The sequence below is a fragment of the Microbacterium sp. NPDC060132 genome (assembly GCF_042729675.1).
Classification (GTDB): domain Bacteria; phylum Actinomycetota; class Actinomycetes; order Actinomycetales; family Microbacteriaceae; genus Microbacterium; species Microbacterium sufflavum.
On record NZ_JBHWXU010000001.1, the window covers coordinates 2,960,057 to 3,016,547 of the forward strand.

At 70.9% G+C, this 56,491-nt stretch carries 53 protein-coding genes (2 of these 53 cut by a window edge); 9 read left to right on the forward strand and 44 right to left on the reverse strand.

Features of this window, described 5'->3' with window-relative positions:
• The 28 genes from fmt to ACFWCH_RS14450 all read right to left on the reverse strand — a co-directional run.
• A protein-coding gene (gene fmt / locus ACFWCH_RS14315; protein ID WP_378803694.1) for a methionyl-tRNA formyltransferase crosses the window boundary here: on the reverse strand, nt 1–67 show its 5' end (the start). 851 nt of this gene lie to the left of the window's left edge; 67 of the gene's 918 nt are visible here — the first part of the coding sequence; its start codon is at nt 65–67; the stop codon falls past the left edge of the window.
• A gap of 19 nt (nt 68–86) precedes the next feature.
• Nucleotides 87–2,045, reverse strand: a complete 1,959-nt coding sequence (locus tag ACFWCH_RS14320) for a primosomal protein N' (RefSeq protein WP_378803695.1) — start codon at nt 2,043–2,045, stop codon at nt 87–89.
• A gap of 16 nt (nt 2,046–2,061) precedes the next feature.
• Complete coding sequence (gene metK, locus ACFWCH_RS14325) at nt 2,062–3,255, reverse strand: methionine adenosyltransferase (RefSeq protein WP_136033699.1); 1,194 nt, start codon at nt 3,253–3,255, stop codon at nt 2,062–2,064.
• Nucleotides 3,256–3,343: 88 nt separating this feature from the next.
• Complete coding sequence (gene rpoZ / locus ACFWCH_RS14330; protein ID WP_025103490.1) at nt 3,344–3,598, reverse strand: DNA-directed RNA polymerase subunit omega; 255 nt, start codon at nt 3,596–3,598, stop codon at nt 3,344–3,346.
• Nucleotides 3,599–3,667: 69 nt separating this feature from the next.
• The gene (gmk, locus tag ACFWCH_RS14335; RefSeq protein ID WP_378803696.1) at nt 3,668–4,579 is read right to left on the reverse strand and encodes a guanylate kinase; all 912 of its coding nucleotides are present in this window, start codon (nt 4,577–4,579) and stop codon (nt 3,668–3,670) included.
• Nucleotides 4,572–5,417, reverse strand: coding sequence for an orotidine-5'-phosphate decarboxylase (gene pyrF, locus ACFWCH_RS14340; RefSeq protein WP_206251229.1), 846 nt, complete (start codon nt 5,415–5,417; stop codon nt 4,572–4,574). Before pyrF ends, gmk begins: the two co-directional genes overlap by 8 nt.
• Entirely contained in the window at nt 5,414–8,701 is a 3,288-nt protein-coding gene (gene carB / locus ACFWCH_RS14345; RefSeq protein WP_136044803.1) for a carbamoyl-phosphate synthase large subunit, read from the reverse strand. Before carB ends, pyrF begins: the two co-directional genes overlap by 4 nt.
• Nucleotides 8,701–9,879 carry a glutamine-hydrolyzing carbamoyl-phosphate synthase small subunit gene (gene carA / locus ACFWCH_RS14350; RefSeq protein WP_378803697.1) on the reverse strand — a complete coding sequence of 393 codons (1,179 nt, stop codon included), beginning with the start codon at nt 9,877–9,879 and terminating at the stop codon, nt 8,701–8,703. The genes carB and carA overlap by 1 nt, the downstream gene beginning before the upstream one ends.
• Nucleotides 9,876–10,388 (reverse strand): hypothetical protein, encoded by a 513-nt coding sequence (locus tag ACFWCH_RS14355; protein WP_136033690.1) that lies wholly within the window; start codon nt 10,386–10,388, stop codon nt 9,876–9,878. Before ACFWCH_RS14355 ends, carA begins: the two co-directional genes overlap by 4 nt.
• Complete coding sequence (locus tag ACFWCH_RS14360; protein ID WP_136036227.1) at nt 10,385–11,689, reverse strand: dihydroorotase; 1,305 nt, start codon at nt 11,687–11,689, stop codon at nt 10,385–10,387. Before ACFWCH_RS14360 ends, ACFWCH_RS14355 begins: the two co-directional genes overlap by 4 nt.
• Nucleotides 11,686–12,651: an aspartate carbamoyltransferase catalytic subunit gene (locus tag ACFWCH_RS14365; RefSeq protein ID WP_136033687.1), complete on the reverse strand. Its 966-nt coding sequence runs from the start codon at nt 12,649–12,651 to the stop codon at nt 11,686–11,688. The genes ACFWCH_RS14360 and ACFWCH_RS14365 overlap by 4 nt, the downstream gene beginning before the upstream one ends.
• Nucleotides 12,648–13,178: a bifunctional pyr operon transcriptional regulator/uracil phosphoribosyltransferase PyrR gene (gene pyrR, locus ACFWCH_RS14370; RefSeq protein WP_136036228.1), complete on the reverse strand. Its 531-nt coding sequence runs from the start codon at nt 13,176–13,178 to the stop codon at nt 12,648–12,650. The genes ACFWCH_RS14365 and pyrR overlap by 4 nt, the downstream gene beginning before the upstream one ends.
• 83 nt (nt 13,179–13,261) lie before the next feature.
• A complete protein-coding gene (locus ACFWCH_RS14375) occupies nt 13,262–14,839 on the reverse strand; it encodes a Rieske 2Fe-2S domain-containing protein (protein ID WP_378803698.1) in 1,578 nt (525 codons plus the stop codon).
• Nucleotides 14,840–14,918: 79 nt separating this feature from the next.
• On the reverse strand, nt 14,919–17,879 hold the full coding sequence (locus ACFWCH_RS14380; protein WP_378803699.1) for a DEAD/DEAH box helicase: 2,961 nt from the start codon (nt 17,877–17,879) through the stop codon (nt 14,919–14,921).
• Between the two features lie 43 nt (nt 17,880–17,922).
• Nucleotides 17,923–18,333: a transcription antitermination factor NusB gene (gene nusB / locus ACFWCH_RS14385; RefSeq protein WP_136033679.1), complete on the reverse strand. Its 411-nt coding sequence runs from the start codon at nt 18,331–18,333 to the stop codon at nt 17,923–17,925.
• 3 nt (nt 18,334–18,336) lie between these two features.
• Nucleotides 18,337–18,897 carry an elongation factor P gene (gene efp, locus ACFWCH_RS14390; protein WP_136033676.1) on the reverse strand — a complete coding sequence of 187 codons (561 nt, stop codon included), beginning with the start codon at nt 18,895–18,897 and terminating at the stop codon, nt 18,337–18,339.
• A 104-nt stretch (nt 18,898–19,001) separates the two neighbouring features.
• Nucleotides 19,002–19,442 carry a type II 3-dehydroquinate dehydratase gene (locus tag ACFWCH_RS14395; protein ID WP_378803700.1) on the reverse strand — a complete coding sequence of 147 codons (441 nt, stop codon included), beginning with the start codon at nt 19,440–19,442 and terminating at the stop codon, nt 19,002–19,004.
• The gene (locus ACFWCH_RS14400; protein WP_378803701.1) at nt 19,439–19,951 is read right to left on the reverse strand and encodes a GNAT family N-acetyltransferase; all 513 of its coding nucleotides are present in this window, start codon (nt 19,949–19,951) and stop codon (nt 19,439–19,441) included. The genes ACFWCH_RS14395 and ACFWCH_RS14400 overlap by 4 nt, the downstream gene beginning before the upstream one ends.
• A gap of 8 nt (nt 19,952–19,959) precedes the next feature.
• Nucleotides 19,960–21,048, reverse strand: a complete 1,089-nt coding sequence (gene aroB / locus ACFWCH_RS14405; RefSeq protein ID WP_136033671.1) for a 3-dehydroquinate synthase — start codon at nt 21,046–21,048, stop codon at nt 19,960–19,962.
• Nucleotides 21,045–21,563 (reverse strand): shikimate kinase, encoded by a 519-nt coding sequence (locus ACFWCH_RS14410; RefSeq protein WP_136033669.1) that lies wholly within the window; start codon nt 21,561–21,563, stop codon nt 21,045–21,047. The genes aroB and ACFWCH_RS14410 overlap by 4 nt, the downstream gene beginning before the upstream one ends.
• Entirely contained in the window at nt 21,547–22,776 is a 1,230-nt protein-coding gene (gene aroC, locus ACFWCH_RS14415; protein ID WP_136033667.1) for a chorismate synthase, read from the reverse strand. Before aroC ends, ACFWCH_RS14410 begins: the two co-directional genes overlap by 17 nt.
• 52 nt (nt 22,777–22,828) lie before the next feature.
• Nucleotides 22,829–23,656, reverse strand: a complete 828-nt coding sequence (locus ACFWCH_RS14420) for a shikimate dehydrogenase family protein (RefSeq protein WP_378803702.1) — start codon at nt 23,654–23,656, stop codon at nt 22,829–22,831.
• Nucleotides 23,657–23,660: 4 nt separating this feature from the next.
• Nucleotides 23,661–25,280 (reverse strand): endolytic transglycosylase MltG, encoded by a 1,620-nt coding sequence (mltG, locus tag ACFWCH_RS14425; protein ID WP_378803703.1) that lies wholly within the window; start codon nt 25,278–25,280, stop codon nt 23,661–23,663.
• A gap of 2 nt (nt 25,281–25,282) precedes the next feature.
• A complete protein-coding gene (gene ruvX / locus ACFWCH_RS14430) occupies nt 25,283–25,756 on the reverse strand; it encodes a Holliday junction resolvase RuvX (RefSeq protein WP_378803704.1) in 474 nt (157 codons plus the stop codon).
• A complete protein-coding gene (gene alaS, locus ACFWCH_RS14435; protein WP_378803705.1) occupies nt 25,753–28,413 on the reverse strand; it encodes an alanine--tRNA ligase in 2,661 nt (886 codons plus the stop codon). The genes ruvX and alaS overlap by 4 nt, the downstream gene beginning before the upstream one ends.
• 53 nt (nt 28,414–28,466) lie before the next feature.
• A complete protein-coding gene (locus tag ACFWCH_RS14440; RefSeq protein ID WP_136033658.1) occupies nt 28,467–28,655 on the reverse strand; it encodes a hypothetical protein in 189 nt (62 codons plus the stop codon).
• Between the two features lie 111 nt (nt 28,656–28,766).
• On the reverse strand, nt 28,767–29,396 hold the full coding sequence (gene rpsD, locus ACFWCH_RS14445) for a 30S ribosomal protein S4 (RefSeq protein ID WP_136033656.1): 630 nt from the start codon (nt 29,394–29,396) through the stop codon (nt 28,767–28,769).
• A gap of 181 nt (nt 29,397–29,577) precedes the next feature.
• A complete protein-coding gene (locus ACFWCH_RS14450) occupies nt 29,578–30,933 on the reverse strand; it encodes a replication-associated recombination protein A (RefSeq protein WP_378803706.1) in 1,356 nt (451 codons plus the stop codon).
• 110 nt (nt 30,934–31,043) lie between these two features.
• Between ACFWCH_RS14450 and ACFWCH_RS14455 the strand changes: the two genes are divergently transcribed.
• The gene (locus ACFWCH_RS14455; protein WP_247638804.1) at nt 31,044–31,364 is read left to right on the forward strand and encodes a hypothetical protein; all 321 of its coding nucleotides are present in this window, start codon (nt 31,044–31,046) and stop codon (nt 31,362–31,364) included.
• 15 nt (nt 31,365–31,379) lie between these two features.
• Here ACFWCH_RS14455 and ACFWCH_RS14460 read toward each other — a convergent pair whose 3' ends face one another.
• The gene (locus tag ACFWCH_RS14460; RefSeq protein ID WP_136033650.1) at nt 31,380–32,141 is read right to left on the reverse strand and encodes a winged helix-turn-helix domain-containing protein; all 762 of its coding nucleotides are present in this window, start codon (nt 32,139–32,141) and stop codon (nt 31,380–31,382) included.
• Nucleotides 32,138–33,880, reverse strand: a complete 1,743-nt coding sequence (locus ACFWCH_RS14465) for an FAD-dependent oxidoreductase (protein ID WP_378803707.1) — start codon at nt 33,878–33,880, stop codon at nt 32,138–32,140. Before ACFWCH_RS14465 ends, ACFWCH_RS14460 begins: the two co-directional genes overlap by 4 nt.
• Before the next feature lie 204 nt (nt 33,881–34,084).
• Between ACFWCH_RS14465 and ACFWCH_RS14470 the strand changes: the two genes are divergently transcribed.
• Nucleotides 34,085–35,440: a DUF349 domain-containing protein gene (locus ACFWCH_RS14470; protein ID WP_378803708.1), complete on the forward strand. Its 1,356-nt coding sequence runs from the start codon at nt 34,085–34,087 to the stop codon at nt 35,438–35,440.
• Between the two features lie 61 nt (nt 35,441–35,501).
• Nucleotides 35,502–36,053 carry a type IV toxin-antitoxin system AbiEi family antitoxin gene (locus ACFWCH_RS14475; protein ID WP_136033647.1) on the forward strand — a complete coding sequence of 184 codons (552 nt, stop codon included), beginning with the start codon at nt 35,502–35,504 and terminating at the stop codon, nt 36,051–36,053.
• Here the strand turns inward: ACFWCH_RS14475 and ACFWCH_RS14480 are convergent.
• The 8 genes from ACFWCH_RS14480 to ACFWCH_RS14515 all read right to left on the reverse strand — a co-directional run bounded on the left by ACFWCH_RS14480 (nt 36,040) and on the right by ACFWCH_RS14515 (nt 44,648).
• A complete protein-coding gene (locus tag ACFWCH_RS14480) occupies nt 36,040–38,292 on the reverse strand; it encodes a bifunctional (p)ppGpp synthetase/guanosine-3',5'-bis(diphosphate) 3'-pyrophosphohydrolase (RefSeq protein ID WP_136033645.1) in 2,253 nt (750 codons plus the stop codon). The genes ACFWCH_RS14475 and ACFWCH_RS14480 overlap by 14 nt on opposite strands.
• A gap of 67 nt (nt 38,293–38,359) precedes the next feature.
• Entirely contained in the window at nt 38,360–39,349 is a 990-nt protein-coding gene (secF, locus tag ACFWCH_RS14485) for a protein translocase subunit SecF (protein ID WP_136033643.1), read from the reverse strand.
• On the reverse strand, nt 39,349–41,079 hold the full coding sequence (secD, locus tag ACFWCH_RS14490) for a protein translocase subunit SecD (RefSeq protein WP_136033641.1): 1,731 nt from the start codon (nt 41,077–41,079) through the stop codon (nt 39,349–39,351). The genes secF and secD overlap by 1 nt, the downstream gene beginning before the upstream one ends.
• A gap of 55 nt (nt 41,080–41,134) precedes the next feature.
• On the reverse strand, nt 41,135–41,530 hold the full coding sequence (yajC, locus tag ACFWCH_RS14495) for a preprotein translocase subunit YajC (protein ID WP_136033701.1): 396 nt from the start codon (nt 41,528–41,530) through the stop codon (nt 41,135–41,137).
• Between the two features lie 78 nt (nt 41,531–41,608).
• Nucleotides 41,609–42,634 carry a Holliday junction branch migration DNA helicase RuvB gene (gene ruvB / locus ACFWCH_RS14500; protein WP_378803709.1) on the reverse strand — a complete coding sequence of 342 codons (1,026 nt, stop codon included), beginning with the start codon at nt 42,632–42,634 and terminating at the stop codon, nt 41,609–41,611.
• Nucleotides 42,627–43,247 carry a Holliday junction branch migration protein RuvA gene (ruvA, locus tag ACFWCH_RS14505; RefSeq protein WP_378803710.1) on the reverse strand — a complete coding sequence of 207 codons (621 nt, stop codon included), beginning with the start codon at nt 43,245–43,247 and terminating at the stop codon, nt 42,627–42,629. The genes ruvB and ruvA overlap by 8 nt, the downstream gene beginning before the upstream one ends.
• Before the next feature lie 9 nt (nt 43,248–43,256).
• A complete protein-coding gene (gene ruvC / locus ACFWCH_RS14510; RefSeq protein WP_136033634.1) occupies nt 43,257–43,841 on the reverse strand; it encodes a crossover junction endodeoxyribonuclease RuvC in 585 nt (194 codons plus the stop codon).
• 45 nt (nt 43,842–43,886) lie between these two features.
• On the reverse strand, nt 43,887–44,648 hold the full coding sequence (locus ACFWCH_RS14515) for a YebC/PmpR family DNA-binding transcriptional regulator (protein ID WP_136033632.1): 762 nt from the start codon (nt 44,646–44,648) through the stop codon (nt 43,887–43,889).
• Between the two features lie 125 nt (nt 44,649–44,773).
• Between ACFWCH_RS14515 and ACFWCH_RS14520 the strand changes: the two genes are divergently transcribed.
• Both ACFWCH_RS14520 and ACFWCH_RS14525 read left to right on the forward strand, forming a co-directional pair.
• Nucleotides 44,774–46,135 (forward strand): pyridoxal phosphate-dependent decarboxylase family protein, encoded by a 1,362-nt coding sequence (locus ACFWCH_RS14520; RefSeq protein WP_378803711.1) that lies wholly within the window; start codon nt 44,774–44,776, stop codon nt 46,133–46,135.
• Nucleotides 46,136–46,196: 61 nt separating this feature from the next.
• On the forward strand, nt 46,197–47,120 hold the full coding sequence (locus ACFWCH_RS14525; protein ID WP_247981703.1) for a phosphotransferase: 924 nt from the start codon (nt 46,197–46,199) through the stop codon (nt 47,118–47,120).
• 15 nt (nt 47,121–47,135) lie between these two features.
• Here ACFWCH_RS14525 and pdxT read toward each other — a convergent pair whose 3' ends face one another.
• Together pdxT and pdxS are read right to left on the reverse strand one after the other, a co-directional pair.
• Nucleotides 47,136–47,747, reverse strand: coding sequence for a pyridoxal 5'-phosphate synthase glutaminase subunit PdxT (gene pdxT / locus ACFWCH_RS14530; protein ID WP_378803712.1), 612 nt, complete (start codon nt 47,745–47,747; stop codon nt 47,136–47,138).
• On the reverse strand, nt 47,737–48,630 hold the full coding sequence (pdxS, locus tag ACFWCH_RS14535) for a pyridoxal 5'-phosphate synthase lyase subunit PdxS (RefSeq protein WP_136033624.1): 894 nt from the start codon (nt 48,628–48,630) through the stop codon (nt 47,737–47,739). The genes pdxT and pdxS overlap by 11 nt, the downstream gene beginning before the upstream one ends.
• Before the next feature lie 90 nt (nt 48,631–48,720).
• On the opposite strand from pdxS, the gene ACFWCH_RS14540 reads away from it, so the two are divergent.
• Nucleotides 48,721–50,028, forward strand: coding sequence for an aminotransferase class I/II-fold pyridoxal phosphate-dependent enzyme (locus tag ACFWCH_RS14540; protein ID WP_206251213.1), 1,308 nt, complete (start codon nt 48,721–48,723; stop codon nt 50,026–50,028).
• A 46-nt stretch (nt 50,029–50,074) separates the two neighbouring features.
• Complete coding sequence (gene pdxY, locus ACFWCH_RS14545; protein WP_206251212.1) at nt 50,075–50,926, forward strand: pyridoxal kinase PdxY; 852 nt, start codon at nt 50,075–50,077, stop codon at nt 50,924–50,926.
• A 3-nt stretch (nt 50,927–50,929) separates the two neighbouring features.
• Here pdxY and ACFWCH_RS14550 read toward each other — a convergent pair whose 3' ends face one another.
• The 3 genes from ACFWCH_RS14550 to ACFWCH_RS14560 form a co-directional block, all read right to left on the reverse strand.
• On the reverse strand, nt 50,930–51,475 hold the full coding sequence (locus tag ACFWCH_RS14550) for an HIT domain-containing protein (RefSeq protein ID WP_136033617.1): 546 nt from the start codon (nt 51,473–51,475) through the stop codon (nt 50,930–50,932).
• Nucleotides 51,472–53,397 carry a threonine--tRNA ligase gene (thrS, locus tag ACFWCH_RS14555; protein ID WP_240744640.1) on the reverse strand — a complete coding sequence of 642 codons (1,926 nt, stop codon included), beginning with the start codon at nt 53,395–53,397 and terminating at the stop codon, nt 51,472–51,474. Before thrS ends, ACFWCH_RS14550 begins: the two co-directional genes overlap by 4 nt.
• A gap of 121 nt (nt 53,398–53,518) precedes the next feature.
• Nucleotides 53,519–53,878, reverse strand: a complete 360-nt coding sequence (locus ACFWCH_RS14560; protein WP_136033613.1) for a YnfA family protein — start codon at nt 53,876–53,878, stop codon at nt 53,519–53,521.
• A gap of 84 nt (nt 53,879–53,962) precedes the next feature.
• Between ACFWCH_RS14560 and ACFWCH_RS14565 the strand changes: the two genes are divergently transcribed.
• Together ACFWCH_RS14565 and ACFWCH_RS14570 are read left to right on the forward strand one after the other, a co-directional pair.
• Nucleotides 53,963–54,340, forward strand: coding sequence for a hypothetical protein (locus tag ACFWCH_RS14565; protein WP_378803713.1), 378 nt, complete (start codon nt 53,963–53,965; stop codon nt 54,338–54,340).
• Nucleotides 54,337–55,689 carry a cryptochrome/photolyase family protein gene (locus ACFWCH_RS14570; RefSeq protein ID WP_378803714.1) on the forward strand — a complete coding sequence of 451 codons (1,353 nt, stop codon included), beginning with the start codon at nt 54,337–54,339 and terminating at the stop codon, nt 55,687–55,689. Before ACFWCH_RS14565 ends, ACFWCH_RS14570 begins: the two co-directional genes overlap by 4 nt.
• A 117-nt stretch (nt 55,690–55,806) precedes the next feature.
• Here the strand turns inward: ACFWCH_RS14570 and ACFWCH_RS14575 are convergent, their stop codons facing one another.
• A protein-coding gene (locus tag ACFWCH_RS14575) for an MBL fold metallo-hydrolase (RefSeq protein ID WP_378803715.1) crosses the window boundary here: on the reverse strand, nt 55,807–56,491 show its 3' portion. 68 nt of this gene lie beyond the right edge of the window; only the last 685 of its 753 coding nucleotides appear in the window; its start codon lies beyond the right edge, outside the window; it ends in the stop codon at nt 55,807–55,809.

Consider the following 56,491-nt stretch of genomic DNA (forward strand, 5'->3'; position numbering starts at 1 on the left):
GCTCCGCAGCGAGGCGATGGAGTGTGGGCACGGCAGCGGAGGGCGTGCCGGCGAAGACGAGGCGCATGAAGGTTCTCCGGAAGGGGTCAGAGCTCTGGATCGAGGATATCGAGGCGCACCGTGAGCGCGCTCCGGGCCGCGCGCGCTCGGCCCCGCCGTCCGTTCACGGCCTCCGCCACCACGGCTGCGCGCAGGACGGTCGCCACCCGCACCCCGGCGCCGTAGTCGAAGCGGACCAGGGCGCGCACGCGCGGAGGGTCGTCGTCGCCCTCGACGGGGACGGGGCCGAGCACGGCGTCGGACGGCAGCGACAGCTCCCCGAGCGCGGCAAGAGCGCGGGCGACCGCGGCCGACGTGCCCTCCACGAGCGCGACGCGCGCGGTGGGCGGCATGTGCAGCGGGGCACGGTTCTCCAGCTCCGAGCGCGCGTAGCCCGCCTGGTTCCACGTCGCGAGGGCCTTGGCGACCGCGCCGTCCACCCCCACCAGATGCACCGGAGCCCCGGGGGCGGCCAGCGCGGCAGCGTTCGACCACCAGCGCAGACACGCCTCGCCGATCCGCAAGTCGGGCGACTGCAGCATGCGCGGCCCGTCCAGCAGCACGACCGCGCGGTACCCGCCCTCCGCGAGGGGCTCGGCGCCGCGGGTCGCCACGACGAGCGCGGGGCGGGCGTCCACCCGCTCCACGGGGTGGCTGCCGTCCGCCACGATCACGCGCACGCCGGGAAACGCCCTGCCGAGCTCCTCCGCGGTGCGCTCACTGCCCGACGACGCCAGCCGCAGCCGCGGGGACGAGCACGCCGGACAGGTCCACGCACTCGCGCCGCGCCCGCACCAGCCGCACACCGGAACGGCACCGCGATGCCGCGCGCCGAGCGGCCCGCCGCAGTGGGCGCAGCGCGCGGGGGTCCGGCAGTCCGCGCACACGAGCGACGGCGAGAACCCCGGGCGCGACACCTGCACCAGCACGGGCCCCTCCGCGGCCGCCGCCCTCGCCGCGAGGAACGCCGACGACGGCAGCCTCTGGGCGGCGGGACGCTCCAGCTCCTGCGGTGTGCTCAGCAGCACGCGCGGCAGCACCCGGCGCCCGGCCCGCACGTCGCGCAGCCAGCCGCGCGCCACGAGCCGCTCGACCTCCGTCGTGCGGGTGTGCCCGGCGAACAGCAGCGCGGAGCCCTCCGACTCCTGCCGCAGCAGCGCCGCATCACGCGCGTGCACATAGGGGGCGAGCGGCTCGCCGAGCAGCGGGTCCCCGTCGTCCCACACGACCACCAGGCCCGCCTTCACCGGGGCGTACACGGCCGAGCGGTTGCCCACCACGATGCACGGGGCGTCCTCGAGGGTCCGCAGGAACGCCCGGTAGCGGTCGGGGTTCGCCTGGCGCGAGTCGTGCCGCACCACGGCCTCCGGAGGCACCACGGCCTCGAGCGCCGCGAGCAGACGGTCGAGGTCGCGATGGTCGGGCACCACGAGGATCGTCGAGCGTCCCGCGGCGAGAGTGCGCGCCGCCGCGGCCGCGAGCAGTCGCGCCCAGCCCTGTGCGCCGTCGTCCAGCTGCGGGATGGCCTCGACCGCGGCGCGGCCTCCCTCGTCGAGCACGGCATCGAGACCGTCGTACGCCGCCAGCACACGCTCCGCCTCGGCCGACTGCTCGGCGTCGGGCGCCACGACCGGGGCGTCGGCGCGCCAGGCCTTCTCCACGCGCACCTGTCGCTTCGGGATCACGAGCCGCAGTACATCGGACGCCGAGCCCGCGGCACGGTCGGCGACCCGCCGCGCCAGGCGGTACAGGCGGTCGGGCAGCACCGGGACCGCCGACACCACGGTCTCCACCTCGGACAGGGGTCGTTCCGCGTCGCTCTCGACGTCGACCTCCACCACATAGCCGTCCACCACGCGGCCGGCGGTGCGCAGCGGCACCTTCACCCGCACGCCGGGCTCGACGGGCCCGAGCTCGGCGGGAAGGGCGTAGTCGAAGAGCCGGTCGAGCTGCGGCAGCGGCGAGTCGAGGAGCACGCGCGCGATGCGACGGCTCTCGGGCGACATCAGGACCTCGGCCCCCTCAGAGCCCGGCAGCGCGGCGCAGCTCGTCGGCGCGGTCGGTGCGCTCCCACGTGAAGTCGGGGAGCTCGCGCCCGAAGTGGCCGTACGCCGCGGTCTGCGCGTAGATCGGGCGCAGCAGGTCGAGCTGCTCGATGATCGCCTGCGGGCGCAGGTCGAACACCTCCTCGATCGCGCGCGTGATGACCTCGTCCGACACCCGGCCGGTGCCGAACGTCTCGACGTAGAGCCCCACGGGGCGCGCGACACCGATCGCATAGGCGACCTGCACCTCGAGGCGGTCGGCCAGTCCCGCCGCCACGGCGTTCTTGGCCACCCAGCGTGTGGCGTAGGCGCCGGAACGGTCGACCTTGGACGGGTCCTTGCCGCTGAACGCGCCGCCACCGTGACGCGCGGCACCGCCGTACGTGTCGATGATGATCTTGCGTCCGGTGAGGCCCGCGTCGCCCTTCGGCCCGCCCGTCACGAACGGACCGGCGGGGTTGATGTAGTAGGTCACGTCGTCGAGCGCGAGGCCCGTGGTCGCCAGGACGGGGTCGATCACGTGCTCGCGCACCTGCGCCTTGAGCTCGTCCTGCGAGATGTCGGGGTGATGCTGCGTGGAGAGCACGACCGCGTCGATCGTCTTCGGGGTGAAGCCGTCGTACCCGAGCGTGACCTGGGTCTTGCCGTCGGGGCGGAGATACGGCAGCAGGCCGCTGCGGCGCACCTCGGTCAGGCGTTCGGCGATGCGGTGCGCCGTCCACGCGGCCATCGGCATGAGCTGTGGCGTCTCGTTCGTCGCGAAGCCGAACATGATGCCCTGATCGCCGGCGCCGAGGCCGTCGAGCGGATCGACCGACGTGCCGTCACGGTGCTCCTGGGCGTTGTCGACGCCGTGCGCGATGTCGGTGGACTGCTCCCCGACGGAGACGCTCACGCCGCAGGAGTCCCCGTCGAACCCGGTGTCGGACGATGTGTAGCCGATGCCGTTGACCACCTGGCGCACGATCGTCGGGATGTCGACGTAGGCGTCGGTTCGGATCTCTCCGGCGACGTGCACCAGCCCGGTCGTGACGAGCGTCTCGACGGCGACACGGGACCCCGGGTCCTTCGCGAGCAGGCCGTCGAGGATGCTGTCCGAGATCTGGTCGCAGATCTTGTCCGGGTGCCCTTCGGTGACGGACTCGGACGTGAACAGACGCAGCGCGCTCATCGATGCTCCAGAACGGGGACGGACGGGGGGAGGGTGTGGCACCCATTCTGGACCGCGCCACCGACGAAGCGGCGGCGCGGTCGTCGAGTCACTCCGCGTGACGCAGGCGGAGCTTGTCCTCGTTGATCTCGTGCAGCGCGATGGTCAGCGGCTTGTCCTCGACGGACGAGTCCACGAGCGGACCGACGTTGTCGAACAGGTTGCCCTCGTGGAGGTCGGAGTAGTAGTCGTTGATCTGGCGTGCGCGCTTGGCCGCGTAGATCACGAGCTCGTACTTGGAGTCGACGCGCTCCAGCAGGTTGTCGATGGGGGGATCGATGATGCCGTTGTTGCGTCCGGCCATGGGGGGGACCTCCTGATCAGGCGACGGGGTTCGTCGCGAAGACGGTGCTGCGGGCGCGCGAGGAAAGCGTCAGCGCGCAGAGCTTGTAGACAAGTCTACGACCTCGCGAGCGGCGGTGGCGACGTCCTCGTTCACGACGAGGTGGTCGAACTCATTCTGCGCGGCCAGCTCGACCTTCGCGGTGCGCAGTCGCCGCGCCCGCTCCTCCGCGTCCTCCGTCCCGCGGCCGACCAGCCGGTGCACCAGCTCGTCCCAGCTCGGAGGAAGCAGGAAGATGAGCGTCGCCGAGGGCTCCGCGGCGCGCACCTGCCGTGCGCCCTGCAGGTCGATCTCGAGCAGCACCGTCTTGCCCTCGGCCAGCGCCGCATCGATCGGAGCGCGCGGGGTGCCGTAGCGCGAGCGGTTGTGCACCACGGCGTACTCCAGCAGCTCGCCGTCGGCGATCAGGCGGTCGAACTCGGCGTCGTCGACGAAGTAGTAGTGCACGCCGTCGATCTCGCCGGGACGCGGCGCCCTGGTCGTCGCCGACACCGACAGGTGGATCTCGGGGTTGTTCTCCCGGATGTGCGCCGCGACGGTGCCCTTGCCCACCGCGGTCGGCCCGGCCAGCACCAGCAGGCGACTGCGGGCCTCGCGCGGCGTGGCCGGCGGGAACCGGCCGTCGAGCCACTCCTCCAGGACACGTCGTTGACGCGCTCCGAGGCCGCCGAGCCGCTTCACCGGTGAGATACGCAGCTCCTCCAGCACGCGGTCGCGCTTGCCGGCACCGATGGCCGGGAGCGCCAGGAGGAAGTCGGTGATGCGCAGCGAGCCCTCGACGGAGTCCGGGTCGGCGGTCGCGCGTCGCAGCACGGCCTGCGGCGTCACCACACGCATCATCAGGTCGCGCTTGAGCGAGGCGCGGGCCCGGCGGCGCTCGACCGCACGGCGGGCGGCGGCGGCCCTGTCGACCTCGGGAACGGTGCGGTTGGTGTCAGGCACGGGTCACCTCGCGGTACTGGGCGGCACGTCGGGCGATGGTCTCGGCCAGGTCGTCGGGACCCGCGGAGAGGATGCTGCGGCTCTCGCTCGCGAGCACGGTGGGCGACAGCGAGCCGAAGCGCCGCCCGAGGTCCGCCGGCTCGGCCCCCTGCGCACCGAAGCCGGGCGCGAGGATCGGCGCCGCCGGGCTGATCGCGTCGATCCCGGTCGCGGCGAGGTCGAGCGTGGCACCGATCACGAAGCCGAAGCTGCCCCACTCCCCCGCCGGGGTGCTCGTCGCGTTGCGCGCCGAGACCTCGGCGACGACCGCCGCCGACACGGTCTCGCCCGACGCGGTCCGCGCGCGCTGGAGGTCGGCGGCCTCCGGGTTGCTCGTCGCCGCGAGGACGAACAGGCCCTTGCCGTGCTCGTCCGCCAGCGCGAAAGCGCCGCCGAGAGCGCCCACGCCGAGGTAGGGACTCACGGTGAGCGCGTCGGCCTCCAGCGGCGTCCCCGGAGCGAGCCACGCCTGCGCGTAGTCGTCCATCGTCGACCCGATGTCTCCGCGCTTGGCGTCGGCGATCACCAGCAGCCCCGCCGTCCGCGCCGCGGAGACCACGTCCTCCAGTGCGGCGATCCCGGCGGATCCGTAGCGCTCGAAGAACGACACCTGCGGCTTCACGACGCCGACGTGATCCTGCGCGGCGGCGACGGTACGCAGCCCGAACTCCCGCACCCCGGCGGCGTCGGCGGAGAGCCCCCACGCCGCGAGCAGGGCGGCGTGGGGGTCGATGCCGACGCAGAGCGGTCCGTGCGCGTCCAGCGCCGCGCGGACCCGCTCTCCGAAGCGTGCGGTCATACCGCGGCCGCCCGGTCGAGCGCGTACTCCTGCAGGCTCTTCACCTGGAAGCCCTCGTCGGCCGCGTCCATGCCGCTCACCGCGGCACCCAGCACCGCGATGGTGGTGAACAGCGCCTTGTCGGCGGCGACGGCGGCCGCGCGGATCTCGTAGCCGTCCGCGCGCGCCGCCCCACCGGACGGCGTGTTCACGACGATGTCGATCTCCCCGTCGTTGATCAGGTCGACGATGTTGCGCGCTCCGGACTCCTGCGTCTCGCTGTACTTCTCGACCACGGTCACCGCGATGCCGTTGCGCGACAGGATCTCCGCCGTGCCCTCGGTCGCCACGATCGTGAAGCCGAGCTGCTGCAGCCGGTGGGCCGGGAGGATCACCGCGCGCTTGTCGGAGTCGGCGACCGAGATGAAGACGGTGCCGGAGGTCGGCATCCCGCCGTACGCCGCGGCCTGGCTCTTCGCGAACGCGGTCGGGAAGTCGCGATCGATGCCCATGACCTCACCGGTCGAGCGCATCTCCGGGCCCAGGACCGAGTCGACCGTCTTGCCGTCGGCCGTGCGGAACCGCTTGAACGGCAGCACGGCCTCCTTGACCGAGACCGGGGCGTCCAGCGGCACCCGGGAGCCGTCCTGCTCCGGCAGCATGCCCTCGGCCCGCAGCTCGGCGATGGTGGAGCCGGCCATGATGCGGCTCGCGGCCTTCGCCATCGGAATGCCGAGCGCCTTCGACACGAACGGAACGGTGCGGCTCGCGCGCGGGTTGGCCTCGATCACGTAGAGCACGCCGGCGCTGATCGCGAACTGCACGTTCAGCAGGCCCCGGACGCCGACGCCCTCGGCGATCTTGAGCGTGGCCTCGCGCACCCGGTCGACGTCGCTGCGGCCGAGCGAGACCGGCGGCAGGGTGCAGCTGGAGTCACCGGAGTGGATGCCGGCCTCCTCCAGGTGCTCCATGACCCCGCCGATGAACAGGTCGGTGCCGTCGTAGAGCGCATCCACGTCGAGCTCGATCGCGTCGTCGAGGAAGCGGTCGACCAGGAGGGGCTTGCCCTCCTCGATCACGACCTCCCCGGCCGTGCGGACGAAGTAGTCGCGCAGCGCGTCGGTGCCGTAGACGATCTCCATGCCGCGTCCGCCGAGCACGAAGCTGGGGCGCACGAGCACCGGGTAGCCGATCTCCTCCGCGATGCGCACGGCGCCCTCGACGTCGATCGCCGTTCCGTTGCGCGGCGCGAGCAGCCCGGCGTCGTCGAGCAGGCGCGAGAAGAGCTCGCGCTCCTCCGCCAGGTCGATCGCCTCGGGGCTGGTGCCGAGCACGGTGTATCCCGCGGCCTCGATGCCCTTCGCGAGCCCGAGCGGCGTCTGGCCGCCGAGCTGGCAGACCACGCCGAGGATGGTGCCGCTCGCGGCCTCCGCGTCGAGCACCTCCAGGACGTCCTCCAGGGTCAGCGGCTCGAAGTAGAGCCGGTCGGACGTGTCGTAGTCGGTGGACACGGTCTCGGGGTTGCAGTTGACCATGACGGTCTCGAACCCGGCGTCCGACAGCGCGAACGAGGCGTGCACGCACGAGTAGTCGAACTCGACGCCCTGCCCGATGCGGTTCGGGCCCGAGCCGATGATCACGACCTTGGTGCGGTCGGAGGGCTCCACCTCGGTCTCCGCGTCGTAGCTGGAGTAGTGGTACGGCGTGAGCGCGGGGAACTCCCCGGCGCACGTGTCGACCGTCTTGTACACCGGCCGGATGCCGAGGCCGTGGCGCACGCCGCGGATCTCCGCCTCGGTCTCGCCGCGCAGCTGGGCGAGCTGCGCGTCGGAGAAGCCGTGCTCCTTCGCGTAGCGCAGGGTCGCCGCGTCGAGCTCGGGGGCCGTGCGCACCACCTCGGCGACCTCGTTGATGAGCACGATCTGGTCGAGGAACCACGGGTCCATCGCCGTCGCCTCGAACGCCTGCTCGATGGTCGCGCCCTTGCGCAGCGCCTGCTGCAGAGTCACGATGCGGCCGTCGGTCGGGGTCTTGGCGACCTCCAGCAGCTCTTCGACGCTGCGCGGCTCGTCGCCCCAGTGGAAGCTGGAGCCGCGCTTCTCGAGCGAACGCAGCGCCTTCTGCAGCGCGGTCGCGTAGTTACGGCCGATCGCCATCGCCTCGCCCACCGACTTCATGGTGGTGGTGAGGGTGGCGTCGGCGGCCGGGAACTTCTCGAACGCGAAGCGCGGCACCTTGACGACGACATAGTCGAGCGTGGGCTCGAAGCTGGCCGGGGTGACGCCGGTGATGTCGTTCGGGATCTCGTCGAGGCGGTAGCCGAGGGCGAGCTTGGCGGCCAGCTTGGCGATCGGGAAGCCGGTGGCCTTCGACGCCAGGGCGCTGGACCGCGACACGCGCGGGTTCATCTCGATGACGATGATGCGCCCGTTCTCCGGGTTCACCGCGAACTGGATGTTGCACCCGCCGGTGTCGACGCCGACCGCGCGGATGATGTCGATGCCGATGTCGCGCAGCTTCTGGTATTCGCGGTCGGTGAGGGTCAGCGCGGGCGCGACCGTGATGGAGTCGCCCGTGTGCACGCCGACCGGGTCGACGTTCTCGATCGAGCACACGACCACCGTGTTGTCGGCGGTGTCGCGCATGAGCTCGAGCTCGTACTCCTTCCACCCGAGGATCGACTCCTCCAGGAGCACCTCGGTGGTGGGCGAGTCACGCAGACCCGCACCGCCGATGCGCCGCAGGTCCTCTTCGTCGTACGCGAAGCCGGAACCCAGGCCGCCCATCGTGAACGACGGCCGCACGACGAGCGGATAGCCGAGCTCTTCGGCGCCGGCGAGCAGGTCGTCCATGGTGTGCGCGATCACGCTGCGGGCGACGTCGGCGCCGGCCTCCAGCACGAGCTCCTTGAAGATCTGGCGGTCCTCGCCCTTGCGGATGGCGTCGACCTTCGCGCCGATCAGCTCGACGCCGTACTTCTCGAGGATCCCCTGCTCGTGCAGCGCCATGGCCGCGTTGAGGGCGGTCTGGCCGCCGAGGGTCGGCAGGATCGCGTCGGGCTTCTCCTTGGCGATGATCGTCTCGATCACGGCCGGGGTGATCGGCTCGATGTAGGTCGCGTCGGCGAAGTCGGGGTCGGTCATGATGGTGGCCGGGTTGGAGTTGACCAGGATGACCCTGACCCCTTCTTCGCGCAGCACGCGGCACGCCTGGGTGCCGGAGTAGTCGAACTCGCAGGCCTGGCCGATGACGATCGGGCCGGAGCCGATGACGAGGACGGAGGAGATGTCGTCGCGCTTGGGCATTACTGGGCGTCCTTCTTGTTCGCGATGACCATGTCGCGGAAGCGGTCGAAGAGGTAGTTGGCGTCGTGCGGACCGGCCGCGGCCTCGGGGTGGTACTGCACCGAGAACGCGGGGATGTCGAGGGCGCGCAGGCCCTCCACGACGTTGTCGTTGAGGCCGACGTGGCTGACCTCGACCTTGCCGTAGCCGCGCGGGCTGTCGAAGGAGCCCTCCAGGGGCGCCTCGACCGCGAAGCCGTGGTTGTGGGCCGTGATCTCGACCTTGCCCGTCTGCTTGTCGAGCACGGGCTGGTTGATGCCGCGGTGGCCGAACGGCAGCTTGTAGGTGCCGAGTCCGAGGGCACGGCCGAGCAGCTGGTTGCCGAAGCAGATCCCGAAGAAGGGCAGTCCGTCGTCCAGCACGGCGCGCAGCAGCTCCACGTGGTCGCCCGAGGCGGCCGGGTCGCCCGGCCCGTTGGAGTAGAACACCGCCACCGGCTCGATCGCCCGGATGTCGTCGATGCTCACGTCCTGCGGGAGCACGTGCACGTCGAACCCGCGGGCGGCGAGGTTGTCGATCGTCGCCTGCTTCACGCCGAGGTCGAGCACGGCGAGGTTGCCGATGCGCTCCCCCACCGCCGGGGTCACGGTCGCGCTCTCGACCGAGACCTGCGCCGACAGGTTGAGTCCGGTCATCTCGGGGGCCTCCCGCACGATGCGCAGCTGCTCTTCCGCGTCGAGAGCGGCGTCGTCGCCCGAGAAGATGCCGCCGCGCATGGATCCGGCGGACCGGATGTGGCGCGTGACCGCGCGGGTGTCGATACCGCTGATGCCGACGATGCCGTCCTCCACGAGGACGTCGTCGAGGGAGGCGTTGGCCCGCCAGTTCGAGACCACGCGCGAGGGGTCGCGGACGATGTAGCCGGCGACCCAGATGCGGCGCGACTCGGTGTCCTCGTCGTTCATGCCGGTGTTGCCGATGTGCGGCGCCGTCTGCAGCACGATCTGACCCGCGTACGAGGGGTCGGTGATGGTCTCTTGATATCCCGACATGCCGGTGGCGAACACGACCTCGCCGAGGGTGCGGCCGCGGGCGCCGTACGCGCGACCGGCGTGACGGGTGCCGTCCTCGAGGACGAGCACGGCGGGATCGGGCAGGCGGGACGGGGAGTCCGCCGGGGAGGATGTCTGGTTGGTCATGACGTTGCTCCTGTGTCGGGGGCAGCGGGGACGAGCCGCTGCAGGTCGGAGATGAGGTTCTGGGGATCGCCGCCGGTGAGCCGGAGGTAGCTGTCCACGATCGTCGTGTCGGCGACGCGCCACGCGATGCGGACGAGGCCGCCCGGTTCGACCACGCGGTCGATCGTGACGGTGGCCCGGTCGACCGCGACGAGCTGGTCGCGCGCGAGGAAGACCGTGGGGGCGCCGTCGAGGGCCAGCGCGACGCCGCGGTCGGTCACCGCCAGCTCCCCGCGGGCCCGGAAGGCGAGCGGCGTGATGGCCACGCGTTCGAGGGGCTGCTCGTGCGTCGTCGTCGACACGTACAGCACCTCGTCGCGGCGCATCACCTCCGCGTGCTCCGGCACACCGAGGGGCGCGGTGAACGCGGCATCGCGCCGCACTCGTCGTCGCCAGGCGAACAGCATCGCGAGCAGCACCAGCAGCGCGAGGGCGATCAGGATCGCGACCGCGAGGTCCCGTGCGCTCATGCGCCGAGCTCCTCGACGACAGCTCCGCCGTCGACGGTCAGCACGCCGCCGTGCAGCGTGTACTGCACGCGGCCCGGCAGTTCGCGGCCGAGGTACGGCGAGTTCGTGCTGCGTCCGCGCAGGTCCGCCTCGGTGAACACGCCGTCGACCGCCGCATCGTACAGCGCGAGCTGCGCCGGCTGCCCGACCTCGAGCGGGGTGCCGTGCCCGGCCAGACCGCCGATGCGCGCGGGTGCCGCGCTCATCACGCGGGCCACATCCGGCCAGTCGAGCAGGCCGGTCTGCACCATGGCCTGGTGCACGACGCGCAGTGCGCTCTCGAGCCCCACCATGCCGTTCGCGGCCGCCGGCCATTCGCACGCCTTGTGCTCGCTCGGGTGCGGGGCGTGATCGGTCGCGACGATGTCGATCGTGCCGTCGGCGAGGCCCTCCCGCACCGCGAGGACATCCTCCTCGCGGCGCAGCGGCGGGTTGACCTTGAACCGCGCGTCATAGCCGCGGACGAGTTCGTCGGTGAGCAGCAGGTGGTGCGGAGTGACCTCCGCCGTCACGTTCACGCCGCGCTTCTTGGCCCAGCGGATGATGTCGACCGAGCCGGCCGTCGACAGGTGGCACACATGCAGGCGCGAGCCGACGTGCTCGGCGAGAAGCACGTCACGCGCGATGATCGACTCCTCGGCGACCGCGGGCCAGCCCGTGAGGCCGAGCTCCGCCGAGACGGTGCCCTCGTTCATCTGGGCGCCCTCGGTCAGGCGGGGGTCCTGGGCATGCTGGGCGATCACACCGCCGAAAGACTTCACGTACTCCAACGCGCGGCGCATGATCAGCGGGTCCCACACGCAGAAGCCGTCATCGCTGAACACCCGCACCTGCGCACGCGAGGTCGCCATGGCGCCGAGCTCGGCGAGGCGCTCGCCCTTCTGGCCCACCGTGACCGCGCCGATCGGCTGCACCGTGGCGTAGCCCGCAGCCTCGCCGAGGGCCAGCTCCTGCTCGACGACGCCGGCCGTGTCGGCCACGGGCGACGTGTTCGGCATCGCGAACACGGCCGTGAAGCCACCGGCCGCCGCCGCGCGGGTGCCGCTGAGGATCGTCTCCGACGCCTCGTATCCGGGCTCGCGCAGATGCGTGTGCAGGTCGACCAGCCCCGGCAGGGCGATGAGGCCGCCGGCATCGATCACGCGCGCGCCGGCACGGCTGAGCCCGGAGCCGATCTCGGCGATCCGGCCGTCCTCGATGATCAGGTCGGCGCTCTCCGCGCCGAGCAGCCGTGCACCGGTGATGACGAGGGTCTCGCTCACAGGTCTCCCCCTCGTTCGTCGTCTCGTTCGCCCGCCAGCAGCAGGTACAGCACAGCCATCCGCACGGAGACCCCGTTCGAGACCTGTTCCAGCACCGTCGAGCGGGGGGAATCGGCTGCTTCGGAGGAGATCTCCAGCCCCCGGTTCATGGGTCCGGGGTGCATCACAATGCTACCGGCCGGAAGAGCGGCCACACGCCGTGCGTCCAGACCCCACCGGCGCGAATACTCCCGCTCAGTCGGGAAATACGCGGCGTTCATGCGCTCCAGCTGGATCCGCAGCATCATGACCGCGTCCGGCCCGGCCGCCAGCGCCTCGTCGAGGTCGTAGACGACCCGGACCGGCCAGAGCGACACGTTCTGCGGCACCAGCGTCGGCGGCGAGACCAGCGTGACCTCGGCGCCCAGGGTCGTCAGCAGCCACACGTTCGAGCGCGCGACCCGCGAGTGCAGCACGTCGCCGACGATCGTGACGCGGAGCCCGGTCAGGTCGCGTCCACGGCTGTCCGCGCCGTAGCGGCGCTTGCGGATCGTGAACGCGTCGAGCAGCGCCTGCGTCGGGTGCTCGTGCGTGCCATCACCCGCGTTGACGACGCCCGCAGAGATCCAACCGCTCGTCGCGAGGGTCTGCGGGGCGCCCGAGCCGGGGTGACGGACGACGACCGCATCGGCGCCGATCGCCTCGAGGGTCTGCGCCGTGTCCTTGAGGCTCTCGCCCTTGGAGACGCTGGAGCCCTTCGCGGCGAAGTTGATCACGTCGGCGGAGAGCCGCTTGGCCGCGGCCTCGAACGAGATCCGGGTGCGGGTCGAGTCCTCGAAGAAGAGGTTGACGACGGTCTTGCCACGCAGCGTCGGAAGCTTCTTGACCTCGCGCGACTGCGTGTCCGACATGTCCTCCGCGACATCGAGGATGCGCAGCGCCGTGGCGCGGTCGAGGGTGCGGGTGTCCAGGAGGTGCCTCATTCGCCGATGGTCACCTCCTCGGCGCCGTCCGTCTCGAACAGACGGACGTTCACGCGCTCGGTGCGGGCGGACGGGATGTTCTTGCCGACGAAGTCGGGTCGGATCGGGAGCTCACGGTGACCGCGGTCGACGAGGATCGCCAGGCGCACGGCGCTCGGGCGGCCGATCGACTGGATGGCGTCCAGCGCGGCACGGATGCTGCGACCGGAGAAGAGGACGTCGTCGACCAGCACCACGGTCTTCCCATCGATGCCGCCGGCCGGGATCTCGGTCGGCTGCGGGGACCGCGTCGGGTGCTTGGCCAGATCGTCACGGAAGAGCGTGACGTCGAGCGAGCCGACGGGGACGGAGACCTGCGCGATCTCACTGATCAGGGTGCCGAGGCGATGCCCCAGGGTGACGCCGCGGGTCGGGATCCCGAGGAGGACGAGGCCGTCGGCGCCTCGATTCGACTCGAGGATCTCGTGCGCGATCCGGGTCAGCGCTCGTGAGATGTCGGCTTGGTGCAGCACAGTGCGCACGCTCATCAGCCGCTCCCTTCTCCGCCTCACAGGACGGTGTTAAAGGTTGCTTGCGATGTCAGTCTATCGGAGCGGGAGACCGCGTCCGCTCAGCTCGCCTCCTGGAGCACGGCGTCGGTGACGTCGTCGATCTTGCGGGCGCGGATCGGGTGGCCGCTCGTGGAGAGGCACCGCCCGGTCTTCAGATCCCACTTCCAGTCGTGCATGCTGCACGTCAGGACGCCGTCCTCGTCGACCGAGCCGGTGCGGGTCAGGTCGGCGCGCAGGTGCGGACACCGGCGCTGCACCACCCAGTCGCCCACCTCGGCGTCTTCGGTCTGGTCGGTCTGCTCCTGGTACCAGTTCTCGACGTACTCGATGCGGTCCACCGACAGGCACTTGAGGAACGTAGTGAGGAACTCGTTGAACTTGCCGCTGCGGCCCACGGAGAACTGCATCGACAGGAAGATCGAGTTCGACCAGTCGATCTCGTGATCACGGATGTTGGTCGAGACGAGGTCGGCGGGGATCGTGTACCAGTAGACGCACTCCTCCCCCGCGTACTCGCGGACCTTGGCACGCGGGAAGTCCACCACCATGTCGAGCTCGCCGATGCGGAACCGCACGTGGCCGCCCACGCCGAGTCGGATCGTGCGCGACTTCTTCAGCAGCGGCTCCCACCAGTTCTTGAGGGCCTCGAGCATCTCGGCGGGCGGGATGATCTCCGCGCGGGAAGCTTCCTCGTCGCGGATCTCCTGCCGTCGCGACGCCCGCTGCTCCTCCAGGTAGTCCCACTTGTCGTCGAACATGCGGCTGATCTCGGCCTCGGTGTACAGGGTCTGCGCGGTCGTGACCTCACCGCCGTCGATCGTGACGACCGTGCCGGGGATGAACAGCTGGCCGTCGTACTGCGGCGACAGCTCCTTCATATGCGCCAGGAACTGCTTCTGATCCGTGAAGATCGACTCGCCGTTGCGGCCCGTGCCGTTGAAGTCGAACAGGTCGTCGCGCAGGAACATCGGCGGACCGGCCATCGGGAACACGTGCGGGGCGTCGACCTTGTCGATGTAGTACATCGCCCGCTTGTTCTGGGCCTCGCGCTTGAGCCGGGCGAAGTTCTGCTTCGCGTCGAGCGGCAGGTCGTACACCATCGGCCACCAGATCGCGCCGGAGACCTGCGTGAAGTAGGCATCCGGCTTGCCGAAGTGCAGCAGCTTCTCAAGGTCGAGCGGGTGCGAGTCGTTCTGGTTGAGCATCGAGCCCGTGCCGTCGTCGACGCTCAGCGAGGAGTCGCCGATCGGGCCGTCGCTCGGCGCCCGCAACGGCGTGATCATCAGCTTGAGATCACCGCGCTGGATGATCTCGCCCGCGGGCGCGTAGGTGATGTTCGTGTACCCGAGCGCCCGGATGTCCTGCTCCAGATCGTCGATCGGATACTCCGGCAGCAGCACCTCGATGTCCTTGCGGATGTACCGCTCCAGGAGGGCGGGGTCGAAGTGGTCGCGGTGCCGGTGCGAGATGTACAGGAAGTCCGCCTCGCGGCCGAATCGCTCCCAGTCGAGCGCGCGGTTGTCGGGGAACGGGAACCAGGAGCCGAAGAACGAGGGCCCGAGGACCGGGTCGCAGATGATGTTCCCGCCGACCGTCTCGATGAACATCCCGGCGTGGCCGAGTCCCGTGATCCGCATTGCATTCCTCTCGAAGATGAACCGTTCGATTGTACCGAGGTGTCCCTGGGCGACCGGTCGGACGAGCCGGAGATAACCCTCAGGCCTCGAAGAGCCCGCGGATGTCGTCGGCCGAGAGCGACTGCGCGAACAGGGCATCGTCGTCGAGCACGGCGGTGAAGAGCCGGGCCTTGCGCCGCTGCAGGGCGAGCACCTTCTCCTCGATCGTGCCGGTCGCGATCATCCGGTAGACGAACACCTGGCTCGGCTGGCCGATGCGATGCGTGCGGTCGACGGCCTGCGCCTCGGCGGCCGGGTTCCACCACGGGTCGAGGAGGAACACGTAGTCGGCCTCGGTGAGCGTCAGACCGAACCCGCCCGCCTTCAGGCTGATCAGGAAGACCGGCTGCTCGCCCGTCCGGAAGCCCTCGACCACGGCATCCCGTCGCCGCGTCGCACCGTCGAGGTGGGCGTAGGGGATCCCGGCAGCCGCGAGTCGCTCCGCCGCGAGGTCGAGGAAGGACGTGAACTGGCTGAACACCAGGGCGCGGTGGCCCTCCGCCTGGAGCTCGACCACGCGCTCCAGCAGCACGTCGAGCTTGCGCGAGCCGATCCGGGCGTCGGCGGGGTCGACCAGTCCTGGTGCGAGGCTGAGCATCCGCAGCAGCGTGAGCGAACGGAACACGATGAAACGGTTGCGGTCGAGGTCCTCGAGGAGCCCCAGCACCTTCTGGCGCTCCCGCTGCAGCACCGTCTCGTACAGCGACCGGTGCGCCGCGCTGAGCTCCACCTCGAGCACCTGCTCCTGCTTCGGAGGGAGGTCGGCCGCCACCAGCTCCTTCGTACGCCGCAGCAGCAGCGGCCGGATCCGCCGGCGGAGGCGGGCCAGGCGACGCGCGCGGTACTCGCCGCCCTCCGCGTTCTCCGGGACCTTGCCCTGCTCGATCGGCTGGATGTACTGCTCCCGGAACTTCCGCGCCGACGCGAAGAGCCCGGGAGCGGTGAGCTTCAGCAGCGCCCACAGCTCGCTGAGACTGTTCTCGAGCGGGGTGCCCGTCACCGCGAACGTCACATCGGCGGGAAAGCTCGCGACGGCGCGGTGCAGCTTCGTGGCCGGGTTCTTCACGAACTGCGCCTCGTCAAGGATCAGGCCGGCCCAGGTCACCCCAGCGAAGGCCTCCGCGTCGATCCGCGCGACCGCGTACGTCGTGACCACCAGGTCCGCGCCCGCGGCGACCGTCGACAGCGACGGCCCGGACGAGGTGGACCTGGCGGCGACGCGGAGCCCCGGGGTGAACTTCGCGGCCTCGCTCAGCCACGTCGGCAGCACCGAGGTCGGGACGACCACGAGGAAGGGGCGCGTCTCTCCCGCCTCGCGGGTGTGAGCGACGAGCGCGAGCAGCTGCAGCGTCTTGCCGAGGCCCATGTCGTCGGCGAGGATGCCGCCCAGCCGGTGCCCCCAGAGGAACGCCAGCCAGTCGAGCCCCTGCTGCTGATACGGCCGCAACTGCGCCCGGACGCCGGACGGCACCGGGACCGGGGGCACCCCCGCCGCCCCGCGCAGGCCGTCGGCCGTCGCGCGCCAGCTCACGGCGGGCACGGCCTCGTCCGCGAGGTCCTCGAACTCCTCCCACAGGTCGATCTGGTGGCGGCTGAGGCGCGGCCCCGTCTCCCATTCGTCGAGGTCGCCCGCCTCGTCGATCAGCTCACGGAGTCGATCGAGCGCCGGATGGTTCAGCGAGAAGTAGGTGCCGTCGACGAGCAGGAGCTTCCTGCGACCCCTGCTCATCGCGGTGAACAGCGGCTCGAACGGGATCGTGCGCCCGTCGATGCGCACCAGGACGCCCAGGTCGAACCAGTCCGGATCGGTGGACTCGACCGTGCTCACGGTGATCTCGGGCTCGCCCGACAGTTCGCGATACGTCTTCCGGCGACCGTCGACGACCACGGTCACGCCCTCCGCCTCCAGCGCCGGCACGGCCCTGGTGACGAACTCCGCCGCCTCGACGTCGTGGAAGGCCCCCTCCGCGGCGAACGGCTCCCCGATCAGCTCGGCCCACCGCGCGGCGAGGTCGTGCCCCGCCGCACTCTCCGCCCGCAGATCCCGCACCGCCTGCGGCCCGGGGGCGAACGGCACGCGCCCGAAGCCGCGGTAGTCCCACTCGAACGCGTAGGCCACCGTGTCCCCGCGGCGGAACGAGAGGCGCAGCACGGGCTGCGGCGCGGGCAGCTCCGGAAGCCGCACCCGTCCGAGCCCACGGGTCGGTACCCGCCGTGCCAGCACCGGGTAGGCGTCGCGGAGGAACACCTCCTCGTCGGCCGCCGCCACGGTGAGGCCGCCCGGCGCGAGGAGGAGGGGTCGCAGCGGTTCGGCCACCGGAGACTCCGCGAGCGTCACGTGCAGCCGCGCCCCCGACTGGTCGACCGCGTAGAGCCCCGTTCGACCGATCGGATGCACGGAGTCGGGCTCGACCGCGCGTCCGTCGAGCGTAATGGCAGGACGCACCACCAGCGTCCCGTCGTCGGCCCGAGCCACGGTGGCCTCGACCGACGCGGACTCCGCGATCGCCACGGTCGTGGACTTCTGCGTCGCGACCAGCGGGATGCCGAGTGCGCCGGCCACCCTGAGGTGCCCCCACAGCAGGCTCGACTCGATCAGGTCCGCGACCAGCCAGTCGCCCGCCGTGCCGGACAGCAGACTGTCTCTGGCGATGCTGAGCAGATCGGCGAACCATCGAGAGCGCTCACGTCCGTATTCGTCCGGCGCGCGACGAACCGCGTCCCAGGTGGCGGCTCCGAGCACCCACGCGCCGGTCGCGGCGCTGCGCTCCAGGGGACGGATGCCGAGCAGCAGCTCACCGGTCCCCTTCGCCACGTCGCGCGGCGTCGCGGTGCGCTGGGGTCGCGCGGCCCAGGGGTTCGCGCCGCCGGAATCGCGCACCCGGAGCTCGACCCCCAGCGCGAGCGCGGTCCGCGGCTCGGCGGGGACCGCCGCACCGAGGATCGACCGCCAGTCGGACGGCGCGCCGTCGTCGCGCGCGGCATCGGAGGGAACGGTCATACCCCGATCCTCCCCGAGGCCACGGACACCGGCGCCGGTGCGCTCAGGCGGCGCGAGCCACCCGGGCGAGCACGCCGTGCACGAACGGACCGGAGTCGTCGGTCGAGAACTCCTTCGCCAGCTCCACGGCCTCGTCGATCGCGACGGCGGTGGGCACCTCGTCGTTGTACAGGATCTCCCAGACGCCGATGCGCAGCAGCGCCCGGTCGACCGCAGGCATCCGCTCGAGCTTCCAGTCGCGGCTGTGCGTGGTGATCTGCTCGTCGATCTCGTCGCGCTGGTCGATGATGCCGTCGACGATCTCCCTGGCGTACAGCCAGGAGGCCTCGCGAGCGGGCTCGCTCGCCGCGCGCTTGGCCTCGGCCGCCAGCGCGATCGCGAGGTCATCGCCGCGGACGTCGGCGGAGAACAGGATGTCGAGAGCGCGCTTGCGCGCCTTCGTGCGGGCGCTCACGCCTTACTTCTCGCGGCCGAGGTAGTCACCCGTGCGGGTGTCGACCTTGACCTTCGTGCCGGTCTCCAGGAACAGAGGCACCTGGATCTCGTACCCGGTCTCGAGGGTCGCGGGCTTGGTGCCGGCCGACGAGCGGTCGCCCTGCAGGCCGGGCTCGGTGTAGGTGACCTCGAGGATCACGGACGCCGGCAGATCGATGTAGAGAGGGTTGCCGTTGTTGAGGGCGATCGTGACCTGCTGGTTCTCGAGCAGGAAGTTCTTCGCGTCGCCGACCGTCGCCGCCGGAAGCGTGATCTGGTCGAAGTCGGTCTGGTCCATGAACACGAAGCCGTCGCCGTCGGTGTACAGGTAGGTGTAGTCACGGCGGTCGACGTTCTCGATCTCGATCTTCGCGCCCGCGTTGTACGTGCGGTCGACGACCTTGCCCGACACGACGTTCTTCAGCTTGGTGCGGACGAACGCGCCACCCTTGCCGGGCTTCACGTGCTGGAACTCGATGACGCTCCAGAGCTGCCCGTCGATGCTGAGGACGACGCCGTTCTTGATGTCTGCGGTGGATGCCATGCGCTGAAGGTTCCGTTCGTGAGTCCGTGGGGCCGGAGTCGGCCGACAGTCGATTCTACGGGATGATCACGCACGCCCCGCGTGCGCCCGCCTCTGGCCGGGGGTCAGAAAAGCGCGGCCAGCTCCCGCACCGCGTCGGCATAGCCGTCGACACCGCGCCCGATCACGCGCACCGCGGCGACATCGTGCAGGAACGAGTGATGGCGGAACTCCTCCCGCGCGTACACGTCGGAGATGTGCACCTCCGCGAATGGCAGGCCCACCCCGGTCAGCGCATCGCGCAGCACGACCGAGGTGTGCGTCAGGCCGCCCGGGTTGATGATGATCCCGATGCAGTCGGCGCGTGCGGCCTGGATGGCGTCGATGAGCACGCCCTCGTGGTTGCTCTGCACCGCCCGCACCGCGAAACCGGCCTCGGCCGCGGTCTCGGTCGTGATCCGCTCGACGTCCGCGAGGGTCGCGGTGCCGTAGATGTCGGGCTCCCGCGTCCCGAGGAGGTTGAGGTTGGGGCCGTTGACCAGCAGCAGCCGACGCTCGATGCTCATGCCCTCACGCCCTCCGACCCGGCGAGCTCACGCCGCAGAACCCACTCCCGACCGAAGCCCGTCGTCTCGATCTCCCCGGTCCGTGCGAACCCGGCGCGCGCGTACACGGCCTGCGCCCGGTCGTTGTCGACGTGCACCTCCAGCTCGAGCGCGGCCAGACCCTGCTCGAGGGCCCAGGCCGCCGCCGTGTCGAGCAGAGCGTCGATCACGCCGGAGCCCCGGTGCTCGTCCGCGACGTAGACGCCGACGACGAGTCCGGCCTCGGGTCGCTCGCGGTGCGGCAGCACGGTGGCGGTGCCCACCCACTCCCCCGCATCGGTCACCGCGACGAACTGCGCAGCCGCCGACGGCTCGGCCGCGTTCACGGTGCGCTCCTGCCAGAAACGGTCGGGTTGGCCGCTCGCATGCTCCACGGTGTCGAGGAACGCGATCGGGGCGGCCGGATCGGCCAGGGCGCGCAACCGCAGCGCCTTCACCTGCGACCATTCCCCGGCTTCGACGCGACGCACGTGGACACTCACTCGCCCACCTCCTGGTAGGCGGCGAACAGCAGCGACTCGTCGGGTGCCTGCAGCACGGTGGGCTTCGCGATGTCGTCGAGCAGGATGAAGCGCAGCATCCCGCCGCGGCTCTTCTTGTCGCGCTGCATCGTCGCCAGCAGCTGCGGCCACGCGCCGGCGCGATACGACGTGGGAAGGCCCAGGGACTCCAGGATCGACCGGTGCCTCTCGGCAGCCGCATCCGAGAGCCTGCCGGCCAGCCGCGACAGCTCCGCGGCGTACAGCATGCCCACCGAGATCGCCGCGCCGTGCCGCCAGCGGTAGCGCTCGGCGTGCTCGATCGCGTGGCCCAGCGTGTGCCCGTAGTTGAGGATCTCCCGCAGACCCGACTCACGGAAGTCGTCCGACACGACCTGCGCCTTCATGCCGACCGCGAGCTCCACGGCCCGGCGGAACTCCTCCGTGGTCGTGTCGACCGCCCGCGCCGGATCCGCCTCCACGATGTCCAGGATCTCCGGCGCCCAGATGAAGCCGGCCTTCACGACCTCGGCGAAACCGGCCGTCGCCTCGTTCGGGCTCAGGCTGCCGAGCTCGTCGAGGTCTCCGATCACCGCACGGGGCGCCCAGAACGCGCCGACGAGGTTCTTGCCCTCGGCCGTGTTCACGCCGGTCTTGCCTCCCACCGCGGCATCCACGAGCCCGAGGACCGTTGTGGGCACGTGCACCACCTGCACGCCGCGCAGCCAGGTCGCCGCCACGAACCCGGCGAGGTCCGTCACGGCCCCTCCGCCGTAGCCGACGACCGCGTCGGTCCTGGTGAAGTCGGCCTGGCCCATGATCTGCCAGCAGAAGGCGGCCACCTCGATGCGCTTGCCCTGCTCGGCATCGGGGATCTCGGCCAGCAGCACCTCGCGCGGGCCGTCGGCGGTGTCGGCGAGGAGGCGGTCACGAAGCTCCGCCGCACGGTTCGCGAGGGTCGGCGGGTGCACCACGAGCACCTTCCGCACGCCGGGGGCGAGGGCTGCCGAGACGCTGTCGAGGATGCCGCGCCCGATCGCGATGTCGTAGGGGTCGGCGCCGGTGACGCCGATGGTGGTCGTGCTCATCTCTGTTCTCTCCTCCATGCCACGATCTCGTCCGCGATGCGCTGCATCGGCCGTCGCGAGGTGTCGAACGAGATCGACGCGACCTCCTCGTACCACTCGCGCCGCTCCGCGAAGATCCGCTTCCACCGCTCGACGGGGTCGTCGCCGGCCAGCAGCGGCCTCGTGCCGCCGCGGAGCCGGTCGGCCACCGCGTCCTCGCTCACCGTGAGGAACACCACCGGGTGGCCGTGCAGCAGGTGCCGGGTGTCGGCGTCCGTCACGGCGCCGCCGCCGAGGGAGATCACGCCGCCCTCGCTCAGCGCCTGCGCGACCGCCGCCCGCTCGAGGTCGCGGAAGTGCGCCTCCCCGTGCTCGGCGAACAGGGCGGGGATGGGGCCGTGCGCCGCGACGATCCGCTTGTCGGTGTCGATGAAACCCACCCCGAGTCGTCGAGCGACCCGTCGACCGACGCTGGTCTTGCCCGACGCCATCGGGCCGACCAGTACCACCGACAGCGGATCAGCCGCGTTCGTCATGCGCGATGAGCGCCGCCTCGGACGCGGGTGCCGTGCGCAGCTCCTCGGGGATGCCGTCGAGGTATCCCGCCAGGTTGCGCCGTGTCTCGCGGATGCTGTCTCCGCCGAACTTCTCCAGCACGGCCCGGGCGAGCTCGATCGCGACCATCGCCTCGGCCACCACACCGGCGGCCGGCACGGCGCACACGTCGGAGCGCTGGTGGTGCGCTGTCGCGTCCTCCCCCGTCGCCACGTCGATCGTGCGGAGCGCATGCGGGACGGTCGCGATCGGCTTCATGCCGGCCCTGACGCGCAGCACCGTGCCCGTGGACATCCCGCCCTCAGTGCCGCCCGCGCGGTCCGAACCGCGGGTGATGCCCCCGGCGGCGGCGAAGAGCTCGTCGTGGGCTGCCGACCCGCGACGCCGAGTGGTCTCGAAGCCGTCGCCGACCTCGACCCCCTTGATGGCCTGGATGCTCATGAGCGCCTGCGCGAGACGGGCGTCGAGGCGCCGGTCCCAGTGCACGTGGGACCCGAGCCCGGGCGGAAGGCCGTACGCGAGCACCTCGACGATGCCGCCCAGGGTGTCGCCGTCCTTCTTCGCATCGTCGACCTCGGCGACCATCAGTGCGGACGTCGCCCGGTCGAAGCAGCGCAGCGGATCGGCGTCGAGTGCGTCGACGTCATCCGGGGTGGGAAGCGGTGCCCCGTCCGGCACCCGGACCGGGCCGATCGACAGCGTGTGGCTGACCAGGCGGATACCCAGTTCGGACAGGAACGACCGCGCGATCGCGCCGAGCGCGACGCGCGCCGCGGTCTCCCGCGCGCTCGCACGCTCGAGGATCGGACGAGCCTCGTCGAAGTCGTACTTCTGCATCCCGACCAGATCCGCGTGGCCGGGCCGCGGGCGGGTCAGAGGTGCACCGCGACCGCGCGACCGGTCGGTGAGCTCGACGGGCTCCGGGTTCATGACCTCGATCCACTTCGGCCACTCCGTGTTGCCGATGCGGAGCGCGATGGGGCTGCCGAGCGTCTTGCCGTGCCGGACCCCGCCCGAGATCGTGAGCTCGTCCTGCTCGAACTTCATGCGCGAGCCGCGGCCGTAGCCCAGCTTGCGACGCGCGAGATCGGCCTGGATGGCCTCGGACGACACCGGGACGCCGGAAGGCAGACCCTCCATGACGGCGATGAGTTCTGGGCCGTGTGATTCGCCGGCCGTGAGCACGCGGAGCATTGCTCCAGTCTCCCATGCGTTTCGCGTCCGCCGCGCCGCGTGTCGTCGCGGGTCAGAGCGCTGCGCGCATGGCGGCGATCACGTCCGTCTCGGCCGGGAGGGGCGCGGCCGGATCGCCGTGGTGAAAGATGCGGATCTGTCGCACAGCCTGGTGCAGCAGCATCCCCAGCCCCGACACGACCGTGCCGTCGCCCCACGCCGCGGCGAGCGACGATGGCCACGGCGCGTACGCGGCATCGAACAGCGCACCGCCCCGAGCGGCCAGGGGCTCGGTCACCGCGGAGGGCAGGATCGTGCCGGACGGCAGCGTCGCCACGGTCAGGTCCACCCGGCCCGGCCGCGACCCGGCATCGGCGTCCGCGAGCGGGTGCGCCGAGACGACCACCGAGAGACGCTCCCCCAGCGCCACCAGACCCGATGCCCGCTCGGGTCGACGAGCCCGGACGTCCACGCGCGACACCCCCATGTCGGCGAGGGCCACGAGGGCCGAGGCTGCCGTGGCTCCTGCTCCCAGGAGCCGCGCGGTGTCCGCGGTGGTGATCCCCGCCTCCGCCAGCGCGTCGACGATGCCCCCCACATCCGTGTTGAAGCCCGCCGGGGTGGAGCCGAGGAGGAGGGTGTTGACCGCGCCCGTGAGTTCCGCGTGCGCGTCGCGCGCCGCGGCGAACCGGTACGCCTCCTCCTTCAGGGGCATCGTGAGCGACAGCCCACGCCACGAGGGGTCGAGACCACGCACGGCAGCCGCGAATTCGTCGGCCGCGACCCGCCGGCGTCCGTACTCCCAGTCCAGGCCCAGCACGCGGTAGGCCGCGGCATGCAGCTGGGGCGACCGGGAGTGCGCGATCGGGTCGCCCCAGACCGCGAGTCGGGTCGACGTCACGGCCTCAGCAGCCCCCGTCGGGGTTCGCCCTGCACCACTCGCGCCACTTCTCCACGCCCTGCTCGTGTTCGGCGAGCGTCTCCGAGAACTGCGTCTCCCCGGTGGAGAGGTTCACCGTGACGAAGTACAGCCATGGACCGTCGGCGGGCTGCATGGCCGCCTTGATGGCCGCCTCGCTCGGACTCGCGATCGGTGTGACCGGCAGCCCGGTGTTCACGTAGGTGTTCCAGGGGTTCGGGTCCTCGAGCGCTTCTGCGGAGCTCGACACCACGCCCTCGTGCAGCGAGCCGTAGCCGTACTGCGCGGTCGAGTCCATCTGCAGCTTCATGTCGATCGCCAGGCGGTTCTCGATCACACGCGACACCTTGGCGAAGTCGTCCGTGCGACCCTCGCGCTGGATGATCGAGGCGATCGTCAGCACGCGCTGCGCGTCGTCCGCGGGCACGCCGGCCGCGTCGAGCGCCTCCCACGTACGATCCACCATCTGCTGGATGGCCTGCGTCGCCGTGACGCCGGGATCGAACGTGTACACGGCGGGGAACAGCCACCCCTCCAGGCTCTGCGCCTGGACGCCGTAGACGGACGGATCGGCGACCGCGGCCTCGAAGTCCGCGAGCGGCAGCCCGAGCGTCTCCGCCATCGCCGGGAGCGAGGACTTGATCGTGCCGCCCTCCGACACCGAGACGGTGTTCTCGAGCTTGTTCTCCTTGTCCTGGAGGGCGGCGAGGGCGGCCTCGGCCGTCATCTTCTTCTGCAGGCGGTAGACGCCGGGATAGAACGTGACGGCGATGCCCTCGTCGATGAGGTAGTCGTAGAAGACATCGGCGGTCTTGGTCACTCCCGCCTCGTGGAGCGCTGCCGAGACCGGCTGGCCGGTGTCGCCCGACTTGATGGTGACATACACCTCGCCGGTCGCGAGCCCCGGCTCCCAGTCCTTCGCGTCTCCCCAGCCCATGGCGTCGCTGATCCGATCACCGTAGGTGCTCCACGCCCAGGCGCCGCCGGCCACGATGCCGCCGATGATCGCGAGGACGACGATGAGGGCGATCAGGCAGCCCTTGCGGCGCTTCTTCTTCGGCGCGCCCGGCCCGCGGTGGTCGTCGTCACCCGACACGAACAGGTCGTCGAGCCCGCCGCCGACGGCGGGCTCGTCGGGAGAGGTCCGCGCGGTCGAGGCGGCTGTCGGTGCGGAGACACGGGGCAGCGGCCGCGTCGCATCCGCGTCGTGCTCGATGAACGTCTCACGCGAGCCACGGGCGATGGGGACGGCCGTCGTCTCCGGAGCGCGGGACGGCTCTGCCGCGGACACGGGTTCGGCGGCGGCCGATGCCCGATCCTCCGCGCGCGGCGCGACCCGTGCGGGGCGCGCGTCCGACGCGGAGTCAGCGGACCCGGACGCAGCGGGCGCGGGCGCGGTACCGGACTGGTCGAGCGACGGCTCCCCCGCCTGCTGCTGACGAGCGGCTCGCCGCGCGGCCTCACGAGCGGCGCGGCGCGAGCCTGGCACGGGTCCGCTCGTGTCGGCCGTCGGGACCTGCGGCGCCGGAGCCGGCAGGTTCTCGAAGAGGTCGCCCAAGCGCGCGTCGGTGTCGTGCGGTGGCGAAGCGCTATCGCGTTCGGACATGATCAGGCGGGCTCCTCATCGACGGGGACCGGTGCACCGGCCGGGTTTCCGGTGCTCTTCTCCGTGTCGATCGCCTGCTGCAGCAGAACCACCGCGGCGACCTGATCCACAATGCTACGAGAGTTCTTCTGGGAACGCCCGGAACTCCGCAATGCCGCGTGTGCGGACACCGTGCTCAGACGCTCGTCGATGAGCCGCACCGGCACACCGCTCTCGCGCTGCAACAGCGCTGCGAACTCCCGCGCATCCGTGGTGGACGGGGTGTCCGCGCCCTGCAGATTCACCGGCAGCCCGACCACGAACTCCAGCGGTTCGTACTCCGCGGCGATCGCCACGAGTCGCGTGATCGCCGCATCGTCGCGCAGCACGGTCTCGACCGGGACGGCCAGCATGCCGTCGGGATCGCACCGTGCCACGCCCACCCTGGCGCGTCCCACGTCGACGCCGAGCCGCACTCCGCGACGGAAGCCGGTCACGCTTCGCGGAGCTCCTGTGCGATGGCCTCCAGCGCTGCCGGAAGCGCCGCACCGTCGGTGCCGCCGCCCTGGGCGAGGTCGTCGCGCCCGCCGCCGCCACCGCCGAGCACGCCGGCTGCGCGCTTCGCGAGCGCACCCGCCTTCGCGCCCGCCGAACGCGCCGCCTCGTTCGTGGCGACGACCACGACCGGCCGTCCATTGACGATCGCGCCGAGGGCGACCACTGCCGCCTCCGACCCCAGCCGCTCACGGACGCCGTTGACCAGATCGCGCACGTCGTCCGCCGAGGCCACCTCACCGAGCGACTGTGCGGCCACCCGGAACGCGCCGATGCGGGACGCGGCCTCCGCGATCGCGGGGATCTGCCCCGCCCGCTCCTTGGCCTCGAACTGCGCGATGCGCTTCTCGGCGGCCTTGAGGCTCGCGGCGAGATCGGCGATCCGCTCCGGCAACTGCTCGCGCGGAGTCTTGAGCGACGCGGTCAGCTGCGAGACCAGCGCGCGCTCGGCGGCCAGCTCGCGGAACGCGTCGGCACCGACGAGAGCCTCGATACGGCGGTTCGATGCCCCGACGGACGACTCGCCGACCACGCTGACCAGCCCGATCTCGGCGCTCGTCGACACGTGCGTGCCCGCGCAGAGCTCACGCGACCAGGGGCCGCCGATGTCGACCATGCGCACGACATCGCCGTACTTCTCGCCGAACAGAGCCATCGCCCCGGCCTCCTTGGCCTCGTCGAGCGTCACGATGCGCGTCGTCACCTCGAGGGCGTCCTGCACGGCGCGGTTCGTGATCTCCTCGATCTCCGAGCGCGTCTCTCCCGACAGCGCCTGCGACCACGCGAAGTCGAATCGCATATAGCCCGCACGGTTCAGCGAGCCCGACTGGGTCGCGGTCGGGCCCAGCGTGTCGCGCAGAGCGGCGTGCACCAGGTGGGTCGCCGAGTGCGCCTGCCGCGCCGCACGACGGTTGGCCGCGTCGACGATGGTCGTGGCCGCGTCATCCACCGCCACGCTCCCCCGCGTCACCTCGACGGTGTGACTGATCAGCCCGGGGACGGGGCGCTGCACATCGAGCACCTCGAGCTCGTAGCCGGGGCCCACGATCGTGCCCTTGTCGGCGACCTGGCCGCCGGACTCCGCATACAGCGTCGTCTCCGCCAGCACGACCTCGGCGATCTGTCCCTCCGCGGCGCTGCGCACGGAGGCACCGTCGACCAGGATGCCGAGCACCCGCGAGTCGACCTCGAGGGCCGTGTAGCCGTCGAAACCGGTCTCGCCGAGCGCCCGCAGGTCGCGGTAGACCGACACGTCGGCGAGCTGCCGCTTGCGGTTGCGCGCGTCGTCCTTGGCGCGCTGACGCTGCTCCTGCATGAGCGCGTCGAACGCGGCACGGTCGACGTCGAGCCCGGCTTCCTCGGCGACCTCGAGGGTGAGGTCGATCGGGAAGCCGTATGTGTCGTGCAGCAGGAAGGCCTCGGAGCCGCTCAGCGTCGTCCCGCCGCTCTTCTTCGTGTCGTCCACGGCGAGGTCGAGGATGGTCGAGCCCTGGGCGAGGGTGCGCCGGAAGGTCTCCTCCTCGGCGAAGGCGGCCGAGGACAGCACCGACCAGTCGCGCTCGAGCTCGGGGTAGGCCGACTTCATGGCGTCCCGCGACGCGGAGAAGAGCTCGGGGAAGGCAGGCTCGTCGACGCCCAGCAGACGCATCGCCCGCACGGTCCGCCGCATCAGGCGGCGCAGGATGTACCCGCGGCCCTCGTTCGACGGACGCACCCCGTCGGACAGCAGCATCAGCGAGGAGCGCACGTGATCTGCGATCACGCGGAAGCGCACATCGTCCTCGTGCACGGCTCCGTAGCGGCGTCCGGAGAGCTCGACGGCGCGGTCCAGCACGGGCCGCACCTGGTCGATCTCGTACATGTTCTCGACGCCCTGCTTGAGGAAGGCGACGCGCTCGAGACCCATGCCGGTGTCGATGTTCTTCATCGGCAGCTCGCCCACGATGTCGAACTCGGTCTTGCTCCGGATGTTCTCGAGGAAGTCCTGCATGAACACGAGGTTCCACAGCTCCATGAACCGGTTGTCGTCCGCCGCCGGACCGCCGTCCTTGCCGTAGGACGGGCCACGGTCGAAGAAGATCTCGGAGTCGGGTCCGCCGGGGCCGGGCTGCCCGGTGTTCCAGTAGTTGTCCGCGCGGCCGAGGCGCTGGATACGCTCCGGCTTCAGCCCGATGATGTCGCGCCAGATGGCCTCCGCCTCATCGTCAGTCTCGTAGACCGTGACCCACATGTCCTTCTCGTCGAAGCCCAGCCCGCCGTCGGATTCGGAGGTCGTGAGCAGCTCCCACGCGTAGCGGATCGCGCCCTCTTTGAAGTAGTCGCCGAACGACCAGTTGCCGAGCATCTGGAAGAACGTGCCGTGACGCGCCGTGCGTCCGACCTCCTCGATGTCGTTGGTGCGGATGCACTTCTGCACATCGGCGATGCGCGGATGCGGAGCGGGGACCACGCCCGTGAGGTACGGGATCATCGGGACCATGCCGGCGACCGTGAACAGCAGCGACGGGTCGTCGCTGACGAGGGAGGCCGAGGGGACGATGAGGTGATCGTTCTTCTCGAAGTAGGAGAGATAGCGCTGCGCGATTTCCGCAGTGTTCATAGGTCCCGGTTGTCCTTGTGTGAGGGAGCGCGTCGATGCGCGGCTGCGGTGGTTCAGTTCTCGCCCGGCTCGGTGAGCCGCGCCTCCTGGGCGCGATACGCGTCGCCGAGCGCGGCGGTGAAGCCGTTGATGCGGGCGTCGACGTCGGCGAGGATGTCATGGCCGCGCGGGTCCTTGTTCATGAAGTGAGCCGCGACGAAGCCGCCGATCACGCCGATGAGGAACCACAGCACAGTCTTCATGTCGTCATCCTTGCCTGAGAGCCGCGAAGGCGCGGTCTCTCCATCGTAGGCGGAAACGACAGGAGGCGTCGGGAATCCCCGACGCCTCCTGCCTGATGCTCGATCGCTGGATCAGCGAGCCGCGTAGTACTCGACGACGAGCTGCACTTCACAGGTCACGGGGACCTCGGCGCGCTTCGGGCGACGGACCAGACGGGCCTGGAGCTTGTCGAGCTCGACCTCGAGGTAGCCGGGAACGGGAGGAAGCACCTCGGCGTGACCGCCGGCTGCCGCCACCTGGAAGGGCTCGGTGCCCTCGCTCTTGGCCTTGACGTGGATGAGCTGACCCGGCTTCACGCGGAACGACGGGCGGTCGACGAGCTGGCCGTCGACGAGGATGTGACGGTGCACGACGAGCTGGCGAGCCTGAGCCGTGGTGCGGGCGAAACCCGACCGCAGCACGAGAGCGTCGAGACGCATCTCGAGGAGCTCGACCAGGTTCTCACCGGTCAGGCCGTCCTGACGACGAGCCTCGTTGAACGTGTTGCGCATCTGCTTCTCGCGGATGCCGTACTGCTCGCGCAGACGCTGCTTCTCGCGCAGACGGACGGCGTAGTCGCTGTCGGCCTTGCGCTTGGTGCGGCCGTGCTCGCCCGGAGCGTAGGGACGCTTCTCGAGGTAGCGGGCGGCCTTCGGGGTGAGCGGGATGCCGAGGGCACGGCTGAGACGCACCTTGCGGCGGTCCTGGGACTTCGTGGTCACGAAGTGTTCCTTCCGATGACGTGGACGTGGATTTCACGTCCGACGGACGTATCGTCCGCGCTCTGCCTCGGAGCGCACGCCGGGGCGCCGTCGAGGTGTGGTGTGAACGCGGAGATGCCCGAAAACTCGGTTTCGAGCCGCTCAAGTCTAACAGACGACGCCGCGCCGACCGACCGGTCTGTCAGCGGTCGCCGAGGATGCGTCGGATGCGCTCCAGCCGCGCACCGATGTCGCGTTCCGCACCGAGGTTCTTCGGCTCGTAGTAGTGACGTCCGTCCAACTCGTCCGGCAGGTACTGCTGCGGCACGATCCCGTATTCGCTGTCGTGCGAGTAGACGTAACCGCGGCCGTGGCCGAGCCTCTTCGCCCCCGGATAGTGGGCGTCGCGGAGGTGGAGCGGCACCCGGCCGAAGCCGCCCGCGCGGATGTCGGCGATCGCGGCGTCGATGCCGACGTACGCGGCATTGGACTTCGCCGTCGTGGCGAGGTACACCGTGGCCTCGGCGAGCGGGATGCGCCCCTCCGGCATGCCGATGAAGGCGACGGCGTCCGCAGCAGCGACTGCGATGCCGAGCGCCTGGGGATCGGCGAGACCCACGTCCTCCGACGCCGAGATCACCAGGCGCCGAGCGATGAAGCGCGGGTCCTCCCCCGCCTCGATCATGCGCGCCAGGTAGTGGAGTGCGGCGTCGGGATCGGATCCGCGGATCGACTTGATGAACGCGCTGATCACGTCGTAGTGCTCGTCGCCCTGACGGTCGTAGCGGAGCAGCGCCTTGTCCACCGCCTGCGCCACATCGTCCGCCGTCACCGCGGGGACGCCGTCCGATGCGGTGTCGCCGTCCTCGACCGCGGCGGCATGGGACAGCGCGACCGCGGCCGCGGCCTCGAGCCCCGTGAGCGCGCGCCGCGCATCACCCGACGCCAGTCGCACGAGAGCCGTGCGCGCCTCGTCGTCGAGCACCACGGCACCCTTGAGCCCGCGCGCATCCGTCACGGCGCGGTCGACGAGCAGACCGATGTCGTCGTCCGTCAGTGGCTGCAGCGTGAGCAGCAGCGACCGCGACAGCAGCGGGGAGATCACGGAGAACGACGGATTCTCGGTGGTCGCCGCGATCAGGATGACCCAGCCGTTCTCCACTCCGGGCAGCAGCGCATCCTGCTGCGCCTTCGTGAAGCGGTGGATCTCGTCGAGGAAGAGGATGGTCGTCTGGCCGTACAGGTCACGCTGCGTGATCGCCTCCTGCATCACCTCGCGAACGTCCTTCACCCCGGCCGTGATCGCCGACAGTTCGACGAACCGTCGACCGGAGGAGCGCGCGATGGCCTGCGCCAGCGTGGTCTTCCCCGTGCCGGGAGGCCCCCACAGGATGATCGACACGGCCCCGGGCGCTGCCGCCTCGGGATCGGCGAGAGCCACGATCGGGGATCCCGCCCGCAGCAGGTGACGCTGTCCCGCGACCTCATCGAGCGAGACCGGGCGCATGCGCACGGCGAGAGGCGTCTGCCCGGAGAGCAGCGCGGCAGGAGAAGTCACCCCTCCAGGCTAACGGCGGGCGCCGACACCGTGGCGACGGAAGCCGCCCGTGGGCGACGGTAGGCTCTCAGGCGACGCCGCGGACGGGCGTCGGGATGGAGATATCGGGCATGGCGGCACGCGGTTCCAAGAAGGCACAGTCGCGCACCGAGGCGGAGCGCGCACGACTGCATGCCGCGCGCACGCGCTGGCACGAGGACCAGATCCGCCGCCGTCGCCGCGACAACACCGTCGCGGTGATCGTCGGCGGTCTCGTCGTCGTCGCCGCGATCGGGAGCCAGGTCGTGCACGCGCAGGTGACCGCCCCCGAACCGACGCCGAGTCCCACGATCTCCCCCTCCGACTCCCCGGTGCCGTCCGAGTCCCCCCTTCCCTCCGACTCTCCCGTTCCCTCCCCGTCGCCCGTTCCGACGGACACACCGGCGGGCTGACCCCGCGGCGCCGGCTCAGCGATCGGCGACAGCGAGACGGTAGCCGCGCTTCACCACCGTCTGCACCAGCTCCGCGTCGCCCAGAGCCTCGCGCAACCGTGCGACCGCCACCTCCACGGCCCGTGCACTGCGTCGTCGTCCGGCGAGCATCCGCCCGAGCTCCTCCCGGGAGAGCACCCGCCCCTCCGCGAGGAACAGTGCCTCCAGGACTTCTGCGGCGCCCGCCGAGAGCGGGAGGAAGCGCTCATCGAGCAGCACCCCGCCGCTGCGCACGACGAGCTCTCCGGCGTCCGTCCGCTGCATCGGCGCCTGCTCCGAGAAGAACCCGACGACGGCGCGTGCGAGGTCGTCCGGGAGCGCCCCGTCGACCGTCGTGGCGGGGATGTCCGCATCGGCGAGTGACCGGGCCGCCTCCGCACCCGAGGCGACGAGCAGCAGACGCGACGCCCGCGCCCTGGCTCGGATCGCGTCCCCCAGACCGAGGCGCTCGACGGTGCCCCACCAGGAACGCGCGCCCTCGACCGAGAAGAGCAGCACGCCGTCGATGCGCCCGGTCGCGACGCGGTGCACCGACCGTCGAACACCGGCCGGCACGGAATGATCCGCGCGTACCGACGGCACGCGGACGACCTCGGCTCCCGCCGCGGCGAGAAGCGCACCGACATCGACCGGTGTCGGCGACGCCACCGCTCCGTGCGCAGTACCCGCCGACGGGTCATCGGCGATCGCTATCCGGCACCCGGTCAGCGGCCGGCCCACGCTCGTCGAAATGCTCATGCCGGACTCTCCTCGCGTCGCCGCGTGACGGATCCCGTTGTCCGCGCCTCGACGAAACGTCCACCCCCGTCGCGCGTCGCAGCCTCCAGTCCGGCGGCACGCAACCTGCCCAGCACGGCGGGGACTTCTGCGGCGGATGCGCCACGCAGCTCCAGCACTCCGCCATCGGAGGGCCGCACCCGCAGCCCGTGCTCGTCCGCCAGCCGTCCGATGAGGACGAGCTGGGCGCCGGACAGCTCGCCCGCGACAGCGAGGGTCACGCCGAGCACGGTCTCCCCGGTGCGGGGTCGTCCGACCGGGCCCCGCTCGGGGACACCCCGTCGCCCTGAGCCGATCGCAACCGCTCCGGCGCGCGCGATGAGGCGCCGCGCGACCGCCCGCGCGCAGAACGCGCACTCCGCGCTTTCGGGGAACTCCGCGAGGCCGCTCAGGCCGTGCTCTCGTCGCTCCGTCACCGCCGTGACCGGGGATGGCCCCGTGAGCAACGCATGACCGCAGGTCACAGCGCTCTCGTGCTCGCGAAGCAGCTCGGACACCGCCCGCGCCCTGGCGCCGTCATCCGCGGCCGCGCGGAGGGCCGCGAGCCGGTCCTCGTCGCCGAGCACCGTCGCACCGAGCAGGACTCGTCCGTCCTCGGAGAGGAGGAGGTCGCCCGCGATCCGTCCCGGCGCGTCCGCCAGGGGGACGACGACTCCGACGGTTTCGCCGTCCGGCGACGACCGGAGATCCGTGAACTCGACGCCTCCCGCACGCACGATCGTCGTCAGCCACCGGGTCCGTGTCGTCGCCACGGCCTCCCGCATCCTGTCCGCCACGCGCCCGCCACCGCCCGGTGCCCGCGGGCCCGCCTCGTCGTCCGCCGCGACAGCGACGCTCCCCACGGCCAGGATGTGCGGATCACTCGTGCGACCGTCGGCGTCGACGAGCACGCCGCCGCCCGGCACCACGGTGAGCCCCGCGTTCCGCGCGAGCTCGTCACGCGGGCGCACCGCGGGCGCGAACACGACCGCATCCGTCCGGGCGAAGGAACCGTCGTGGAATTCGATGCTCGCGACCGCGCCGGACTCGTCCGCATCGATGCGGGTGACGCGCGTCGACCTCCGCACCGCGATCCCGCGCTCCCGCAGGAGTGCGTCGACTGCCGCCGAGGTGCGACGACCCGGATCCGCGTGGTCTCCTCGTTCGTGCACGGCCGCGACCTCGACTCCGCTCTCCGCGAGCGCGAGCGCGGCGGCGAACCCGCCCGGCCCGTCACCGACGACCGTCGCGCGCGGACGCCGCCACTGCTCGCCGCGCGGCGCGTGCACATGGGCCCGCAGCGCCGACGCATCCGCGGCGGACTGGAACGTGAAGCACCCGGGCAGTCCGGCCCCGTCGAGCGTCGGACGAACCGGGTGCCGCCCGGTCGCGAGGACGAGCACGTCGTACATGTACACGCGCCCGGAGCGGGTGCGGACGCGGCGGAGCTTCCGGTCGATCTTCCGCACCCGATCATCCCGGATCAGGCGCACGCGGTCGTCGCGGAACACCCCTCGGTCGAGGTCCAGGTCAGCGGGGTCATCCCCCCGGACGAGTCGGTACAACCGGGTGCGGTCGTACGGCAGGCGCCCCTCGTCGCCGATCACCGTGACCCGAATGTCGTCGCAGGGATCGCCCAGGAGGTGCGCCACGAACGCGTGCGCCGCGGGCCCCGCGCCGACGATCAGGACCTCCGTCCTCCGGGATGCGCTGTCGTCCATGGACCTCCTGTCGACCTGCGGACCGTCGTGGGACGACGATAGGAGCGCCGTGTTACCCGGAGATGACGTCGCGTGTTTCGCGCGTCGAACGTTCTCCTCACAAATCGATAACGCGCCTTCGGCCTCACCCCGCAGCGCGGGTCGTACTAGGCTGAGCCTCGTCCTTTCCGCCTCCCGCGGCCCGACCGCGCAAGGAGAATCACCGTGTCTGCCACCGAGCCCTCGAAGCCGACCCCGCCCATCCCCGCACCGCCCGCCGTGCCCATGCCCCGGAAGGCCCCGACGCCCGCCGCGGTCGCGCCCGCCGCACCGGCGACGCCCGCGCCCTCCGCCTCGGCGCTCGAATGGGGTCGCGTCTCCGACGATGGCACGGTCGAGGTCCGCGAGGGCGAGTCGTGGCGGGTGGTCGGCCAGTATCCCGACGGCACCCCGGAAGAGGCCCTCGCCTACTTCGTGCGCAAGTACGACGACATCGCCTTCAAGGTGCACGCGCTCGAGCAGCGCCATCAGGCCGGCGGCGCCTCGGCGAGCGACCTCGCGAAGCAGGCCTCGCACCTCATCGCCGAGGCGACGGATGCCGCAGCGGTCGGCGACCTCGCGGGCCTGCGCGACCGGCTGAACGCCCTGACCGCCTCGCTCTCGGAGGCGACGGAGCAGGAGGCTCAGCAGGCCAGGGCGCTCGTGGAGCAGGCGGTCGCGGAGCGCACGGCCCTGGTGGAGCGCGCCGAGGCCATCGCCGCCCGCGACCTCAGCAAGGTGCAGTGGAAGCAGGTCACGGCCGAGCTCAACGAGCTGTTCGAGTCGTGGCAGGCACAGCAGCAGAACGGTCCGCGCCTGTCGAAGAGCGTGTCGCAGCAGCTCTGGAAACGGTTCCGTGACGCCCGCTCGGTGGTCGACAAGCACCGGCGCGCCTTCTACTCCGAGCTCGACGAGACGCACAAGGCTGCACGCGACGCCAAGTCGCGGCTGGTCGAGCGCGCCGAGGCTCTCGCTCCCCGCGGCGTCGACGGCATCCCCGCGTACCGCACCCTGCTCGACGAGTGGAAGGCCGCCGGCCGTGCCGGGCGCAAGGCCGACGACGCGCTCTGGGCGCGGTTCAAGGCGGCCGGCGATGCGCTGTACGCCGCGCGGGCTGAGCAGGCCGCCGCGGAAGAGGCAGACTCCGCGCCCCGGATCGAGGCACGGCAGGCTCTTCTGGAACAGGCGAAGGCCGTGACCGACGAGTCGAACATCAAGCGTGCGCGGGCACTGCTCACCCGCATCCAGCGCGAGTGGGACGAGGTGGGCCGCATCTTCCCGCGCGAGAAGGAGCGCGCTCTCGACGACAAGCTCCGGGTGATCGAGCAGGCGCTCAAGGCCCGCGAGGACGTCGACTGGAAGAAGAACAACCCCGAGACCAAGGCGCGCGCGAACGACATGAGCTCGCAGCTGCACGAGGCCATCGAGAAGCTCGAGGCCGAGCTGGCGGTCGCGGAGAAGTCGGGCGACACCAAGGCCGCCAAGACCGCGGCTGACGCGCTCGAAGCCCGCCGCGCCTGGCTCAACGCCCTGGGCGGCTGACGCTTTCCACAACCCGCGACGACCGCCACAGGAGCGGGATGCGCTGCGCCACACTGGCGTGATGCATCCCGCTCTTCTGTATCTGCCCGGCGCGCGGCTGAGTCTGCCGGAGCTCGCCGCCGCTCGACTCGACGGCCACGTCGTCGACCTCGGCGAGGCGTACATCCCGGCCGACCTCATCGAGGGTGCGGACGTGCGTGCCGCGTCGATCGGGCCTCTCGTGCAGGACGGCGCCGCGGCCTGCGGCCCGACCGCCGCATGGATCCACGGCGCCGGAGACGCACCGCCGCCCGTGCATCACGTGAAGCGGTGCGTCGAGCGTCGCGTGCGCCCGCGTACGAGTGCCCGCCTGGTCTTCCACGACACCGTGCTCGCCGCCGCAGACGTCGTCGTGATCGGTGGCGTCGCCGTGTCGACGCCCGCGCGGACGATGGTCGACCTGGCGACGAGCCTGCATCGCGACCCCCGCGTGCTTCCCTGGATGGATGCCCTCGCCGTCGCCTGCCCGGCGGTGACCGCACAAGCCCTCGTCGAGCTGCGCGGGACCAGCCGTGTGCCGGGGAGCCGCGTCGGCATCGCCGCCCTCGAGCGGGTCGCGCTCAGGACGAGGTGACGCGGTAGACGTCGTACACCGCGTCGATGCGCCGCACGGCGTTCAGCACGCGGTCCAGGTGCACGGCGTCGCCCATCTCGAACACGAAGCGGCTCAGCGCCAGGCGCTCATCGGTCGTGCTGACCGTGGCGGACAGGATGTTGACGTGGTGCTCGCTCAGCACTCGAGTGACATCCGACAGGAGCCCGGACCGGTCGAGCGCCTCAACCTGGATCTGCACGCGGAACACGCTCTTGGTGGTCGGTGCCCAGGAGACCTCGACGAAGCGGTCCTGCTCGCCGCTCAGCGCCTTGACGTTGACGCAGTCGGCACGGTGGACCGAGACGCCGCTCCCCCGCGTGACGAAGCCCACGATCGGGTCCCCCGGCACGGGGGTGCAGCACTTGGCGAGCTTGACGAGGATGTCGTTCGCACCGCGCACGAGCACCCCGGAGTCGCCGCCGCGCGGCTCCCTGGTCTGCACGCTGCCCGGCAGATCGATCGCCCCGGTCGTCGTGTCGTTCGCCGCCACCAGGGCGGTGACCTTCTCGAGCACGGACTGCGTGGACACGTGTCCCTCGCCGACAGCCGCGTAGAGCCCGGACACGTCTTCGTAGTGCAGCTGATGCGCGACCTCGGTGAACGAGTCCTGGTTCATCAGGCGCTGCAGCGGCAGGTTCTGTCGGCGCATCGCCCGGGCGATCGCCTCCTTGCCCTGCTCGATCGCCTCCTCGCGACGCTCCTTCGTGAACCAGCCGCGGATCTTGTTCCGCGCCCGCGTGCTCTTGACGAAGCCGAGCCAGTCCTGGCTGGGGCCGGCGTCGGGGTTCTTCGACGTGAACACCTCGACGACGTCGCCGCTCTTGAGCTCCGACTCGAGCGGCACGAGGCGGCCGTTGACCTTGGCGCCCATCGTGCGATGGCCGATCTCGGTGTGCACGGCGTAGGCGAAGTCGACGGGCGTCGCGCCGGCGGGAAGGCCGATGACCCGTCCCTTCGGCGTGAAGACGTAGACCTCCTTGGCTCCGATCTCGAAGCGCAGCGAGTCGAGGAACTCGCCGGGGTCCGCGGTCTCGGCCTGCCAGTCGGAGATGTGCGCGAGCCACGCCATGTCGGTGTCGGAGGCGCGGACCTCGGCCTTGCCGCCGCCGTTCATCCGCTCCTTGTACATCCAGTGCGCCGCGACGCCGTACTCCGCCTGCTGGTGCATCTCGTGCGTGCGGATCTGGATCTCCACCGTGCGTCCGGCCGGGCCGATCACGGTCGTGTGCAGCGACTGATAGAGGTTGAACTTCGGGGTGGCGATGTAGTCCTTGAAGCGGCCGGGCAACGGCGTCCAGCGCGCGTGGATCGCGCCGAGCACCGCGTAGCAGTCGCGCACCGACGACACCAGCACGCGGATGCCGATGAGGTCGTAGATGTCGTCGAACTCGCGCCCCCGGATCACCATCTTCTGGTAGACGGAGTAGAGCTGCTTCGGCCGGCCGACGACCTTGCCACGGATCCGCAGATCCCGCAGGTCCTCGTCGATCTCCTCGATCACCTGGCCGAGGTACTTCTCCCGCTGCGGTGTGCGCTGGGCGATCAGGCTGTGGATCTCGTTGTAGATCTTCGGGTGCAGCACCGCGAACGAGAGGTCTTCCAGCTCCGACTTGATGGCCTGGATACCGAGGCGGTTGGCCAGAGGCGCATAGATCTCCAGCGTCTCCTTCGCCTTCTTCGCCGCCTTCTCGGGCGGTACGAAGCCCCACGTGCGGGCGTTGTGCAGGCGGTCGGCGAGCTTGATCAGCAGCACGCGGATGTCCTTCGACATCGCCACGATCATCTTGCGGACCGTCTCCGCCTGCGCACTCTCGCCGTACTTGACCTTGTCGAGCTTCGTGACGCCGTCGACCAGCATCGCGACCTCGTCGCCGAATTCAGCGGTCAGGTCGGTCAGCGCGTAACCGGTGTCCTCGACGGTGTCGTGCAGGAGGGCCGCGGCGATCGCGCGCGGGCCCAGGCCGAGCTCGGCGAGGATCTGCGCGACGGCCAGCGGGTGCGTGATGTACGGCTCGCCGCTCTGCCGCTTCTGCCCCTCGTGCTTCTCCTTCGCGACCGCGTAGGCCCGGGAGATGACGGAGAAGTCGCCCTTGGGATGATTCGCCCTGACCGTGCGGATCAGGTTGTCGAGATCGTTGATGCGGGACGCGCGAGAGAAGATGCGGGGCACGAGCCGTCGCAGACTCGAACCCTGCGACGCCGTCTGCGGCTCCGCCATCCACTCACCTCCGAATCAGACAATCCTACGCGTGCTGAGAGGGGGCGAGCCCCGCGCAGCGGGGGCGTCAGGCCTCGACGGCCGCCTTCTCGCGCGCCGCACGGATGCGGGCGTCGCGCTCCTTGATCTGCGGCTCGTTCTCGCGGAACAGCGAGTAGAGGGGTGCCGCGACGAACAGCGTCGAGTAGGTCGCCACGAGGATGCCGACGAAGATCGAGAGCGAGATGTCGGTCAGCGTCTCCGCACCCAGCCAGAACGCACCGATGAACAGGATCGCGCCCACCGGGAGCGCCGCCACGACCGAGGTGTTGATCGATCGGATCAGCGTCTGGTTCACCGCGAGGTTGACCGACTCGCCGAACAGGCGCGCGGTCTTCTCCCCGTCCTCCGTCGTGTTCTCCCGGATCTTGTCGAACACCACGGTGGTGTCGTAGAGCGAGTACGCCAGGATCGTGAGGAACCCGATCACCGCCGCCGGGGAGATCTCGAAACCGGCCAGGGCGTACACGCCCACCGTGATCACGAGCACGTCGAGCAGCCCGATGATCGCTGCGGCCGACATCTTCCAGGTGCGGAAGTAGATCGCCAGGATCAGGAAGGTCAGCGCGAGGAAGATCGCCAGACCCCACAGGGACTGCCGCGTCACGCTCTCACCCCACGCGGGACCGATGAACGAGGAGGTCACCGCGTCGGGCTCCACCTCGTACGCGTCGGCGAGAGCGCCGGCGACCTGCTGCGTCTCCGCCGCCGTCATCTGGTCGGTCTGGACCCGGATGTCCTGGTCGTTCACGATGACGACCTTGGTCGCGGCGCCGGGCACCACGGACTGCACGGCCTCGCTCGCGGTGTCCTGATTCAGCGTGGCCGGGGCGTTCACCGTGAACTGCGACCCGCCCGTGAACTCGATCGAGAACTGGATGGGACGGAACAGCGGCACGAGCGCGGACCCCACGACCAGCGCGATCGCGATGATGAACCACAGCCGACGGCGTCCGACGAACGGGAAGGAGGTCTTTCCCGTGTAGAGGTTGTTACCGAACTCGTTCATGGAAGCCATCAGGCGTCTCCCTCGCTTCCGCCCTTGGTCTGTTTCTCCGCGGCGAGGGCCTCGGCACGCTTGCGCTCTGCGATGGTCTGACGGCGGTCCGCCTCACCGCGTGAGCGCGCGTTCTTCGCGCCGCGACCTGCCGATGCCGTCGCCACCTCGCGGTACTGCGACCGGCTCCGGTACACGGCGCCGAGTGCCGCCGGGTCGAGCCCGGAGAGCTTGTGGCCGCCGCCGAAGAAGCGCGTCCGCGCGAGGAGCTGCATCACCGGGTGAGTGAAGATGACGAAGATCATCACGTCGATGACGGTGGTCAGGCCGAGCGTGAACGCGAAGCCCTTCACCGTGGAGTCCGCGAGGATGTAGAGCACGACGGCCGCGAGGATGTTGATCGACTTCGAGATGTAGATCGTGCGCTTCGCGCGACCCCATCCGTCCTCGACCGCCGCCGTGATCGACTTGCCGTCGCGCAGCTCGTCTCGGATCCGCTCGAAGTAGACGATGAACGAGTCGGCCGTGAAACCGATCGACACGATCAGACCCGCGACGCCCGCGAGCGACAGGCGGAACCCGATGCGCCACGCGAGGATGCAGATCACGATGTACGTCAGCACCGCCATCACCGCGATCGACGCGATGATCACCGTCCCGAGAGCGCGGTACGACAGCAAGGAGTAGACCGCGACCAGCGCCAGACCGATCAGACCCGCGATGAGCCCGATCTGGAGCTGCTGGGTGCCGAGGGTCGCGGAGATCGTGTCGGAGCTCTGCACCTCGAAGCTCAACGGCAGCGCACCGAACTTGAGCTGATCCGCGAGCGTCGTCGCGCTCTCCTGAGTGAAGCTGCCGGAGATGCTGGGACGGCCGTCGAGGATCACGCCGTTCATCCGCGGCGCACTGATCACGTCGCCGTCGAGCACGAACGCGAACTGGTCGCGGGGCGACAGACCGTCGATGCGGTTCTGGTTGAGGCGCGTGCTGACCTTGCCGAACGCGTCCGCGCCATCGCCGTTCATCGTGAGCTGCACGATCCAGGCGCCGCTCTTGGGGTCGCGGCCTGCCGACGCGTCGGTGATCGCGCGTCCGTCGAGCTCCATCGGGCCGAGGAGGAACTTCTGGGTGTCGTCCGGGGAGCAGGCGATGACCGGCTCGTCCTTCGGCGCACGCGACGGATCGTTGTCGGGGTTGGCGCAGTCGTAGGCCTGGAACTCCGCGGCCAGCTTCTCGGTCACCCACGACAGATCGCTCGCGTCGGTCGGCTCCGCCGTCGGAGTGGCGTTCAGGCCGGGGTCGGGGCTCGGGAACGGCGTGGAGTTGCCGTCGTCGCCCACGAACTCGGTGCTCGCCGCGGTCGTGTACAGGACCGGACGGAACTCGAGCTGTGCGCTGGACTGGATGCGCTCCCTGGTCTGCTCGTCGGCCTCACCCGGGATCTGGACGACGATGTTGCGCCCGCCCTCCGTGGTGATGTCGGCCTCGGCGACACCCGAGGCATCCACGCGCTGGCGGATGATCGCCGCGGCCTGGTCGAGCTGCTCCTGTGACGGCGCTGCGCCGTCCTCGGTCTCGGCGCTGAGGATGATCTGCGTGCCGCCCTGCAGGTCGAGCGCTAGTTCCGGCGCCCACGAACTCTGCTTGAAGACGTACACACCCAGCGCGTTGATGCCGAAGAGCACGCCCGTCACGAGGAGCAGGCCGAGGAGGACCCGCCAGGCGTGACGGACAGGTGAAGATGAAGCCACGTGTGTTCAGCTTTCTGGGAGGACGATGATCCGAGCGGCCACGACGGCCGCTGTCTTACTTGTCGTCGGCGTCCCGTTCGAGACGGGCGCGGGTCTCCTCCGGCGTCTCCGTCGTGGGGGCGGCGGGCTCGTCGACGATGCGGTCATCCACGCCGTCCACGGGCGCCTCAACGATAGCGTCCTTCGGCTCGACGATGCGGAGGATCGCCTGGCTGTGCACCTCGATGACGGTGCCCGGAGCGATCTCCACGAGGGCCGGCGCGTCCAGGTCGTCCGGGTCGAACGCCACGATCGTGCCGTAAATGCCGCCCTGCAGCAGGACCTTCGCGCCGGGAACCGTCTTGGTGGCCTTCTCCTCCTGCTCGGCCTTCATCTGCCTCGTCCGCTTGCGCGTGTTGAAGATCATGAAGATCAGGAGCACGGCCAGAAGGCCGAAGAGCACGAATTCCATGGGCATGGGGAAGCGCCTTTCTCAGGTGCACGCACCAGCCATTGGGCGCACAGAGGTATCGGGGGAAGCCTTCAGCGATTATAGGTCATCCAGCGTGAGCATCCCGTCGGGGTGCGCGACCCCGAGGTGCGCGTACGCCTCGGGTGTCGCGACTCGTCCGCGCGGCGTGCGCCCCAGGAATCCGATGCGCACGAGGTACGGTTCGACCACGCTCTCCACGGTCTCGGCCTCCTCGCCCACCGCGACCGCGAGGGTGCCGAGACCCACCGGTCCCCCGCGGAAACGCCGGACGAGCGCGTCGAGCACCGCTCGGTCCAGCCGGTCGAGACCGATCGCGTCGACGTCATAGAGCTCCAGCGCCGCCCGCACGTCGTGCAGCGTCGCCGCACCGTCGCCGTGCACCAGCGCGTAGTCGCGCACGCGGCGCAGCAGGCGGTTGGCGATTCGGGGGGTTCCTCGAGATCGGCGCGCGATCTCGGAGAGGGCGTCGGTCGGGAGCCCGACCCCCAGCACCGACGCGGAACGCGCGATGACCTGCTCGAGCTCGCCCTCCTCGTAGAACTCAAGGTGGCCGGTGAACCCGAAGCGGTCGCGGAGCGGATTGGGCAGCAGGCCCGAGCGCGTCGTCGCCCCGACCAGGGTGAACGGCGACAGCTCCAGGGGGATGCTCGTGGCGCCCGCACCCTTGCCCACCATGATGTCGATGCGGTAGTCCTCCATCGCGAGGTAGAGCATCTCCTCCGCGGAGCGGGCCATGCGATGGATCTCGTCGATGAACAGCACCTCGCCCGGCATCAGGCTCGACAGCAGAGCCGCGAGATCTCCCGCGTGCTGGATCGCGGGGCCGCTGGACATACGGAGCGGACGCTCGCTCTCGTGGGCGACGATCATCGCGAGCGTGGTCTTGCCGAGTCCCGGAGGACCCGCGAGCAGGATGTGGTCGGCGGGACGGGACTGCAGGCGCGCGGCCTCGAGCAGCAGCTGGAGTTGACCGCGCACCTTCTGCTGGCCCACGAAGTCACCGAGGCTGGAGGGGCGCAGCGCGCCCTCGATCGCGAGCTCCGACTCGTCGGTGGGCTCGGTCGGGTCGAGCGGGTCAGACACGCGCCGATCCTCCCTGCGCCGGGCCGAGCAGGGCGAGCGTGCGCCGCAGCAGCGACGCGACCGACGCCCGCTCGGCTTCGGTCGCCGCGGCAGCGGTCTCGGTCGCCGCCTCGGCGGCCACCTTCTCCGACCACCCGAGACCCACGAGCGCGGCGGCGACCTGCGACACGATGTCACTCCCCCCCGAGGCCTGCGTCGCGGCCGGGGCGGCAACGGCGTGCACCTTCCCCGCGAGCTGCACCACGATGAGCTTGGCCGTCTTGGGCCCGATGCCGGACACACGCCGGAACGGAGCGTCGTCCTCGGCGGTGACGGCCTCGGCGATCTGGTCCGTCGTCAGATGCGACAGCACGCCCAGCGCCGACTTCGGCCCCACGCCCGTCACGCTGAGCAGCAGCGTGAAGATCTCCAGCTCCGCCCGATCGGCGAAGCCGAAGAGCGAGAGGGCGTCCTCGCGCACGATCAGGCTCGTGTGCAGGCGCAGCTTCTCCCCCACCGTCGCCGTGTGCGCGACATCGGCGGGGACGGCGACCGCGAAGCCCACGCCACCCACCTCGATGACGACCTGGTCCGGCGTCGTGTGCAGCACGGTGCCGTGCAGAGAGGAGATCATCCTCCCAGCCTAGGAGGTCGCTCGCACATATGTTCGAGCGACACGCTCCGCGTCCGCCCAGGCCCGCTGCGCCGGGGTCAGTCCGCCCGCCGCACCGCCGGCTCGGGGCGCCCCGCGCCGCCAGGCGTGACACAGGGCGATCGCGAGAGCGTCCGCGGCGTCCGCCGGCTGCGGCGGCGCATCCAGACGCAGGATGCGGGCGATCATCGCCTGCACCTGCCTCTTGTCGGCGGAGCCGTAGCCCGTGACGGCCGCCTTGACCTCGCTGGGCGTGTGGGTCGCCGCGGGAAGCCCTGACTCGGCGGCGATGAGGAGCGCGACCCCGCTCGCCTGCGCCGTGCCCATCACCGTATGGCTGTTCTGTTGCGCGAAGACGCGCTCGACCGCGACCGCGTCAGGGCGGTGCTGGGCGATCGCCTCGCGGATCCCCGCGGCGACGACCGCGAGTCGCTCGCCGATCGGCGCATCGATCGCCGAGCGGATCACACCGACGTGCACGAGGGTGCCCCGGCGGGCCCGGTCGACGTCGACGATCCCGACACCGCAGCGGGTGAGTCCAGGGTCGATGCCCAGCACGCGGATGGTCGACGTCACCGTCCCAGGCTAGGCGCGGAACGTGCCCGTCGAGGTCAGCCGCGCCTACGCGTCGTCGTTCTCGAGCTCCGCCTGGACCTCGGCCGACAGGTCGAAGTTGCTGAAGACGTTCTGCACGTCCTCGCTGTCCTCCAGCGCGTCGATCAGTCGGAACACCTTGCGGGCCGTGTCGGCGTCGATCTCGACCTTGAGGTTCGGCACGAACTCGACGTCGGCCGACTCGTACTCGATGCCCGCCTCCTGCAGCGCACTGCGCACGGCGACCAGGTCGCTCGCCTCGGTGATGACCTCGAAGCCCTCGGCGTGCGGCTCGATCTCCTCGGCCCCCGCCTCGAGCGCGGCCATCATCACGTCGTCCTCGGTCGTGCCCTCCGACCCGACCACGATGACGCCCTTGCGACTGAAGTTGTACGCGACGCTGCCGGGGTCGGCGAGCGTGCCCCCGTTGCGGCTCAGCGCGGTGCGCACCTCGGCGGCGGCACGGTTCTTGTTGTCGGTCAGACACTCGATCATGAGCGCCACACCGTTGGGGCCGTAGCCCTCGTACATGATCGAGGTGTATTCGACGGCCTCGCCGCCGATGCCCGCACCGCGCTTGATGGCCCGGTCGATGTTGTCCTTCGGGACGGACGTCTTCTTGGCCTTGAGGACCGCGTCGAACAGGGTCGGGTTGCCCTGCAGGTCGGCGCCGCCGAGCTTGGCCGCGACCTCGATGTTCTTGATGAGCTTGGCCCAGGACTTGGCACGGCGCGCGTCGATGACGGCCTTCTTGTGCTTGGTCGTGGCCCACTTGGAATGCCCGGACATAAGTCTCCGCTCGTCGTCAGGGCCCCGGCGCGTGTCCAGGGCGTCGTCCATTCTAAAGGAACACCGCGGAACACCCGGCGGCACAGTGCCTTGTCGGGGCGCTGCGGCGGTGGGAGACTGACCGCATGGGCGACCGGGAGCGTGCTCTCGACGCCGCTCACCGTCGAGCCGAGGCGTTCCTGGGCACCCTCGACGATCGACCGGTGTGGCCGCGCGCGAGCCTCGACGAGATGCTGCAGGTGTTCGGCACGCCTCTCCCGGAGCGGGCGGAGGACCCCGCGGCCGTTGTCGAGGACATCGCGGCTAAGGCCGAGCCCGGACTCGTGGCCATCCCCGGGGGACGGTTCTTCGGATTCGTGATCGGCGGCACTCATCCGGCCGCTCTCGCCGCAGACTGGCTCGTGTCCGCGTGGGATCAGAACTCCGGCTCCTCCCTGCTCACCCCGGCGACCGTCGCGATGGAGCGGGTGGCAGGACAGTGGCTGCTCGAGCTGCTCGGCCTCCCGTCCGCGAGCAGCGTCGGCTTCGTCACGGGCGGTCAGCTCGCGAACTTCACGTGCCTCGCGTCCGCACGGAACGCCGTCCTCGCGCGGGCGGGGTGGGACCTCGCCGAACGGGGACTGCGCTCCGCGCCGCCGGTGCGGTTCGTGGTGGGTGCCGATCGTCATGGATCGATCGACCGCGCGGCACGGTTCCTCGGGATCGGTCGCGCCGAGGTCGACGTGGTGGATGCCGACGCGCAGGGCAGGATGCACCCCGCCGAGCTCGAGCGCGTCCTCGACGGCGGATCCGGCCCGCTCATCGTGTGCCTGCAGGCGGGAGAGGTCCATACCGGAGCGTTCGACGATTTCCGCGCGCTGATCGCGATCGCACGCCGACACGGCGCCTGGGTGCACGTGGACGGCGCCTTCGGTCTGTGGGCGGCCGCCTCCCCCGCGCTGCGACATCTGACCGCCGGCATGGAGGACGCGGACTCCTGGGCGACCGACGCACACAAGACGCTGAACGTGCCGTACGACTGCGGCATGGCGATCGTCCGCGATCCCGCCGATTCGATCGCGGCGTTCCGCACCGGCGGCGACTACCTCGTGTACTCCGGCCTCGACCCGTGGGATGTGACGCCGGAGCTGTCGCGCCGCGCCCGCGGGGTGCCGGCGTACGCGGCGTTGCGCAGCCTCGGGCGTTCCGGGGTCGCGGATCTCGTCGACCGCCTCCACGACAACGCCGTACGCATGGCCTCCGGCCTGCGCGGCCTCGACGCGATCGAGGTGATCAACGACGTCGACTACACCCAGGTGATGTTCCGGCTCGACACGGACGAGGCGACCCGCGAGCTCGGTGCCGCGATCCTGGTCGACGGCACGGCCGTCGTCACCGGAGCGGAATGGCGGGGGCGAGCCGCGCTGCGCTGCTCGATGTCGTCGTGGGCGACGACCGCGGACGACATCGACCGCACGGTGCACGCCATCCGTGCCCTTCTCCCCTGACCCGACTCGCCCGCCTGCTACGGTCGAGGCCGCCGTTGATCGCGCGCGAGAGGAGCAGGGTGTGACCGCAGGAGCCGACCGCCTCCGCCCCGCGTGGACCTCCCTGCCCGAGAGCCTCCGCGCCGCGGCGCTGGACGTGATCGGCGGAGAGTACATCTCCGACGCCCCCGCGCACGGCGGCTTCAGCGCCACGTACGCGGGCACCGTGGTCACGACCGGCGGTCGGGCTTTCGTGAAGGCCGCGGGCGCGGACTGGCACGCCGACTCGGTGCGCCTGCTCCGCCAGGAGATCGTCACGCTGTCGACCCTCCCCTCGGGCGTCGCGCCCCGAGTGCTGGGGACGGTGCAGGACGACATCGGTGCCGTGCTGGTCGTCGAGGCGATCGACGGCCGCCATCCGGGGCGCCCGTGGACAGCGGATGACCTGCACGCGGTGGCGGACGCCCTCGCCGTCGTCGGCACCACGCCGGCACCGAGAACCCTGACGGCCGCGGACGAGAGCATGGTGCCGGGTTTCACGCGCTGGCAGGAGATCGCCGCCACCCCCGACCTCCGCGGCGCTCTGCCCCCGTCGGTCCGGGATTCGCTGCCCCGACTGCGTGAACTGGAGGCGGAGTTCGCGGGGGCCGTGCGCGGAGATGTCCTCGTCCACGACGACGTCCGGGCCGACAACATCCTCATCGCCGACGGTCGCGCCCACCTGCTCGACTGGCCGCATGCGCGCCGCGGGGCCGCATGGGTCGACCTCCCCTGCGTGCTGCCGAGCATCGAGGCGAGCGGCGGACCGACCTGCACGCAGGCCTACCCGGTGTTCGAGGAGCACGGCGCTCCCCCTCCGAGGGACCTGCTGCCGGTCATCGCGGGCTTCGCCTCGTACCTCTGGGCCGAACAGAGCAGGCCGGAGATTCCGCAGCTCCCCGGCTTGCGCGCCTTCCAGCGGGCGCAAGCCGGTCCCGCGCTGCGGTGGCTGGCCGCCCTGGTGTGACGACGCCTCCGGCGGTCAGGCGGCGGCGACGGAGTGGCCGCCTTCGACGCGGGCGAGGAAGCGCTCGTGGAAGCGGGTCTCGCCGGAGATCTCCGGGTGGAAGCTCAGGCCCAGCAGCGCTCCCTGCTCCACCGCCACCACGCGGCCGTCCGGTAGCGCCGCGAGCGGGGTCGCACGAGGACCGATCGACTCGACGACCGGTCCGCGGATGAACGCCGCCGACACCGGCGGTGCACCGAAGGCCGCCACGTCGAGCTGCGCCTCGAACGACTCCACCTGACGGCCGAACGCGTTCCGCCTGACCACCGCGTCGAGCCCTCCGAACGACTGCTGGCCCTCGATCGCGTCGACGACCGTGTCGGCCAGCATGATCAACCCCGCGCACGTGCCGAGCACCGGGAGCCCGGCGGCGATCGCGTCGCGGATCGGCTCCTGCATCCCGAACGTGCGCGACAGCTTGTCGATCACGGTGGACTCGCCACCCGGGATCACCAGGCCGTTCACGGCGGCGAGCTCCTCCGGGCGCCGGACGAGCTCCACCTGGGCGCCGAGACGGGCGAGCAGGGCGGCGTGCTCGCGCACATCGCCCTGCAGCGCGAGCACGCCGACCCGCGGGCTACCAGCCACGCTCGGCGAGCCGGTGCGGCGCCGGCAGGTCGCTGACGTTGATGCCGACCATCGCCTCGCCGAGCCCGCGGGACACCTCGGCGATCACCTTCGGGTCGTCGAAGAACGTCGTGGCCTTCACGATCGCCTTCGCGCGCTCGGCGGGGTTGCCCGACTTGAAGATGCCGGAGCCGACGAACACGCCGTCCGCCCCGAGCTGCATCATCATCGCGGCGTCCGCGGGGGTCGCGACGCCGCCGGCCACGAACAGCACGACGGGGAGCGTGCCCGTCTCGGCGATCTCGGCGACCAGCTCGTACGGCGCCTGCAGCTCCTTCGCGGCGACGAACAGCTCGTCCTTCGGGAGAGCCGTGAGCGCAGCGATCTCCCCGCGGATCTTGCGGATGTGCTTCATCGCCTCGGACACGTCGCCCGTTCCGGCCTCGCCCTTCGAGCGGATCATCGCCGCCCCCTCGTTGATGCGTCGCAGCGCTTCGCCGAGGTTCGTGGCGCCGCACACGAAGGGCACCGTGAAGCCGAACTTGTCGATGTGGTTCACGTAGTCGGCCGGCGAGAGCACCTCGGACTCGTCGATGTAGTCGACACCGAGCTCCTGCAGCACCTGCGCCTCGACGAAGTGACCGATGCGCGCCTTCGCCATCACCGGGATCGACACGGCATCGATGATGCTGTCGATCATGTCCGGGTCGCTCATGCGCGAGACGCCGCCCTGCGCGCGGATGTCGGCCGGCACGCGCTCGAGCGCCATGACGGCGACGGCGCCCGCGTCCTCGGCGATCTTCGCCTGCTCGGCGGTCACGACGTCCATGATGACGCCGCCCTTGAGCATCTCGGCGAGACCGCGCTTGACGCGCGACGATCCGGTGGTGTTCTGCTCGGACATGGGGAGCTCCTGTCGGATGATCCGTAATCGGGTTTGATCTAGATCAAACGTAGCACTGTCCGATCCCACCTAGAATCGCGGAGGAGGATCATGAGCGACCGGATCACAGGCAGCACCGCGGCGGAGATCGCCGACAGCGTGCGCGCCCTGCGCGACCGCGGGATCCTGCTTCCCGGAGCCCTCCTCCCGCCGGTGCGCGAGCTCGCCGCCACCCTCGGCGTCAACCGCAACACCGCCGTCGCCGCGTACCGCCAGCTCGCCCAGGCGGGACTCGTCCTGTCGCGCGGACGCGCCGGCACCACGGTCGCGGGGATCGAGGCCGTGGCACAGGAGGGCTACGCGGCCGACACCGTGCTCCGCGACATCGGCACCGGCAACCCCGACCCCGCGCGCATCCCCGACCCGTCGGCCGCGCTGATGACGATCGCGAGCCGTCCCGTGCTCTACGGCGAACCCGTGATCGACCCGGGGCTGGAGGAGTGGGCGCGCCGGTGGATGGCGGCCGACCTCCCGGACGCGGACTTCCGGATCACTGTGACGAGCGGAGCGGTCGATGCGGTGGAGCGGCTGCTCGCCCAAGCCCTCATGCGCGACGACGCCGTGGCGCTCGAGGATCCGTGCTTCCTCGCCAGCATCCACACGGTGCGGCTCGGCGGCTATCGGGCCGTCCCGGTCCCCGTCGACGACCAGGGAATGACGGTCGACGGACTGCGGGCGGCTCTCGACGCCGGCGTTCGGGCCGTGATCTGCACACCGCGGGCGCAGAACCCCACCGGCGTGGGTCTCACGGCCCAGCGCGCCGCCGAGCTGCGCGGTGTCCTCGCCGATCACCCGTACGTCCTGATCATCGAGGACGACCACTTCTCGCTGCTGTCGCAGCGCCCGTACGAGTCCTTGATCAGCGAGGACCATCGGCGCTTCGCCCTCGTGCGCTCGGTGTCGAAGTTCCTCGGACCCGACATGTGCCTCGCGATCGCGGCGACCGACCCCGACACCGCGGAACGTCTCGCGATGCGACTCAGCCCGGGCACCACCTGGGTGAGCCACCTGCTGCAGCGCCTCGCCCTGGCACAGCTGACCGACGAGGATGCGATGACCACCGTCGCGACCGCCGGTGCGCACTACGCGGAGCGCAACGCCGCGTTCGCGGCACGCCTGCGCGCGCACGGCATCGACGCCGCCGCGCCCGACGGGCTGAGCCTCTGGGTGCGACTCCCCCGGCCCGCGCGCGAGGTCGCCGAGCACCTGATGCGGCGGGGGTGGCTCGCCCGCACGGGTGACGAGTTCTCCCTCGACGACCGCGCCGATCCGTCCCACCACCTCCGTCTCACCGTCCACGACCTCACCGACGCGGAAGCCGACACGCTCGTCGCCGACCTCGTCGCGGCCGCGCGATGACCACCCGTCGCGGGCACCGGCCCGCCCTGACCGAAAGCGCTCGTTCATGAAGATCCTCTCCATCCAGTCCGCCGTGGCGTACGGGCACGTGGGCAACTCCGCCGCGGTGTTCCCGCTGCAGCGCATCGGCGTCGAGGTGCTGCCCGTCTACACCGTGAACTTCTCCAACCACACCGGCTACGGCGCCTGGCGCGGACCGCTGATCGACCCCGCCGACGTGCGCGAGGTCATCACCGGCATCGAGGACCGCGGAGTGTTCGGGCAGATCGACGCCGTCCTGAGCGGCTACCAGGGAGGCGAGGGCATCGGTGACGTGATCATCGATGCGGTCGCGCGCGTCAAGGCCGCCAACCCCGACGCGGTCTACGCGTGCGACCCGGTCATGGGCAACGCGAAATCGGGCTGCTTCGTCGCCCCCGCGATCCCGATCCTTCTGCGCGAGCGCGTCGTCCCGGTGGCGGACATCATCACCCCCAACCAGTTCGAGCTCGGGTTCCTCACCGAGACCGAACCCGACACGCTCGAGTCCACGCTCGCCTCGGTCGACCTCGCCCGCGCCATGGGCCCCCGCACGGTGCTCGTGACGAGCGTCGAGCGGCCCGACCGCGAGGAGGGGACCATCGAGATGCTCGCGGTCGACGGCGACGGTGCCTGGCTCGTCCAGACGCCGCACCTCCCCATGAAGGCGAACGGCTCCGGTGACGTGACCGCCGCCCTGTTCACGGCGCACTACGTCGAGACCGGCAGCGCCAGGACCGCGCTCGAGCGCACCGCCTCCAGCGTGTACGACCTGCTGCAGGCGACGCTCGACTCGGGCGAGCGCGAGCTGCAGCTCATCGAGGCGCAGGAGTTCTACGCGCACCCGCGCATGCAGTTCACCGCACGGCAGGTGCGCTGACGGTCACTCCGGCCACGCGTGGGCGACGGCCTCCCGCACTTCGCCGAGGAGCTGCGGGAGCGCCTTCGTCTTCGCGATGATCGGGAAGAAGTTCGCGTCGGAGCGCCACCGCGGCACCACGTGCTGATGCAGATGCGCGTCCACGCCGGCTCCCGCCACCGCCCCCTGGTTCATGCCCAGGTTGAAGCCGTCGCATCCGGAGACCTCGCGCAGCACCCGCATGGCCGTCTGGGTGAGCGCGCCGATCTCGGCCACCTCTTCCGGACTCGCCTGGTCGTACGTCGCGATGTGACGGTACGGGCACACCAGCAGGTGCCCCGAGTTGTACGGGAACAGGTTCAGCAGCACGTACGCGGTCGTGCCCCGTGCCACGATGAGCCGCTCGGCGTCGGGGTACTTCGGCGCCTCGCAGAACGGGCACTCCTCGCGCAGGGGCTCCGGTCCCGCCTGGATGTAGGCCATCCGGTGGGGGGTCCACAGCCGCTGGAACTCGTCGGGCACGCCGGCGAGGCGACCTGCATCCTCCAGCGACTGCTCCCCCTCGGTCATGCCAGGTCCCCGGCCGTCTGCACCAGGGCGTGGCTGTCGATGGCAGCGCGGATGCGGTCGACCGCCTGCGCGATCGGCACGCCGTTCTCCTGCGAGCCGTCGCGGTAGCGGAAGGAGACGGTGCCGGCGGCCCGGTCCTGCTCCCCGGCGATCAGCAGCAGCGGGACCTTGCCGGTCGTGTGCGTGCGGATCTTCTTCTGCATGCGGTCGTCGGAGGTGTCGAGCTCGGCACGCACACCGCGGGAGCGGAGCGTGTCGATCACCTCACCCAGATAGTCGGCGAAGTCGTCCGCGACCGGGATCCCCACGACCTGTACCGGCGAGAGCCACACCGGGAAGTCGCCCGCATAGTGCTCGAGGAGGATCGCGAAGAACCGCTCGATCGAGCCGAACAGCGCCCGGTGGATCATGATCGGACGCTTCTTCTGGCCGTCCTTGTCCATGAACTCGAGGTCGAAGCGCTCGGGCAGGTTGGGGTCGACCTGCACCGTGGACAGCTGCCACGTACGGCCGATCGCATCGCGCGTCTTCAGGTCGATCTTGGGCCCGTAGAACGCCGCCTCGCCCGGCACCTCGGTGAGCTTGAGACCGGAGGCCACGGCCACGCGGCGCAGGGCGTCGGTGGACGACTCCCAGAACTCGTCCGAACCGATCCACTTCGACTTCTCGTCGTCCTTCATCGACAGCTCGAGCTCGAAGTCGGTGAGGCCGAAGTCGCGGAGCATCGAGAGGATGAACTCGAGGACCTTGCCGACCTCCTCCTCCAGCTGCTCGGGTGTGACGAACAGGTGCGAGTCGTCCTGCGTGAAGCCGCGCACCCGCGTGAGGCCGTGCAGGGCCCCGGAGAGTTCGTTGCGGTAGACCGTGCCGTTCTCCGCGAACCGCAGCGGGAGGTCGCGATAGCTGCGCGCGCGCTCCTTGTAGATGAGGATGTGCATCGGGCAGTTCATGGGCTTCAGGTAGTAGTCCTGGCCCTGCTTGGTGATCTCGCCGTTCTCGTCGCGCTCCTCGTCCATGACGATGGGCGGGAACATGCCGTCCTTGTAGGTGACGAGGTGGTTCGAGGTGAGGAAGAGGTCTTCCTTGGAGATGTGCGGCGTGTACACGTAGGTATAGCCGCCCTCGATGTGCCGCTTGCGCGCGTGCTGCTCCATCTCGCCGCGCACCACGCCGCCGCGCGGATGCCAGACGCTCAGGCCCGACCCGATCTCCTCGGGGAAGGAGAACAGGTCGAGCTCCTTGCCGAGTCGCCGGTGGTCGCGCTTGGCGGCCTCCTCCAGCCGGTGCTGGTACGCGCGCAGCTCGTCCTTCGTGGGCCAGGCGGTGCCGTAGATGCGCTGCAGCTGCGGGTTCTTCTCGCTGCCGCGCCAGTACGCGGCGGCGATGCGCGTGAGGTCCCAGCCGTTGCCGATCATGCGCGTGTTGGGCAGATGTGGCCCGCGGCAGAGGTCCTTCCAGACGACCTCGCCGTCGCGGGTCGTGTTGTCGTAGATCGTGAGCTCGCCCTCGCCCACCTCGACCGACGCGCCCTCGGCCGCCTCCTTGCCGCCCTTGAGCCCGATCAGCTCGAGCTTGAACGGCTCGTCGGCGAGCTCCGCGCGCGCCTCGTCATCGGTCACGACACGACGCACGAAGCGCTGGCCCTCGCGGACGATGCGCTGCATCTCCTTCGTGATGGCCTTGATGTCCTCCGGCGTGAACGGGGTGTCGACGCCGAAGTCGTAGTAGAACCCGTCGGTGATGGGCGGGCCGATGCCGAGGTTCGCCTGCGGGTTGATGCGCTGCACGGCCTGCGCGAGCACGTGCGCGGCCGAGTGGCGCAGGATGTTCAGGCCGTCGGGGCTGTCGATCGTGACCGGCTCGACCTGCTCGGTGCCGGTCAGGGTCGTGGCGAGGTCCTTGAGCTCGCCGTTGACGCGCATCGCGACGACGTTTCGGTCAGAGAACAGGGCGAAGCCGTCGGTCGGCTGGGCGTTTTCAGGCACTGATCACTCCATCTGGGTCTGGATCTAGGCTACTCGTATGGCCGGGGGCCGCCGACCGTCAGGCCACCGGCTCGGCCGAGGAGGACGCGGCCGCCGGGGCGAGGATGATGATCGCCGCGCCCACGAGCGCGACCGCCGACCCGACCCAGTCCCAGACCGTGGGACGGAAACCGTCGACGATGATGCCCCAGGCGAGGGATCCGGCGATGAAGATCCCACCGTACGCGGCGAGCACCCTGCCGAAGTTCGCGTCGGGCTGGAGCGCCGCGACGAAGCCGTACGCCCCCAGCGCCATGACCCCCAGGACCGCGAAAAGCCAACCGCGGTCCTCCTTGACGGCCTGCCAGATGAGCCAGGCACCGCCGATCTCGGCGACGGCGGCGAGGACGAACAGCACGACGATGCGGAAGACGGTCACCACCTCAGTGTGTCAGGACACACGAGGACGGCTTCGCGAACGACGGGGCGCCGCAACCGTCGGACCGGACGGTAGCGTGGCCCCATGACCCGGACGATCGCCCGCTGGATCCTCGCTCTCGCCCTCGGCGCCGTCGGCGTGCTGCACTTCACGCAGACGCGCGGCTTCCGGGTGGTGGTGCCCGACTGGGCGACCGAGGCGACGCGGATGGACAAGGATGCCATCGTGATCGCGTCGGGCGCCGTCGAGGTCGCGCTCGCCGCGGGGCTGATCGCGCTGCCGCGGGAGCGCCGCCGGATCGGCTGGGCGACGGCGGGGTTCTTCGCCACGGTCTTCCCCGGCAACTGGCATCAGTGGCGCACCGGCCGCTCCACTCCGGGGCTCGACACGGACGCGCGTCGGTTCGGCCGTCTCTTCCTGCAACCGGCCCTGATCGCCTGGGCTCTGTGGGCGACGCGATGACCTCCCCCTCGATCATCTGGTTCCGCGACGACCTCCGCCTCGCCGACCATCCGGCGCTGCGTGCCGCGATGGATCGGGACGCGCCCGTGATCGCGCTGTTCGTGCTCGACGAGGAGTCGCCGGGGATCCGCCCGCTCGGAGGTGCCGCGAAGTGGTGGCTGCATCACTCGCTGGCCTCCCTCGACGAGCGGCTGCGCGAGAAGGGCGCCCGGCTCGTGCTGCGGCGCGGCCCGGCCGAGCGCGTGGTGCGCGAGGTCGTCACGGAGAGCGGGGCGGGCGCCGTCTACTGGAACCGTCGATACGGGCGACCGGAGCGGGAGATCGACGCGGCGCTGAAGAGCTCGCTGCGCGATCAGGGCCTGACGGTGGAGTCGTTCGCGGGCTCCCTGCTGCACGAGCCGTGGACCGTCACCACGGGCAGCGGCACGCACTACTCCGTCTTCACCCCGTTCTGGCGCGCCTGCCGCGCACTGCCCGCGCCCCGTGCTCCCCTGCCGGAGCCGCGCGAACTCGACGGAGTGGCGCGACCGCCGCGCTCCGATGCCCCGGGCGACTGGGAACTGCTGCCCACGACACCGGATTGGGCGGGCGGGCTCCGCGACACCTGGGAGCCGGGCGAGCCGGCAGCACGACGGCGGCTGCGACACTTCCTCGACCACGATCTCCCGGCGTACGACGCGGCCAGGGACGCGCCGGCCGCCGGCGCGACCTCCCTGCTCTCCCCCCGGCTGCGCTGGGGCGAGCTGAGCCCGTTCACCGTGTGGGCCGAGGCGACCCGGGTCGAGGGCTCGGCACGGTTCCTGTCCGAGCTCGGCTGGCGCGAGTTCGCCTGGCACACGCTCTACCACTTCCCCGATCTGGCGACGAAGAACCTCCGGCCCGAGTTCGATGCGTTCCCCTGGCCGGGACTCGACCCGCGGCAGCTGGATGCCTGGCAGCACGGCGAGACCGGGATCCCCCTCGTCGACGCGGGGATGCGCGAGCTGTGGCACACCGGATACATGCACAACCGGGTGCGGATGGTGACCGCGTCCTTCCTCATCAAGAACCTGCTGATCGACTGGCGGCTCGGCGAGGAGTGGTTCTGGGACACGCTGGTCGATGCAGACGGCGCCAACAACGCCTTCAACTGGCAGTGGGTCGCGGGATCGGGTGCGGATGCGGCCCCGTACTTCCGCGTCTTCAACCCGGAGCTGCAGGCGAAGAAGTTCGACGGGGACGGAGAATATGTCACGCGGTGGGCCGCCGATGCCCCGACCGCGCCGATCGTCGACCTGGGCGAGACGCGCAAGGTGGCACTCGCGGCGTACGACGAGGTCAAGCGCGCCGCGGGCTCCGCGCGGCGCTGACCACCGACACCGGCGGGTAGACCGCGCGCGAGCCGGTAGCCGCCCACCGCGTTCACCCCCGCACGGCCGCGGGGAGGGCGCCGACCTCCGGCGAGGCTGCGAGGTCGAGGCCGGCGGTCAGTGTGGCCCGCGGCGACGAGCCGCAGCCGCCGCGGATCCGACTCCGTCGAGCACCGGCGCTCCGTGGCCGGTCAGCACCACCCTGGCTCCGGTCGCCGCCAGCGTCTCGAGGGAGTCGATGGCTGCCTCAGGATCGGCGGTGGCCGCGTTCGCGACGATCTGCGGGCCCTCCTCTCCCGTGTAGGGATCGAGGGTCACCAGGGCGTCGCCGGCGATCAGCACGCCCTGCGACTCGAACAGGTAGGCGCAGTGCCCGTCGGTGTGACCCGGCGTCCACAGCGCGACCGGAGCACCGGGCACGTCGACCGGGTGCCCATGCGTCACCTGCGGCTGCGCCTCGACGCCGCGCACGGTCAGCGCGCCGGCGGCCGCCATGCGAGTGATCACGGGGATGCCCCGGGGGTGCCCGAGCACGTAGAGGAGACGTGGTGTCGCGGGGCGATAGCGGTACGGGTGCCGGGCGAGTGCCGCATCGCCCGGGTGCACCACCACGGTCACGCCGTCGCCCTGCAGGGCCCGAGCAGTGCCGACGTGGTCGAAGTGGCCGTGGGTGAGCACGACCGCGTCGATGTCGCTCCGCCGGGCCCCGAGATGCCCGAGCAGTTCCGACAGCACCTTCCCGGTGCGCGGCAATCCGGCATCGAAGAGCGTGATGCCGTCGGCGGACTGCATCAGATAGCAG

Bases quoted from the DNA above. Each gene is read 5' to 3' on its own strand.
- ACFWCH_RS14320 (WP_378803695.1), bottom strand. From the start codon at position 2,045: ATGTCGCCCGAGAGCCGTCGCATCGCGCGCGTGCTCCTCGACTCGCCG.
- metK (WP_136033699.1), bottom strand. From the start codon at position 3,255: ATGAGCGCGCTGCGTCTGTTCACGTCCGAGTCCGTCACCGAAGGGCAC.
- rpoZ (WP_025103490.1), bottom strand. From the start codon at position 3,598: ATGGCCGGACGCAACAACGGCATCATCGATCCCCCCATCGACAACCTG.
- pyrF (WP_206251229.1), bottom strand. From the start codon at position 5,417: ATGACCGCACGCTTCGGAGAGCGGGTCCGCGCGGCGCTGGACGCGCAC.
- carB (WP_136044803.1), bottom strand. From the start codon at position 8,701: ATGCCCAAGCGCGACGACATCTCCTCCGTCCTCGTCATCGGCTCCGGC.
- carA (WP_378803697.1), bottom strand. From the start codon at position 9,879: ATGACCAACCAGACATCCTCCCCGGCGGACTCCCCGTCCCGCCTGCCC.
- ACFWCH_RS14355 (WP_136033690.1), bottom strand. From the start codon at position 10,388: ATGAGCGCACGGGACCTCGCGGTCGCGATCCTGATCGCCCTCGCGCTG.
- ACFWCH_RS14365 (WP_136033687.1), bottom strand. From the start codon at position 12,651: ATGAGGCACCTCCTGGACACCCGCACCCTCGACCGCGCCACGGCGCTG.
- pyrR (WP_136036228.1), bottom strand. From the start codon at position 13,178: ATGAGCGTGCGCACTGTGCTGCACCAAGCCGACATCTCACGAGCGCTG.
- ACFWCH_RS14375 (WP_378803698.1), bottom strand. From the start codon at position 14,839: ATGCGGATCACGGGACTCGGCCACGCCGGGATGTTCATCGAGACGGTC.
- ACFWCH_RS14380 (WP_378803699.1), bottom strand. From the start codon at position 17,879: ATGACCGTTCCCTCCGATGCCGCGCGCGACGACGGCGCGCCGTCCGAC.
- efp (WP_136033676.1), bottom strand. From the start codon at position 18,897: ATGGCATCCACCGCAGACATCAAGAACGGCGTCGTCCTCAGCATCGAC.
- ACFWCH_RS14395 (WP_378803700.1), bottom strand. From the start codon at position 19,442: ATGAGCATCGAGCGTCGGCTGCTGCTGGTCAACGGCCCCAACCTCAAC.
- aroB (WP_136033671.1), bottom strand. From the start codon at position 21,048: ATGAGCACGACCACCATCGGCGTCACCGGCGCCGACCCCTACGACATC.
- ACFWCH_RS14410 (WP_136033669.1), bottom strand. From the start codon at position 21,563: ATGACGAACGCGGCTGATCCGCTGTCGGTGGTACTGGTCGGCCCGATG.
- aroC (WP_136033667.1), bottom strand. From the start codon at position 22,776: ATGCTCCGCGTGCTCACGGCCGGCGAATCACACGGCCCAGAACTCATC.
- mltG (WP_378803703.1), bottom strand. From the start codon at position 25,280: ATGTCCGAACGCGATAGCGCTTCGCCACCGCACGACACCGACGCGCGC.
- alaS (WP_378803705.1), bottom strand. From the start codon at position 28,413: ATGAACACTGCGGAAATCGCGCAGCGCTATCTCTCCTACTTCGAGAAG.
- ACFWCH_RS14440 (WP_136033658.1), bottom strand. From the start codon at position 28,655: ATGAAGACTGTGCTGTGGTTCCTCATCGGCGTGATCGGCGGCTTCGTC.
- ACFWCH_RS14455 (WP_247638804.1), top strand. From the start codon at position 31,044: ATGGCGGCACGCGGTTCCAAGAAGGCACAGTCGCGCACCGAGGCGGAG.
- ACFWCH_RS14460 (WP_136033650.1), bottom strand. From the start codon at position 32,141: ATGAGCATTTCGACGAGCGTGGGCCGGCCGCTGACCGGGTGCCGGATA.
- ACFWCH_RS14465 (WP_378803707.1), bottom strand. From the start codon at position 33,880: ATGGACGACAGCGCATCCCGGAGGACGGAGGTCCTGATCGTCGGCGCG.
- ACFWCH_RS14475 (WP_136033647.1), top strand. From the start codon at position 35,502: ATGCATCCCGCTCTTCTGTATCTGCCCGGCGCGCGGCTGAGTCTGCCG.
- ACFWCH_RS14480 (WP_136033645.1), bottom strand. From the start codon at position 38,292: ATGGCGGAGCCGCAGACGGCGTCGCAGGGTTCGAGTCTGCGACGGCTC.
- secF (WP_136033643.1), bottom strand. From the start codon at position 39,349: ATGGCTTCCATGAACGAGTTCGGTAACAACCTCTACACGGGAAAGACC.
- yajC (WP_136033701.1), bottom strand. From the start codon at position 41,530: ATGGAATTCGTGCTCTTCGGCCTTCTGGCCGTGCTCCTGATCTTCATG.
- ruvA (WP_378803710.1), bottom strand. From the start codon at position 43,247: ATGATCTCCTCTCTGCACGGCACCGTGCTGCACACGACGCCGGACCAG.
- ACFWCH_RS14515 (WP_136033632.1), bottom strand. From the start codon at position 44,648: ATGTCCGGGCATTCCAAGTGGGCCACGACCAAGCACAAGAAGGCCGTC.
- ACFWCH_RS14520 (WP_378803711.1), top strand. From the start codon at position 44,774: ATGGGCGACCGGGAGCGTGCTCTCGACGCCGCTCACCGTCGAGCCGAG.
- pdxS (WP_136033624.1), bottom strand. From the start codon at position 48,630: ATGTCCGAGCAGAACACCACCGGATCGTCGCGCGTCAAGCGCGGTCTC.
- ACFWCH_RS14540 (WP_206251213.1), top strand. From the start codon at position 48,721: ATGAGCGACCGGATCACAGGCAGCACCGCGGCGGAGATCGCCGACAGC.
- pdxY (WP_206251212.1), top strand. From the start codon at position 50,075: ATGAAGATCCTCTCCATCCAGTCCGCCGTGGCGTACGGGCACGTGGGC.
- ACFWCH_RS14550 (WP_136033617.1), bottom strand. From the start codon at position 51,475: ATGACCGAGGGGGAGCAGTCGCTGGAGGATGCAGGTCGCCTCGCCGGC.
- thrS (WP_240744640.1), bottom strand. From the start codon at position 53,397: ATGCGCGTCAACGGCGAGCTCAAGGACCTCGCCACGACCCTGACCGGC.
- ACFWCH_RS14565 (WP_378803713.1), top strand. From the start codon at position 53,963: ATGACCCGGACGATCGCCCGCTGGATCCTCGCTCTCGCCCTCGGCGCC.
- ACFWCH_RS14570 (WP_378803714.1), top strand. From the start codon at position 54,337: ATGACCTCCCCCTCGATCATCTGGTTCCGCGACGACCTCCGCCTCGCC.